The following is a 45710-nucleotide window of genomic DNA, read 5'->3' on the forward strand; positions in this document are numbered from 1 at the left end:
TTAACATTCCAACCCCGAAAGAAACCCCACCCCGCGCCGTTGTTCCTGCCCTGGGGTGGGTGTGGGATTTTCGCCCCCCCCGGCAAATTTTCCCCGGGGGGGGCCCCCCCAGCGGGGGCGCCCCTCGACTGCGTAGCGCCGCAGGTGGCGCAATCAGGAAGGATGTACCCCGTGAGTTCAGGACCGCAGGGCAGCGACCGCCCCCGCCGTCAAGACGACCGTACGGACCGGTCGGGCGGGCGTGACCGGACGCCGCGGCGTGACGACCGCGACCGGCCGCCGTACCGCGGAGACCGCGACAACCGCGGCGGCTCGCGTGGGTACGCCGGCGACCGCGAGGGCGGCTTCCGCGGCGGCGACCGCCGTGAGGGCGACCGGGACCAGGGGTTCCGTGGCGGCGATCGCCGTGGCGCCGATCGGGACTCGCAAGGCTTCCGCGGCGGCGAGCAGCGCGGCGGATTCCGGCGTGACGACCGCGAGGGCGGTTTCCGCGGCGGCGACCGTCGCGAGGGTGGCTTCCGTGGCGGGGACCGTGAACGTGGTTACCGCGGCGGCGACCGCGCCGGCGGGTTCCGGTCCGGCGACCGCCCGGGTGGCTTCCGCCCCGCTGATCGGGACGCCCAGTTCCGCGGTGGCGACCGTGAAGGTTTCCGTGGCGGTGAGCGCCGCGAGGGCGGTTTCCGCGGTGGCGACCGCCGTGAGGGCGGCTTCCGCGGTGGCGACCGTGAGGGCGGTTTCCGCGGTGGCGACCGCCGTGAGGGCGGCTTCCGCGGTGGCGACCGTGAAGGTTTCCGTGGCGGTGACCGTCGCGAGGGCGGCTTCCGTGGTGGCGACCGCCGGGAAGGTGGTTTCCGCGGCGGTGACCGTGACACCCGTGGCGGTGAGCGCCGCGAGGGCGGTTTCCGCGGCGGTGACCGTCGCGAGGGCGGTTTCCGTGGCGGTGACCGTGAGGGCGGTTCCCGCGGTGGCGACCGTCGCGAGGGTGGCTTCCGTGGCGGTGACCGTGACACCCGTGGCGGTGAGCGCCGCGAGGGCGGTTTCCGTGGCGGTGACCGTGACACCCGTGGCGGTGAGCGCCGCGAGGGTGGTTTCCGTGGCGGTGACCGTGACACCCGTGGCGGTGAGCGCCGCGAGGGTGGCTTCCGTGGTGGTGACCGTGACACCCGTGGCGGTGAGCGCCGCGAGGGTGGCTTCCGTGGTGGCGACCGTGAGGGCGGTTTCCGCGGTGGCGACCGCCGCGAGGGCGGTTTCCGTGGCGGTGACCGTGACACCCGTGGCGGTGAGCGCCGCGAGGGTGGCTTCCGTGGTGGCGACCGTGAGGGCGGTTTCCGCGGTGGCGACCGCCGGGAAGGTGGCTTCCGCGGCGGTGACCGTGACAGCCGTGGTGGTGACCGCCGTGAGGGTGGCTTCCGTGGCGGCGACCGCGAGGGCGGTTTCCGGGGCGGCGATCGTGACACCCGTGGCGGTGAGCGCCGCGAGGGTGGCTTCCGCGGCGGTGACCGTGACAGCCGTGGCGGTGAGCGCCGCGAGGGCGGTTTCCGCGGCGGTGACCGTGACAGCCGTGGTGGTGAGCGTCGCGAGGGTGGCTTCCGCGGTGGCGACCGCGAGGGCGGGTTCCGGGGCGGCGAGCGGCCGCGTCGGGATGAGCGCCGGTTCGAGGACCGCCGGGGTGAAGGCAGCTACGGTGGCCGTCGTGACGAGGGCGGGCCGGAGCGGGCTGCGGGCGACCGCGTCGCCGCTCCCGCGCTGCCCGACGAGATCGTCGCGACCGATCTCGACAAGGACGTCCGCGCCGAGCTGCTGTCGCTGGCCAAGCCGGTCGCGGAGACGGTCGCCCGGCACCTGGTTGCGACCGGTGTGCTGATCGACGAAAACCCGGCCGAGGCGCTGGCGCATGCGTTGGCCGCCCGCCGGCTGGCGTCCCGGATCGCCGCCGTACGGGAGGCGGTCGGGCTGGCCGCGTACCACGCGGGAGAGTGGCAGACCGCGATCGCCGAGCTTCGGACGTACCACCGGATGACCGGGTTGCAGAGCCACATCGCGGTGCTGGCCGACTGCGAGCGCGCGCTCGGCCGCCCGGAGCGGGCCATCGACCTGTTCCGCGGCGCCGACCGAGACGCTCTCGACCCCGCGACCTCCATCGAGCTGCTGATCGTCGCCGCCGGTGCGCGAGGTGACCTCGGGCAGAAGGACGCCGCAGTCGCGATGCTCCAGGTGCGTGAGCTGACCAGCGACACGACCGAGCCGTGGACGGCGCGGCTGCGCTACGCGTACGCCGACGCGCTGCTCGCGGCCGACCGGCGCGAGGAGGCACGGGAATGGTTCTCCCGCGCTGCCGAGGTGGACACCGACGGAGAGACCGATGCCGCCGAACGGCTGCTCGAGCTCGACGGCGTGCTCATCGAGGGCGACGACGAGGACGAGGAGACGGCGGAGGAGATCGCTGCGGGGCCGGGTACGCCCGGCGCGGTGCCGGCCCAGCCGGATGCCGACCTGGTCGCGAACGACGACGACGCCGACGAGGACGACGCCGACGACGACGAGGACGCCGACGACGACGAGGACGACGACGCCGACGACGACGAGGACGACGACGCCGACGACGACGAGGACGACGACGCCGACGACGACGAGGACGACGACGAGGACGACGCCGACTCCGACGAGGACGACGATGCGGACTCCGACGAGGACGACGCGGACTTCGACGAGGACGACGCCGACGAGATGCGGCCGGCCGAGGGTGAGCGGGTGACTCGCGACGACGTGGTCGGCAGGGGCGGGCCGGACGACCCGGACCTCGCCGCGCGGGCCGGGGCGGAGGCTCCGGTGGGTGACGACGAGACGGGTCCGGTCGCCCGGTGACGGGAAACGCCGGGGCGCGGCTGGTCGACGGGTACGCCCAGGTCGTCTTCGACCTGGACGGTGTGATCTACCTGATCGACCGGCCGATCCCCGGCGCCGTCGAGGCCGTCGGCCGGCTGCACGCCGAGGGGCGGGCGGTCGCTTACGCCACGAACAACGCCTCACGCCGGTCGAGTCAGGTCGCCGAACTGCTCAGCGGCATGGGTGTGCCGGCCCGGCCGGAAGAGGTGCTCACCAGCGCGGCCGCGGCCGCGGAGCTGCTTCGGGACCGGTTGCCGGCCGGTGCCCCGGTGCTCGTGGTCGGCGCCGAGGCGCTGCGTGCCGAGATTGCCGCGGTCGGGCTCGTGCCGGTCGATCGGGCCGAGGACTCCCCGCAGGCGGTCGCGCAGGGGTACGGGCCGCAGGTCGGCTGGACCGACCTGGCCGAGGCCACGGTGGCGGTCCGGGCCGGCGCGACCTGGGTCGCCACGAACACCGACCGCACGCTGCCCAGCGCCCGTGGTCCGCTGCCCGGCAACGGCTCTCTGGTGGCCGTCGTGCGTACCGCGCTCGGCCGGGACCCGGACGTGGTGGTGGGTAAGCCCGAGCCGGAACTGTTCGCCACCGCCGCCCGCCGTGTCGACGGTGGCCGGACGCTGGTCGTCGGCGACCGGCTGGACACCGACATCGAGGGCGCCCGCAGGGCAGGGCTGGACAGCCTGCTCGTGCTCACCGGCGTCAGCGACGTACCCGAATTGCTCGCCGCCGAGCCGGCGCGCCGGCCTACGTACGTCTCGCGGGACCTGGCCGGGCTCTTCGACCCGGCGGCGGTGGTGCGAGTGCCCGGTCCGACGGACGCCGGCGGTTGGTCGGTGACGGCGCGGGACGGCGGACTGGAGCTCAGCGGCGCTGGGGCCCCGCTGGGCGCGCTCGCCGCCTTGTGTGCCGCGGCCTGGTCGGCGCCCTCGGTGCCACCGATCCGGGCCGCGTCGGCGGACGTCGCTCGTGTGCTGGCCTCGCTCGGCCTTCCCGTCTGAGCACCCGCCGCCCTCGACCACGCGGCCGCGTCGCGTCAGTGCGCGCTGCATCGAAGCCCGGGTGGACGTCGTCGGCACGAGACGTCCCGCTGGCGGTGCGTGACCCGGTGGCCTCCGCCGGGATCGACGTGCCCGTCGTCAGAGCAGCTTGCGGAGCTTCAGCAGGTCGAACGGGTTGGCCTTGATCGATACGCGGCGGGAGGCCACCGCCCGGCCGATGTCGAGGTCGCCGCGCACGAGCGCGACGAGGTCGTCGCTGCTGGTGTTCAGGGCGATCTTGGCCTTCGGGTCGTCGCCGTCGGTGAGGTCGATCAGCCGGCCGCCGGTGAGACGACCGTGGAAGGCGGTGTCGAGGTCCGTGATCCGGCAGGCGAGTGTGCGGTCCAGGTCGACACGCTCCCGTACCGTCTCGGCGTTGCGGTCCAGCCGGGCGGCGAGCTCCTGCAACGCCTGCCGACACTCGTCCACGCTGGCCACTCGTCGTCTCCTCACCGTGAGCCACGCCGTCCTCGGCACCGTACCGCACGGGCCGGTCACCGGTGCCCGGTAGCGTGACACCTGCACACCCCGCCCCGCGGAAGGACTCAGGCATGCAGGACGCGTGGCGCGCCTACCTCGAGTTGGCCATGGGCCTGACGGAGGCGCCCCGGAAGAAGGCCCAGGACGTGGTGCGCCGGGTCGTCGGTTCGGGTGGCACGACAGCCGCCCAGCTCCAGGCGCTCGGCGAGGAACTCGTCTCCACCGGCATGGCGAATCGCGAAGCGCTGACCAAGCTCGTCCGCTTCGAGGTCGACCGTGCGCTCGGGCGGGTCGGGCTCGCCACCGCCGAAGAGGTCGCCGAGCTGACCCGACGGGTGCAGGACCTGGAGCGGCAGCTGCGGGAGGCGCGCTCGGCCGGCGTCGGCACGAGCCGGACCGGGGCGCCCGCCGGTGGCCCGCCGCACGCTCCCGCCCCGGTGCCCGCGCCGGAGAGCGGCGACGCGACGGCCGGTGGGCCGCCGCCTCCCGCCGGTCCGGTGCCGTCCGCCGAGTCGCTCTCCGCCCCGGTCGCCATGTCGCCGGCGAAGAAGACGGTCGCGAAGAAGGCTGTGGCGAAGAAGGCGGTCGCGAAGAAGGCCGGGCCCGGCAAGGCCGTGATGCGCCGCTCACCCGGAACGGTCAGCCCGACCGGTGGGGACGCCGAGCCGGCGCACCCGCCGAAGAAGGCCGTTCGCAAGCAGCAGCCGGGCGGTGCCGAGTGACCGTTCCGTACCGTCCGGGTCCGCCGCCCGGCGGCTCGCCCGGGCCCCGGCCCGGGCCGCCGTCCGGTGGCCTGCCCGCCGCGCGGCCCGGCCCACCGGCGGGAGCGCGCCCCGGGCTGCCGACGCCCGGTGTGCGCCCGGCGCCGCCGTCCGCCGATGATCTCGACGGGCAGGGGCACCCCGCGGTCGATGCGGCCGTGCAAGCGATGATCAACGCCTCGTCGCTCGCACCGGCCGACCAGATCGCCCAGTACGAGGCGGCGTACGAGACGCTGCGCGAGACCCTGGCCAGCATCGACCAGGCCTGAGACCGGAGAACGAATGGCACGTCGCAACCGGCTGGACGCCGAGCTCGTCCGCCGTGGCCTGGCCCGCTCCCGTGAGCAGGCTGCCGCGCTGGTGGAGGCCGGCCGGGTCCAGCTGCGCGGGGTACCGGCCCGCAAACCGGCCGCGATGGTCGACCCCGCCGACGCGCTGCTGGTCACCGGTGCGGATCCGGCCCTGGAGTACGTCTCCCGAGGCGGCCACAAGCTGGCGGGCGCGCTGGAGGCGTTCGGTGGGCTGACCGTCACCGGCCGGCGTTGCCTGGACGCCGGCGCGTCGACCGGTGGCTTCACCGACGTGCTGCTGCGCGCCGGCGCCGCCGAGGTGGTGGCCGTGGACGTCGGCTACGGCCAGCTCGCCTGGCCGCTGCGCACCGACGAACGGGTCCGGGTCTTCGAGCGGACCAATGTGCGCACGCTCGGCCCGGACACGATCGGCGGCCCGGTCGACCTGACCGTGGCGGACCTGTCGTTCATCTCGCTGCGGCTGGTACTGCCGGCGCTGGCCGGCTGCACCAGACCGGACGGTGATCTGGCGCTGATGGTCAAGCCGCAGTTCGAGGTCGGCAAGGAGCGGGTGGGTGCCGGCGGGGTGGTGCGTGACCCGGAGTTGCGCGCCGAGGCGGTGCTCGACGTGGCGGCGGCCGCCGCGCAGCTGGGCCTGGGTCTGGCCGACGTGGCCGCGAGTCCCCTGCCGGGGCCGAGTGGCAACGTGGAGTTCTTCGTATGGTTACGCCGGGACGCGCCGCCGGCCGACCCGCAACGGGTGCGGGCGGTGGTGGCGGCCGGGCCGCGGGGCCCGGTGACGCCCGGTGACGTGCCGGGCACGGCGGCGGAGGAGGTCGCAGGGTGAACGCGAGCAGCGGAGGTAGCGCGGCGGGCCGATCGGCCCGGGGGAGAGTCCCGGCGGATGCCCTGCGGCGTCCGGTGGCGACGAGGTGGGCCCGGTGACCCGGACCGCGCTACTGGTCACCCACACCGGTCGGCGGCGCAGCACCGAGCACGCCCGGGCGGTCGCCGCCGACCTGATCGCCGCCGGCTTCGAGGTGCGCGTCGTCGCCGAGGAGGCCGACGACCTCGACCTGCCCGGCGTCGTCCCGGTCACCGGCCTGGAGGCCGCCGAGGGCGCTGAGATCGTCTTCGCGCTCGGCGGGGACGGCACGTTCCTGCGTGCGGCGGAGCTGGCACGGCCGGCCAAGGTGCCGCTGCTCGGCATCAACCTCGGCAAGGTCGGCTTCCTCGCCGAGGCGGAGATCGGCGACCTGGACAGCGCGGTCCGCGACGTGGTCGCCCGGAACTACACGGTCGACGAGCGGCTCACCCTCGACGTCACCGCCGAGTTCGACGGCGGGCCGACGATCGAGTCCTGGGCCCTCAACGAGATCAGCGTCGAGAAGGGGGAGCGGGCGCAGATGCTCGAGCTCCTCGTCGACGTGGACGGCCGGCCGCTGTCCCGGTACGGCTGCGACGGTGTGGTCTGCGCGACCCCCACCGGCTCCACCGCGTACGCCTTCTCCGGTGGCGGGCCGGTGGTGTGGCCGGAGGTGGAGGCGTTGCTGCTGGTGCCGATCAGCGCACACGCGTTGTTCAGCCGGCCGCTGGTCACCGCGCCCACGTCGACGTTCGCGATCACCGTGGATCCGTTCACCACGCTCGCGGTGATGAGCTGCGACGGCCGACGGGTGTACGACCTGCCGCCGGGCGCCCGGGTGACGGTGCGCCGGGGTGCGCTGCCGGTGCGGATCGTCCGGCTGCGGGACCGCCCGTTCACCGATCGGCTGGTGGCCAAGTTCGCGCTGCCGGTGCAGGGGTGGCGCGGCTCGCGTCGCTGAACGGCACCGCCCACGCTCCGGCGCCCGCCGTTGCGGTGCCGGGGTGGTCCCGATCGGACTCGACCCCGCCGAGGCCGGGGTGCGCGGCGCCGGCCGACGCCCCGCCCCATTCGCTGGGCGCCGGCCGGCTCTCGGCCCCACTCGCTGGGCACCGGCCGGTGTCCGGCCCTTCCGCTCCGCGCATCGGCGCGACCCGAACCAGGCTGTCCGTAACCTGTCGGACACGCGGCGGTCGTTCCGTCGTGGCCGATGTGTCCACCTGGCGACATGTCGCCGGTGCGGCGTGCGCCAGCTAGTGACCACCACGTGATCTCCGTCGCAGACTCCGATCGGTCGCCCCCGAGGGGTGCCGATTCTGGAGTAGAGGAGCGCATCTCATGCACTGGTCCCCACGCTGGCTCGCCGCCGGCGCGGTCGGGGCACTGGTGGTCGGGCTCGCCGCACCGGCGTCAGCCGATCCGCCCGCCCGGCCCGCCGGCCCGAGCCCGGCCCCGCCCGCCCCCGGCGCTGCGCCCGCCCGCATCACCCTGATCACCGGTGATCAGGTCGAGCTCGCCCAGGCAGCCCCCGGACGCGTCGCCGCCACGGTCCACCCGGGACCCGGTCGTGAGCGGATCACCTTCCAGACCGTGTCGGCCGACGGTGGGCTGCGGGTGCTGCCCAGCGACGTCGTGCCGTACGTCTCCGCAGGGGTGCTCGACGCCGACCTGTTCGACGTGGAGGAGCTCGTCGCACAGGGGTACGGCGACGCCGCCCAGGGCAGCCTGCCGCTGATCGTCCGCTACCAGGAGCCGGCCGCCGGTCGGGTCCGGCCGCTGGCCGGCGACGCCGCCCGGCCGCTGGAGAGCATCAACGGGGCCGCGCTGCGCGTCGACAAGGGTGAGCTCGACGAGCTGTGGAGCACCCTGCGGAGCACGCCGGCCGGCCGTACGACCGCCAGCGGGGCGGCGCGGCTCGGCGCCGGCATCGCCCGGGTGTGGCTGGACGGGCGGGTCCACCCGGCGCTGGAGCACAGCGTGCCGCAGATCGGCGCCCCGACCGCCTGGGCGGCCGGCCGCGACGGTAACGGTGTCGAGGTCGCGGTCCTCGACACCGGCGTCGACGCCACCCACCCCGACCTCGCCGGGCGGATCGCCGAGGCGCAGGACTTCACCGGCAGCGGCAGCACCCGCGACGGACACGGCCACGGCACCCACGTGGCGGCCACCATCGCCGGTAGCGGCGCGGCCTCCGACGGGCTGCGCAAGGGCGTCGCGCCCGGTGCGAAGCTCCTCGTCGGAAAGGTGCTCGACGACTCCGGCTCCGGCTACGACTCGGGGATCATCGCGGGCATGGAGTGGGCCGCCCACTCCGGCGCCAAGGTGGTCAGCATGAGCCTCGGCGGTCCGGCCACCGACGGCACCGACCCGATGAGCCAGGCGGTCAACGACCTCACCGCCGAGACCGGCACGCTCTTCGTGATCGCCGCCGGCAACGAGGGCGCCGCACAAACCGTCGGCAGCCCCGGCGCGGCCACCTCGGCGCTCACCGTCGGCGCGGTCGACCGCAACGACGACCTGGCCGTCTTCTCCAGCCGCGGCCCGCGGGTCGGCGACAACGGCCTGAAGCCGGAGATCACCGCCCCGGGTGTCGACATCGTCGCGGCCCGCGCCGCCGGCACCAGCATGGGTACGCCGGTGGGCGACGCGTACACGACCGCGTCCGGGACGTCGATGGCCACCCCGCACGTCGCGGGCGCCGCCGCCATCCTCGCCCAGGAGCACCCGGACTGGACCGCCGGCAAGCTCAAGGACGCGCTGGTCAGCACCGCGAAGAACAATCCCGAGCTGACCGTCTTCGAGCAGGGCGGCGGCCGGGTAGACGTGGCCCGGGCGCTGGGCCAGCGGGTGTACGCCTCGGCCACCGCCGACTTCGGCCGCCTGGCGACCGGCGGCCCGGTGGCCGAGCGGACCGTCACGTACAGCAACGGCACCGACGCGCCGCAGACCCTGCGTCTGGCGCTTCAGCTGCGCAACCTGGACAGCGGCGCGGAGGAGACCGACGGGGTGTCGTTCGGCGGCACCGAGGTGACCGTGCCGGCCGGCGGCAGCGTGGCCGTCCCGCTGCGCGCCGACCCGACGAAGCTGGACCGCGGCCCGCACGGTGGCTGGCTGGTGGCCACGGGCGCGGACGGCGTCGCCGTACGCACGGCCGTCGGTCTGACCCTCAGCGGCCCGATACACACCGTCACGCTGCGTGCGGTGGACATGGCCGGGCAGCCCGGACTGGCGACGGTGCTCACCCTGTTCGGCGAGCACCCCGAGTCCGACTACCTCGGCTGGGTTCCGGGCGAGTCGCAGGTGCAGGTCGAGGAGGGCCCGTACCTGCTGCAGGCGCTGTTCGAGCACGGCGCGCCGCTGGACGAGCAGCTCACTCTGGTCACCGACCCGGAGCTGACTGTCGACCGGGATCTCACGGTGGTGCTCGACCCGCGCAAGGGGACCCCGGTGCGGATCGAGACGCCGAAGCCGACCGAACAGCGCGCGGTCATCAGCTTCTACGAGCACCGGGTCTTCGGCAACGGCCGCCAGGTCGACCACGGCACGATGGCGTTCAGCACGGTGCAGCAGGTCAACGTGACGCCGACCCGGCCGGTACGTCAGGGCGAGTTCGAGTTCTCCTCCCGCTGGCAGCTCGTCGCGCCGATGGTCGACGCCAGGTTCAGCAAGGTCTCCGGGCCGCTGGACATCAACCTGATGGGTCAGTCGCCGGCGCCGGCTGGCCGGCGGAAGCTGCCGGTCGTCTGGGGCGGCGGCGGCACGCCCGCCGAGTTGACCCGGGCCCGGGGCGCTGCCGTCATCGTCGAGGGCAGCGCGGACCGCGCCGAGGACGACCAGATCGCCGCGGCGGCGGCCGCCGGAGCGGCGGCGGTGTTCATCGTCCGGCCGGCCGATTTCAGCGCGTGGACGGTCTGGCGACCCACCGGCGATCGCCTGCCGGTCACGTCCATGGCGGTGGCGCACGACGACGGGCAGAAGTTGATCGCGGCGGCGAAGACCGGCCGGGCGACGGTCGACCTCACGCTGACGGTGGACAGCCCCTACCTGTACGACGTGTGGCAGGTGTCGAAGGGGCGGGTCCCGGAGAAGATCGTGTACAAGGTGACCGCGGCGAACACCGCCGAGGTCGACGCCCGCTACGGCGACACCGGGGGATTCGACTGGGCCAACGAGCAGCGGTTCGGCTGGCGGCCGTGGCAGGAGTACTCGTGGAACGACGACCAGCGGATGGTGCGTACCGGCACCACCCGGCAGGAGTTCGTGAGTTCCGGTGACTCGTGGTGGCAGCAGCGGGTGCTGCACAAGTTGCAGTTCTCGTGGGGACCGCTGCTCGGTGGTCTGACCGAGCAGCCGCGGCGGTACGCCGCCGACGACCGGATCGCCGCGAGCTGGTACGCCCCGGTGGTGCGTCCGGCCGTTCCGGCCGGTGGGCCGGCGCCGACGCGTACCGGCGACGAGCTCGACCTGCGGGTGTTGGAGTTCGTCGACGCCGACGGCCACTACAGCCCGGCCGGCGCCGGCGAGGAGCAGGACACCGTGCAGGCCCGGCTCAGCCGCGACGGCGAGCAGATCGCCGACCTGTCCGGCGGTTGGGTGCCCGTGCCGACCACCCCGGGTCCGGCGCGCTACCGGCTGGACGTCACCACCGCGCGTTCCTCGGACGAGTGGGTGCACGCCACGCGTACGGAGACGGCGTGGCAGTTCACCTCGGCCCGGCCGACCGGGGACGCGGCGCAGCCGCTGCCGCTGCTGCAGGTGGACTACGACCTGCCGGCAGACCTGCACGGCGAGGTGGCGGGCCGTAAGGCGCACAAGCTCGGGCTGACCCTGCGCCAGCCGGCGGGGGTGGCCGAGCCGGCCGGTACCACGCTGCGCGTCGAGGTCTCCTTCGACGGCGGCGACAGCTGGCGGCCGGCGTCGGTGAAGGGCTCGGGTACCCGGTTCACGGCGACGGTGCCGGCCGGACACGGCACGGTGTCGCTGCGGGTGCACGCCGGCGACCGCGCCGGCAACACGGTCGACCAGACCGTGATCGACGCGTACGGCCTGCGCTGACGCGGGTGGGGGCGGGACGGGCACGTCCCGCCCCCACCACCGGTCTCAGAGCCAGCCGCGCCGGGCGGCCTGGAAGGCCAACCCGGGCCGGGTGTCCACCCCGGCGGCCGTCATCAGGTCGGCCAGCCGCCGTTGCACGGTACGACGGCTCACGCCCAGCTGGGAGGCGATGGACTTGTCCGGGACGCCGGCCACGAAGAGCGCGAGCAGCCGGGTCTCGTCGGCGTCCGGCCGGTAGTCGTCACCGGCCGGTTCGTGCACCGGTGTGCCGGTCGAGCGAAGCGGTGTGGCGATGCGCCAGTGGCTCTCGAAGAGGGCGAGCAGCGCGTCGAGCAGCTGGCTGCGGCCGATGACCGCGGCGCTCGTCTCGCCGCTGGCCCCGTCCGGCACCAGCGGGCAGATCGCCGTGCGGGCGTCCACGATGGCCAGCCGCACCGGCAGCCGGTCGAGCACGCGGGCCTGCTCGCCGGCCCGGACCCCGTTCTCGAGGTCCTCCAGCGCGCCGGGTTCGAGGAGCATTTCTCGCTCGTAGATGGCCCGGTAGCGCACCCCGCGGGCCAGCGCGTCGAACTCCTCGAGGTTGTCCTGCCCGGCCATCGCCAACGGGTTGGCGCGGCAGAACCACAACACCTCGTCGCGGGCGCCGTTCTGCAGGTCACGCAGGCGTTCCCGGAGCGCCCCGGCGCCTCGGACGACCTCCACCAGGTGCGCTGCGTCGTGCCGGCGCATCCCGGCCCGGTACTCCTCGGTCAGCTGGTTGACCGCCGCTCGGGCCGTTTCCAGCGCCTCCTGCCGGCGCAGCAGCGCCGCGCCGAGCGGCACATCGGGCGCGAGCGGCCGCAGCGGGGCGTCCGGATCCGGTCCGGCGGGCGGCACCAGCCCCTTGCCGCGCAGCGCCTCCAGCTGCGTCAGCACCTCGGTACGGGGCCAGCGCAGCCGCTCGACCAGCTCGTCGACCCGGGCGGCCGTGAGCCGCACCAGAGCGCGGTAGAGCTGCTCCTCACCGGGGGTCAGGCCGATCACCTCAAACACGGAGCTGAACTGTACGAGCCGCCCGACGTGGGCTCGTCGGCTGGTCAACTGTCGGACTGCGCGTCTACTGTCAGGTGCTGTGCTGGAGGAGCTGCGCATCACCGGACTGGGCGTCATCGAGGACACCACGCTGCCGTTGACCGGCGGCATGAACGTCATCACCGGCGAGACCGGTGCGGGCAAGACCATGGTGGTGACCGGCCTCGGCCTGCTCTTCGGCGGTCGGGCCGACGCCGGGCGCGTGCGGGCCCAGCCGGGCCGTGCCGTGGTGGAGGGGCGGCTGCGCCTGACCGGCCGGGTCGCCGAGACGGTGCACGCCCGCATCACCGACGCCGGCGGTGAACCGGACGAGGACGGCTCGCTGCTGCTGAGCCGCACGGTGACGGTCGAGGGTCGATCCCGGGCGCACGTGGGTGGCCGCAGCATGCCGGTGTCGATGCTGGGCGAGGTCGGTGAGCAGGTGGTCGCCGTGCACGGCCAGTCGGACCAGCTGCGGCTGCTGCGTCCGGCCGAGCAGCGGGCCGCGCTCGACCGGTTCGCCGGCCCGGAGCACGAGAAGCTGCTCGAGACGCTGCGTGAGGCGTACACCGGGTGGCGGCGGGTGGTCGACGACCTGGCCGACCGGCGGCGCAACGCCCGCGAGCGTCACCAGGAGGCCGACCTGCTGCGGCTGGGGCTCGACGAGATCACCAGGGTCGACCCGCAGCCGGGCGAGGACGACGAGCTCAAGGCCGAGGCGCAGCGGTTGGAGCATGCCGAGGGGCTGCGCACCGCGGCACAGGTCGCCCAGCAGTGCGTCGCCGGCGGCGCGGAGGCGGCCGACGACACCCCGGACGCCACGGCTCTGCTCGGCGCCGCCCGGCGGGCACTGGAGGCGCAGACCGGCACCGACCCGGCGCTGGGTGACCTGGCGGCACGGCTGGAGGAGGCGGCCACCCTGGTCACCGACGTCTCCGCCGAGCTGTCGACCTACCTCGCCTCGCTCGACGCCGACCCGGCCCGGTTGCAGACCGTCTACGAGCGGCGGGCCGCGCTGCGCGCGCTGACCCGCAAGTACGCGGACGACGTCGACGGGGTGATCGCCTGGGCCGAGCGGGCCCGCACCCGACTGTCCGAGCTGGACACGTCCGACGAGTTCCTCGACGAGTTGGAGCGGGAGGGGCAGCGGCTCGCCGCCGAGGTGGCGGAGCTGGCCGGCCGGGTGTCGGTCTCCCGACAGGAAGCGGCCCACCGGTTCGCCGAGCAGGTCACGGTCGAGCTGGCCGGGTTGGCCATGCCACACGCCCGGATCGAGGTGGCGGTGCTGCCCCGGCCGGCCAATCGGGCGGAGCCCACCCTGACGGTCAACGGGTCGGAGGTCGGCGTCGGCTCGGACGGTGGTGACGAGGTCGAGCTGCGGTTGCTGGCCCACCCGGGCGCGCCGTCACTGCCGTTGCAGCGGGGCGCCTCCGGTGGTGAGCTGTCCCGGGTCATGCTCGCCATCGAGGTGGTCTTCGCCGGCTCCGGCGGCCCGCCCACGCTTGTCTTCGACGAGGTCGACGCCGGTGTCGGCGGCCGGGCGGCGGTGGAGATCGGGCGCCGGCTGGCCCGGCTGGCTCGCAGTCACCAGGTGCTGGTCGTCACCCACCTGCCGCAGGTCGCCGCGTTCGCCGACCGGCACCTGGTGGTCGCGAAGGACACCGGGGGCGCGGTGACCACCAGCGGGGTGCGTGTGGTGGAGGACACAGAACGGGCCCGCGAACTCGCCCGGATGCTCGCAGGTTTGCCGGACTCGGATCTGGGTATCGCACACGCAGAGGAGCTTCTGGCCGTGGCGGCCAAGGAAAGGCGGGCGTGACCCGCGGTATTGTGAGCGCAAGCACACCAGCCTGCGCTCTGGTGTGCTTCCCTGGGTAGGCGGCCCTGCTCAGGCATGTCGCGACAGAAATCCCTGCCTCACATGCCAGGATGGTCAGGATGCGTCTACCCACGTTGCGCCGGACCCGGAACGCCGAACCGGGCAGTGTCCTCGGCACCGCACGTCTGGACCGCCGTACGAAGCGGCTGGTCGGCCGGCTCCGCCCCGGCGACATCGCGGTGATCGACCACGTCGACGTGGACCGGGTTGCCGCCGACTCGCTGGTCGCCGTCGGCGTCGCGGCCGTGCTCAACGCCAAGCCGTCGGTCTCCGGGCGCTACCCGAACCTCGGCCCCGAGGTGCTCATCGGCGCGGGCATCCCGCTCCTCGACGACCTGGGCGAGGGCATCTTCGAGCAGATCCGCGAGGGCGACACCGTGCGGATCGAGGGCAACACGGTCTACGTCGGCGACGAGCCGGTGGCGCACGGCGCCCTGCAGGACGCCGAGACGGTGGCCAAGGCGATGGCCGACGCCCGGGAAGGGCTGTCGGTGCAGTTGGAGGCGTTCGCCGCCAACACCATGGACTACCTCAAGCAGGAACGGGACCTGCTGCTCGACGGTGTCGGCGTACCCGAGATCCAGACCCAGATCCAGGGCCGGCACTGCCTCATCGTGGTCCGTGGCTACGACTACAAGGCCGACCTGGACGTGCTGCGCCCGTACATCCGGGAGTTCAAGCCGGTGCTCATCGGCGTCGACGGCGGGGCCGACGCGCTGGTCGAGGCGGGCTACACCCCCGACCTGATCATCGGTGACATGGATTCGGTCACCGACGACGTGCTGCGCTGTGGCGCCGAGGTGATCGTGCACGCGTACCCGGACGGGCGGGCGCCCGGCCTGCCCCGGGTCACCGCGCTCGGCGTGCCGGCGGTGACCTTCCCGGCCGCCGCGACCAGCGAGGACCTCGCCATGCTGCTCGCCGACGAGAAGGGCGCCTCGTTGCTGGTGGCCGTCGGCACACACGCCACCCTGGTCGAGTTCCTCGACAAGGGTCGAGGCGGTATGGCCTCGACGTTCCTCACCCGGCTGAAGGTCGGCGGCAAGCTGGTCGACGCCAAGGGCGTGAGCCGGCTCTACCGGCAGAGCATCTCCGGCTCCTCGCTGCTGCTGCTGGTGCTCTCGGCCGTCGCCGCGCTGGCCTCCGCGGTGGCCGTCTCCACGGTCGGAAAGGCGTACCTGGGCGTGGTCTCCGAGTGGTGGGACAATTTCGTCTTCCAGCTCGGCCAGCTCTTCTAGCTCCGACGATCAAGAGGCTGCAAGCGTGATCAATTTCCGCTACCACGTGGTGTCGCTGACCGCCGTGTTCCTGGCGCTGGCCATCGGCCTGGTGGTCGGCACGGCCGCTCTCAACGGCCCGGTGGCCGACTCGCTCAAGGAGCAGGTCACCGCTCTGCGCAAGGACAACCAGCAGATGCGCCAGACCGTCAACAACATGGAGAAGGAGCTGGAGTCGGAGGAGAGCTTCGCGGCGGAGATGTCGCAGGTCGTGCTCCCCGGCAAACTCACCGGCCGCCGGGTCCTGGTGCTCAGCCTGCCCACCGGGCGGGACCACACCGAGGGCGTGCTGAAGATGCTCCAGCTGGCCGGCGCGAACGTCACCGGCCGGGTGGACCTGCAGGACAAGTTCATCAACCCGGACAACAACAACAACCTGCTGGAGCTGGCGGTGACCGCGGTCCGGCCGACCAGCGCGCAGACCAGCACCCTGCCCGGCAACGGCCAGGGTGTGGAGACCTCCAGCGCGCTGCTGGCCAGCGTGCTGCTCGACCGGGGGGCGGGTGTCCCCGCGGTCAGCGACGCCGACCGGCGGGCGGTGCTGGCCGCGTACACCAACGACGGCTACCTCACCACCGAGGACCGGATCAGCGGGCCGGCGGAGGCCGTCGTGGTGGTCAGCGGCCAGCCGTACGTGGACAAGGACTCCGCCAAGAAGGACGAGTCGGTGGTGAAGGTCGCCGAGCAGTTCGACCGGACCGGCGCGATCGTGGTCGGCGGCAACGGTTCCGACGGCGGCAACCTCGTGGCGAGCGTGCGTGGCGACGCCGTGCTCTCCCAGTCGATCTCCACCGTCGACAACGCGAACACCATCCAGGGCCAGTTGGTCACCACTCTCGCGCTGGTGCAGCAGCTCACCGAGAAGAAGGCCGGCCAGTACGGCGTGGGCAACAGCGCCGAGTCGCAGCTGCCTAAACTGCCCCAGTGAGCGAACCACGTACCCGGATACCCGTCGACGAACCGATCGGAGAGACCGCGTGAGCATGCTGGGCCGGCTGCTGACCGTCGGCGCCGGGGCGGTCGCCGCCCGGTACGCGCTGCGCGCGGTGCGCACCTCCCCGGCCGGGCCGGCGCTTGCGCGTACCAACTTCCGGGGCCGCCCGGTGAGTCTCGCGGCGGGCCCGGCGCTCGCCGTCGGCGCGTCCGGCGCGGCGGCGCTCGGCGCCACCAGCGTGGCTTCCGGCGCCGCGAGCATGGTCGCCGGCCTCGGCGCGGGCGCGGTGGGGCTCTACGACGACGTGGTCGGCGCCCGGCCCGAGCAGAAGACGGCGAAGGGCTTCGCCGGTCACCTCGCCGCGCTGCGCGAGGGGCGGGTCACCGCCGGCCTCATCAAGATCGTCGGGGTGGGTGCCGCCGGGCTCGGCGCGGCCGCGCTGCTCGCCGCCGATCCCCGGGTCGCCGGGCACCGTCGCCGGGCACGGCTGGGCGCGCTCGGCCGCGACGCGGACGTGCTCCTCGGCGCCGGCGTGGTCGCCGGCACCGCGAATCTGCTCAACCTGCTCGACCTGCGTCCCGGCCGGGCGCTCAAGTCCGGTCTGCTGCTCGGCGCGCCGCTGGCCGGCGGCCCGCACGGCGGGATCGCGGCCGGGGCGGCCGGGGCGGCCGCCGGGCTGCTCCCGGACGACCTCGGCGAGGAGGTGATGCTCGGCGACAGCGGCGCGAACGCCCTCGGTGCGGTGCTCGGCGTCGCGCTCGCCGCCCGCACCGGCCCGCTGGGCCGGGCCGGTCTCCTCGCCGTGCTGGCCGGTCTCACCGCGGCCAGCGAGAAGGTCAGCTTCACGCAGGTGATCCAGCGGACACCGGGGCTGCGTGAGCTCGACGCGCTGGGCCGCCGCGCCGACTGACGTGACCAGACCGGCACCCCTCGCCGGCGCCGGCCGAGTGGCCGGAGCAGCCGCGCTCATCGCCGTCCTCACCGTCGTCAGCCGCCTGGCCGGCTTCGGCCGCACCTCCGTGTTCACCTGGGCGCTGGCCGACACCGATCTCGGTGGCACCTACGTGGTCGCGAACAACCTGCCGAACATCGTCTTCGAGATCGTCGCCGGTGGGGCGTTGGCCAGTCTCGTCGTACCGCTGCTGGCCGGTGCGGTGGAGGCGGGCGACCGGCGGGCGGTGAGCGCCACCACCAGCGCGCTGCTGACCTGGACGCTCAGTCTGCTCGTGCCGCTGGCCGTGGTCGTGGCGCTGCTCGCCCACCCGCTGATCGGGCTGCTCGGTGGCGGCCTCAACGCCGAGCAGCAGCAGGTGGGGGCGCGGATGCTGCTGCTCTTCGCGCCCCAGTTGCCGCTCTACGGCGTCGGTATCGTGCTCACCGGGGTGCTCCAGGCGCATCGACGGTTCGCCTGGCCGGTGATCGCTCCGCTGCTCTCGAGCCTCACCGTGATCGCCGTCTACCTCGGCTTCACCGCCTGGCAGGGGCAGCTCGCCACGGTCGGATCGGTGAGCCGAGGCGGTGAGCTGCTGCTCGCCGGTGGCACCACGCTCGGCGTGGTGGTGCTCTCCCTGTCGCTGCTGATACCGCTGCGCCGGCTCGGGCTGCGCCTGCGACCCGGTTTCCGGTTCCCAGCCGACGTCCGGGCCCGGGTCGGTGGGCTGGCCACGGCCGGGATCGTGGCCGTCACGGCGCAGCAGATCGCCGTGGCGATCGCCCTCCACCAGGTCACCTTCGGGTCCCGTTCCAACCCGGGTGCCTACAACATCGCGCAGACCGTCTACTTCCTGCCCTGGGCGGTGCTGGCCGTGCCGCTGGCGGTGGCCGCGTACCCGACGCTGGTGGCCGCCCGAGCGGCCGGCGACGAGCGGGCCTACCAGCAGACCCTGGCCCCGGCGGTGCGCGGAGTGGTGCTGTTCAGCCTGCTCGGCGCCGCCGCGCTGGCCGGCACGGCGCAACCGGTGGGACAGTTCTTCTTCGCCCATTCCCCGCACACCGCCGCGACCACCGCGGCGGCGATCATCGGCTTCGCACCCGGCCTGCTCGGCTATGGCCTCTTCGCCGTGCTCACCCGGGCCCTCTACGCGCGCGGCACGACCAGGTCGGCGACTCTCGCCACCGCGGTCGGCTGGCTGGCCGTACCGGCGCTGGCGATCCTGCTCGGGCGCCTGCTGCCCCTCGCCGACCGGGTGCTGGCGGTGGCGCTGGCCAACTCGGCCGGGATGCTGCTGCTGGGCGGGCTGCTGATCATCGCGGTGCGCCGGACGGCGGGTTCCGCGGCGCTGGCCGGTACGCCCCGGGCAGCGGCGGCCGGGCTGCTCGGCGGGCTCGCCGGGGCGCTCGCCGGTGTGAGTGTGCTCCGGTGGCTCGACACGCCGGGTGACGGCACCCCGACGATGGGGGCGGCACTCGGTCAGGGCATGCTGTCCGGAGTTCTGGTCGGCGTCGTGTTCCTCGCCGTGGTCTGGCTCGTCGACCGGCAGGCCGTACGACCGCTGCTCGCCGGGGTGCTGCGACGACTGGGCCGCGGCGGTGCGCGGAGACGCGGGAACGCGGGCGAAGCACAGGAGCAGGACGGCAGCCCTCCGGAGCGGGGTGACGGGAAGGAGACGGTGTCCGGGTGAGCGCGGCGACGGAACCGACACCCGGCTGGCCGGGCAGCGTGGCGCTGCTGCTCGCCTCCAGCACCGGCGGCGTGGGACAGCACGTCCGGTCGGTGGCGCGCGGGCTCACCGCCGCGGGTGCCACGGTGCTGGTCTGCGGGCCGGCGGCCACCCAGGAGCAGTTCGACTTCACCGGCGTCGGAGCGCGCTTCCAGCCGGTCGAGATCCCCGCCAAACCGACCCCGGCCGACGCTCGCGCGGTCGCCGCCCTGCGCCGCGCCCTGGCGGCCACGCCGGTGGACGTGGTGCACGCGCACGGCCTGCGGGCGGGGCTCGTCGCGGTGCTCGCCCGGCCCACGGCGCCGGTCGTGGTCACCTGGCACAACGCGGTGCTCGCCGGTGGGATGCGCGGCGCGGTGTCCCGCCTCGTCGAGCGGGTGGTGGCCCGGGGTGCCCGGGTCGCGCTCGGCGCCTCCGCCGACCTGGTCGACCGGGCCGCGGCGCTCGGCGCCGCCGATGCCCGGCTCGCCCCGGTCGCGGCACCCGCCCTGCCCGCCTCGCGCCGTCGTCCGGCCGCGGTCCGCGCCGAGTTCGGCGTCCGCGCTGAGCAGCCACTGATCCTCTCGGTCGGTCGGCTGCATCCGCAGAAGCGGTACGACGTGCTGATCGAGGCGGCTGCGCGGTGGCGTACCCGCGACCCGGCGCCGGTCGTGGTGATCGCCGGCAGCGGCCCGGCGTACCTGGCGCTGGCCGCGCGGATCTCGGCGGCCCGGGCGCCGGTGACCCTGCTCGGTCACCGCACCGACGTGGCGGACCTGCTCGCCGGTGCCGACCTGGCCGTGGTCACCAGCGACTGGGAGGCCCGGCAGCTCTTCGCGCAGGAGGCGCTGCGTGCCGGCGTACCGCTGGTGGCGACCGCGGTCGGCGGACTGCCGGACCTCGTCGGTGACGCGGCGGTGCTGGTGCCGCCCGGCGAGGTGGACGCCGTCGACGCCGCGGTACGGGAACTTCTCGACGACGCGGATCGGCGGGCCGCGCTGGGCCGGCGCGGCGCGGAGCGGGCCGCCACCTGGCCCACCGAGGCGGACACCGTCGCCACGCTGGCGGCGCTCTACGCCGAACTCGCCGCGCACCCCCACGGCCCGGCCGCCGCCGGCGTCGACGCACCCGGGTCGGGACCACGCTGATGCTGCGCCGACTTCTCCCCGCCGTGCTGAGCCTCATGGTGGTGGTGCTCGGCATCACGGCGCTCGCCGCCCGCCCGCAGCGCAGCGTTCCGCACCGCACCGCCGACTTCGTGGTCATCGCCGGGGTCGCGGGGTTGCGGTGGGAGGACGTGGACCCGCAGACCACGCCCACGCTGTGGCGGATGGCCGAGCAGGGCTCCATCGGTTCCCTGTCGGTCCGCTCCGCACACCGCCCCACCTGCCCGGTGGACGGCTGGCTGACCCTCGGTGCCGGCAGCTTCGCCGCGTGGTCCGGTAACCGGCCCGCCGGCAGCTGCCCGGCCCAGACGGTGGCCGTGGAGCGGCCCGACGGCAACGGGGCGAACCTGCCCGACCAGGAGACCGTGGTCCACTTCAACCAGGAACAGCTGCCGTGGGGCGCCGTGCCCGGATCACTCTCCGAGTCGGTGCGCTGCTCGGTGGCGGTCGGCTCCGGCGCCGCGGTGGCCGCCGCCCGGCCGTTCGGTCGAGTGGACCGGTACGCGCCGGCGCTGCCGGACGACCCGACGCAGCTGCTCGGCTCCTGCGTGCTCAGCATCGTCGACCTCGGCACCGTCGACGGCACCACGAAGGCGCAGCGGGTGGCGGCTGCCCGGGCGGCCGACCGGCAACTGGCCCGGGTGCTCGCCGCCCGTCCACCGCGTTCGCTGGTGCTGGTCGCCGGGATCTCCGACACCGACCGGTCGGCCCGGCTGCACGTGGCGGTCGCCGACGGGCCGGGCTGGGAGGGCGGGTGGCTGACCTCCCCGACCACCGGCCGGGACGGATACCTGCAACTCGTCGACCTCGCGCCGACGGCGCTGGCCGCGCTGGGCAGACCGATGCCGGAGCGTCCTTTCGTGGGTCGCCCGGCCGTGGCCGTGGACGGTCGCCCGGCCCTGGCCGACGCGATCGCTCAACCGCTGGACGCCGAACGGGAGGCGGCGAACCAGCGGGGCGTCGCCAGCGGGTTCTTCGCCCTGCTCGCCGCTGCCCTGACGCTGCTGGCCGTGGCGGTGCTGCCGCTGCTGCGCCGGGCGCGCCGGCACGCCGGCCCGTACGGCCCGGAGCCGGTCTCGCGGCGGGTGGTGGCGCTGGTGGAACTGCTCCTCATCGCCGCCGCCCTGGCGGTGCCGGCCGCGCTGCTCGCCGACGCGGTGCCGTGGTGGCGGGCGGACCGGCCCGGCCTGGCGTTCTCCGGGGTGACCGCCCTGTTGGTCGTCGCCGGTACCGCAGCGGTCCGGTTCGTGCCGGGCTACCGCAGCACCCTCGGGCCGTTGGGCGCGGTCGCCGCCCTCACCGCGCTCGTCGTGGGAGCCGACGTGGTGACCGGGTCGCGGTTGCAGCTCAACGGGGTCGTGGGCTACTCGGCGCAGGCGGGTGGCCGGTACGCCGGGCTGGGCACCGTCGGGCTCGGGGTGTTCCTGGCCGCCGCGCTGCTGAGCGCGGGTTGGCTCGCCCAGCACGTACGCAAGGGTTGGCGGCCGGCGGTGATGGTGGCGGTCACCGGGCTCGCCGTGGTGATCGTGGGTAGCCCGTACCTGGGTGCGGATCCGGTCGGGGCGATCGCGTTGACCGCCGGACTCAGCGTCGCGGCGGTGATCAGCACGGGCGGCTGGTTGACGGTGAGCCGGTTGGCCTGGGCGGTCGTGGCCGCGATGGCGGTCACCATCGGCGTCACGGTGGTGGATCTGCGCCGCCCGGCGGCGGAGCGGGGCAGCCTCGGTCGTTTCCTGGCCGCCATCGGCGACGGCTCCGGCGGACTCACCCTGCACCGTTCCAGCACGGCCAACTTCGACACCCTCGTGAGCAGCCCGCTGACCGTGCTGGCCCTGGCCGGCGCGTTGCTGGTGTGGTTCGCCCTGTTGCAGCCCTGGGGCGGGCTGATGCGGCTGTTCGGCATCTACCCGGCGATCCGGGCGGCGATGGCCGGCACCGCCGTGGCGGCGGTCATCGGCGGTGTGCTCGGCGGCGTGGCGCTGGACGTGGCCGGCGCGGCGGCCGCCCTGGTGGTGCCGATGGCGGCGTTGGCCGCGCTGCGGGTGCTGGACCACTCGACCGACCGGACCGTGCCGGCCGCCGAGCGGACCCGTGCCGAGGACGCGGGTGCTGCCGGCGACGGACCGGCCGACCCGTCCAACCCGCCGGCCCGTCCGGCCCCGTCCGGGCAGGAGCCACCGGCCGCGGACCGGGGTACGGGTTCCGGCACGACCGCCGAACCGGGCGAGGCCCGGGCCGACCGGCGCCCGACGGTGCCGTCGCCCCGGCCGTCGCACCCGGTCACCGCGCGCTGACCGACCGCTGATCGCCTCGTCGTGGCGGCCGTGACCTCGGTGCGGCCTGCGTCCCACCGCCGTAGAGGTGTTACCGTGGAATCCCGTGGATCGCGTGATCACTTTGCTGATCGGCTCGGCGTTCTGCACGACCGCTACGGACGACACGGGAGCAGGCCTTGGCCCCTTCAGCACGGACGACCAGGCACATTTTCGTCACTGGGGGCGTCGCCTCCTCGCTGGGTAAGGGCTTGACCGCCTCCAGCCTCGGCAACCTGCTCACCGCGCGGGGTCTTCGGGTGGTGATGCAGAAGCTCGACCCGTACCTGAACGTGGACCCGGGGACGATGAATCCGTTCCAGCACGGTGAGGTGTTCGTCACCGAGGACGGCGCGGAGACGGACCTCGACGTGGGGCACTACGAGCGGTTCCTGGACCGGGCGTTGTCGGGGAAGGCGAACGTCACCACCGGGCAGATCTACTCCGAGGTGATCGCCAAGGAGCGGCGCGGCGAGTATCTGGGTGACACGGTGCAGGTGATCCCGCACATCACCAATGAGATCAAGTCCCGGATCCTCGGCATGGCGGATCCGGACGCCGACGGTCAGGTGCCGGATGTGGTGATCACCGAGGTGGGTGGCACCGTCGGAGACATCGAGTCGTTGCCGTTCCTGGAGGCGATCCGGCAGGTCCGCCACGATCTGGGCCGGGACAACTGCTTCTACCTGCACGTGTCGCTGGTGCCGTACCTGGCGCCGTCGGGTGAGTTGAAGACGAAGCCGACGCAGCACTCGGTGGCGCAGCTGCGCAGCATCGGTATCCAGCCGGACGCGTTGGTGCTGCGCTGTGACCGGGACATTCCGGACAAGGTGAAGGAGAAGCTGTCCCTGTACTGCGACGTGGACCGGGAGGCGGTCACGGCCGCGCCGGACGCACCGAGCATCTACGACATCCCGAAGGTGCTGCACCGGGAAGGCCTGGACGCGTACGTGGTGCGCCGGCTCGGGTTGTCGTTCCGGGACGTGGACTGGGCCAGCTGGGACGATCTGCTGGAGCGGGTGCACCAGCCGCGGCACACGGTGACCGTCGCGGTGGTGGGTAAGTACGTGGACCTGCCGGATGCGTACCTGTCGGTCAGTGAGGCGATCCGGGCGGCCGGGTTCGGTCACCGGGCGCGGGTGCAGTTGCGGTGGGTGCCCAGCGACGAGTGTGTGACCGCAGCCGGCGCCTCGGCCGCGCTGGCGGGGGTGGACGGCATCGTCATCCCCGGTGGGTTCGGGGTGCGGGGCATCGAGGGGAAGATCGGCGCGTCCCGGTACGCCCGGGAGAACCGGATTCCGCTGCTCGGCCTGTGTCTCGGTCTGCAGTGCATGACCATCGACGTGTCCCGGCACCTGGCCGGTCTCGACGGGGCCAACAGCCTGGAGTTCGACGAGAAGGCCCGGCACCCGGTGATCGCCACGATGGCCGACCAGCAGGACATCGTCGCCGGCAAGGGCGACCTGGGCGGCACCATGCGCCTGGGCGCGTACCCGGCGAAACTCACCGACGGTTCGCTGGTCGCGGAGGCGTACGGCAGCACGGAGATCAGTGAGCGGCACCGGCACCGTTACGAGGTGAACAACGCCTACCGCGACAAGCTCGCCAAGGCCGGTCTGCACATCTCCGGCACCTCCCCGGACGGACGGCTCGTCGAGTTCATCGAACTCGACCGCAGCCTGCACCCGTACTTCGTCGCCACCCAGGCCCACCCGGAGCTGAAGAGCCGGCCCACCCGACCGCACCCGCTGTTCGCCTCGTTCGTCAAGGCTGCGATCACCTACTCGCAGGCCGACCAGCTCCCCGTCGACCTGGACGCGCCGGTCGCCGAGAAGGCCGCCCGCAACGGGGCCGCCGCGAAGGCGGCGTCGGCGTCGTGAGCGCCGTCGAGCACCGCTACGAGGTCCGTTCCCGCCAGCAGCGCTGGTCCGGCCGGATCTTCGACGTGGTCACCGAGGAGGTGACCATGCCGGGTGGCGGCACCGCGCTGCGCGACATCGTCCGGCACGTCGGTGCGGTGGCGGTGGTGGCGCTGGACGACGCCGGCCAGGTGGTGCTGATCCGCCAGTACCGGCCCCCGGTCGGGCGGCACCTGTGGGAACTACCGGCCGGTCTGACGGACGTCTCCGGGGAGGACCTGGCCGCCGCGGCGGCGCGGGAACTGGCCGAGGAGGTGGACCTGACCGCCGGGCGGATGGACGTGCTGGTCGACCTGCACAGCTCGCCCGGCTTCACCGACGAACTGGTCCGGGTGTTCCTGGCCCGGGACCTGGCGGACGTGCCACCCGAGCGGCGGCACGAGCGGCGCGACGAGGAGGCCGACCTCCAGGTCGTACGGATCGACCTGGACGAGGCCGTCGCCATGGTGCTGGCCGGTGAGATCACCAACGCGTCCTGTGTCGCTGGGCTGCTCGCCGCCGCGCGGGCCCGCGACACCGGCTGGTCGGCGCTGCGCCGGGCGGACGCCCCGCTGGTGCGCTGACCCGGGAGTTCCCTCGCGACGAAAAGGGGCCGTGCGGTACGCCGCACGGCCCCTTTCGTGGTCCCGGAGGTCAGTCGCGCAGCGGACGACCCTGTCCGTCGACGCCACCGTTGACCAGGATCAGGATGCCGTCGATGAAGCCCCAGAGGGCGCCGACGCCGCACGTCACCAGGGTCACGACGAGCTGCAGCACGCCGATCTTGGTGTGGCCCATGTAGAACCGGCCGATGCCCAACGAACCGAGCACGATGCCCAGGATGCCCGCGACGACCTTGCTCTTGTCGGAAACGCCCTGGGGATACCCGGGTCCCTGGGGGTACCCGGGCGGGTAAGGAGGAGTGGTCATGAGCCGACACCCTAGTGATCCACACGCGTCCTGTCCGCAGCGGCACCCCGTTGATGGGACGATGATGTACGAACACTGTCCTGACGGCTGATGGCGACGTCCACCGCGCGACACCTGACAGTCCGTCAGGGGGCTCCCGCACCGGATATCACTCTGCTGGCCCGCACGGGGTCACGGCGCGCCTAGACTGCCGCCGGCGGGACCGGTGGACCGCGGCGGCAAAGGGGCCGGCGCGCACCGCGCAGTCGGGGGAGTGCGCCGCCCCGGAGAGAGGTGTCTGCATCGTGAAGGTCGGAATCCCACGCGAGGTCAAGAACCACGAGTACCGCGTGGCGATCACGCCGGCGGGCGTCAACGAGTTCGTCCGCAGCGGTCACCAGGTCTTCGTCGAGGCCGGTGCCGGCGTCGGGTCCAGCATCTCCGACGACGACTTCACCGCGGCCGGCGCCAAGATCCTCGCCACGGCCGACGAGGTGTGGGAGACCGCCGAGCTGGTGCTCAAGGTCAAGGAGCCGGTCGGCGAGGAGTACCACCGGATGCGCGAGGGGCAGGTGCTCTTCACCTACCTGCACCTGGCCGCGTCCAAGGAGTGCACCGACGCGCTGCTCGACCGCAAGGTGACCGGCATCGCGTACGAGACGGTGGAGCTGCCGGACCGGTCGCTGCCCCTGCTCGCCCCGATGTCCGAGGTGGCCGGTCGGCTCGCGCCGCAGGTGGGCGCGTACCACCTGCAGGCGCAGGGCGGCGGGAGGGGCGTCCTCATGGGCGGTGTCTCCGGGGTGTACGCGGCCAAGACCGTGGTCATCGGTGCCGGCGTGTCCGGCATGAACGCCGCCGCCATCGCGCTCGGTCTGCAGGCCGAGGTGCTGCTGCTGGACAAGAACGTCGGGCGGCTGCGCCAGGCCGACGCCATCTACCGGGGCCACCTGCAGACGGTCGCCTCCAACGCGTACGAGGTCGAGCGTGCGGTGCTCGACGCGGACCTGGTGATCGGAGCGGTGCTGGTGCCCGGCGCCAAGGCCCCGACGCTGATCTCCAACGAGTTGGTCTCCCGGATGAAGCCGGGCAGCGTGCTCGTCGACATCTCCATCGACCAGGGTGGCTGCTTCGAGGACTCCCGTCCCACCACGCACGCCGACCCGACGTACCGGGTGCACAACTCGATCTTCTACTGCGTGGCGAACATGCCCGGCGCGGTGCCGCACACCAGCACGTACGCGCTGACGAACGTCACCCTGCCGTACGCCCTCGAGTTGGCCAACAACGGCTGGCGCGAGGCGCTGCGCCGTGACCCGGCCCTCGCCCTGGGCCTGAACACCCACGACGGTCGCGTCACGTACGGTCCGGTGGCCGAGGCGCACGGCATGAGCGTCCTCCCGCTGGCCGACGTGCTCGCCTGACGGGGCCGCGGTCTGAGCGCCACGGCGGAGCGGGCCGGGGCGGGCGAGGAGCCCGCCCCGGCCCTGCGCCGTGCCGTGCGCACCTACCTCGACCACCTCACCGTCGAACGAGGACTGTCCGCGAACACCCTCGCCTCGTACCGCCGGGATCTGGAGCGCTACCTCGCGACCCTGGCGGGCGCCGGCATCGGCGACCTCGCGTCGGTCGGCGCCGGTGTCGTCGAATCACACCTGGCCCGGTTGCGCAGCGGGGACGACGAGCACCCGCCGTTGGCCGTCTCCTCGGCGGCCCGCGCCGCGAGCGCCGTGCGCGGCCTGCACCGCTTCGCGCTGCGTGAAGGGCTGGCCGGGGCCGACCCGAGCCGGGATGTCCGGCCGCCGAAGCCGCCGCGCCGGCTGCCCCGCGCGCTGCCGGTCGACGACGTGGTCCGGCTGCTGGAAACCGCCGGCCCGGTCGCCGTGACCGGTGCGGAAGCGCCGCTCGCGTTGCGTGACCGGGCGCTGCTGGAGTTCCTGTACGGCACCGGGGCGCGGATCTCGGAGGCGGTCGGCGCCGCGGTGGACGACGTGGACCCGGACGAGGGCACGGTGCTGCTGCGCGGAAAGGGTGGCCGCACGCGGCTCGTGCCGGTCGGCGGGTACGCGGTCGAGGCGCTCCGGGCCTACCTGGTGCGGGCCCGCCCCGGGCTGGCCGCGGCGGGGCGCGGAACCCCGGCGGTCTTCCTGAACGCGCGCGGTGGCCCGCTCTCCCGGCAGGGCGCCTGGACGATCCTGCGCCGGGCCGCCGAACGGGCCGGCCTTCCGGTCGACGGGCCGGCCGCCGTCTCCCCGCACACGCTGCGCCACTCGTACGCCACCCATCTGCTCGACGGCGGCGCGGACGTGCGGGTGGTGCAGGAACTGCTCGGGCACGCGTCGGTGACCACCACGCAGGTGTACACACTGGTCACCGTCGAGCGGCTGCGCGAGGTGTACGCCACGGCGCACCCGCGAGCCCGCGGCTGACCGGGCTGAGTCGTCGCAGACCGGCTCGGGCGGGGCCCCGCCCGACACGCCGAACGGGTAATGAACCGCCTGCTGGCCGGTGGCGTACAGTCGGCATCGGCGCGGATCCCCTAGAGCTGTCGGGCCGGGGTGCGCAGCGGCGCCGCGAAGGACGTCGGAGGGCTCCGACGCCGGGTGGTCGTCGGGAGGGGGCAACGAGGACATGGCTGGCAACGAGAACCGTGCCGAGACGTGGACGTCGGAGCTCCGCGAGCAGCAGGCCGCGCTCGGCAACGACCTCGGACCGGCGGATCCCGCCGCCTACACGATGCGCAAGCCGATCCCCGAGCCGATGCCCACCGACCGGCACGGCCCGGCGCGGATCATCGCGATGGCCAACCAGAAGGGCGGCGTCGGCAAGACCACCACCACGATCAACCTGGGTGCCGCGCTCGCCGAGTACGGCCGCAAGGTGCTGCTGGTCGACTTCGACCCGCAGGGCGCGCTCTCGGTCGGGCTCGGGGTCAACCCACACAACCTCGACCTGTCGGTCTACAACCTGCTCATGCAGGACGACATCACGGCCGAGGACGTCCTGATCAAGACGGACGTGGCCGGGCTGCACCTGCTGCCGGCCAACATCGACCTCTCCGCCGCGGAGATCCAGCTGGTGAACGAGGTCGCCCGGGAGATGGCCCTCGCTCGGGTGCTGAGGTCGATCCGCAAGGAGTACGACTACATCCTGATCGACTGCCAGCCGTCGCTGGGCCTGCTGGCAATCAACGCGCTGACCGTCGCGCACGGCGTGCTCATCCCGCTGGAGTGCGAGTTCTTCAGCCTTCGTGGTGTCGCCCTGCTGCTCGACACCATCGACAAGGTCCGCGAGCGGCTCAACTTCGACCTGGAGCTCGAGGGCATCCTCGCCACCATGTACGACAGCCGCACCACCCACTGCCGGCAGGTGCTGCAGCGGGTGGTGGAGGCGTTCGGCGACAAGGTCTACCAGACGGTGATCACCAAGACGGTCAAGTTCCCCGAGTCCACCGTCGCGGGCGCCCCGATCACCACGCTCGATCCGGCCTCGTCCGGGGCACGCAACTACCGCCAGCTGGCCCGTGAGGTGATCGCCGCGCAGGCCGAGCGGTAGGTGCCGGTGCCCTTTCGCGTCCCGTCAACTACGGTCGTCGGGTGACCGCCCCGCCCCTCGACCAGCCCGCCGCGCCCGAGCAGCCGTCGTCCGGGCCCGCCGCCCGCCCCGGTGCCGCCGCGTCGGACGCGTCACACGCCGGGCTCCCGCCGCGGGTTGAGCCGTCGTCACCGGCGGAATCATCGGCCGGTTCTCCGACCGAGCCCGGGGGCGAGTCGTCGCCGGTCGGCCCTCAAACCGAGCCGGTGGGCGAGTCTTCGTCGGAGGACGCGGGGGAGAGCAGCGGCTTCACCGTCCGGCTGGCGAACTTCACCGGCCCGTTCGACCTGCTGCTGCAGCTCATCGGCAAACACAAGCTGGACGTCACCGAGGTGGCGCTGCACCAGGTCACCGACGAGTTCATCGCCTACATCCGGGCCATGGGCGACCAGTGGGACCTCGACGAGGCGAGCGAGTTCCTGCTCATCGCCGCCACCCTGCTGGACCTGAAGGCGGCCCGGCTGCTGCCCGCCGCCGACGTGGAGGACGAGGAGGACCTCGCCCTGCTGGAGGCGCGGGACCTGCTCTTCGCTCGGCTGCTGCAGTACAAGGCGTACAAGGAGGCCGCCGCGTTCATCGCCGACCTGGAAGCCGTCGGCGGCCGGCGGTACCCGCGCGCGGTCTCCCTCGAACCCCGGTACGCCGAGGCGCTGCCCGACCTCGTGCTCGGCATCGGCGCGGAGCGGCTGCGTACCCTCGCCGTCCGGGCGATGACGCCGAAAGTGGCCCCCGAGGTCTCCATCGCCCACGTGCACATGGTCCGGGTCAGCGTCCGGGAACACGCGGCGATCATCTCCGAGCGGCTGCGCCGGGCCGGCACCGCCACCTTCTCGACGCTCTGCGCCGACTGCGAAGCCACCCTGGAGGTGGTGGCCCGCTTCCTCGCGCTGCTGGAGCTCTACCGGGAAGGGCTGGTGGCCTTCGTCCAGGAACAGGCCCTCGACGAGTTGACCATCCGGTGGACCGGTCCCGCCGACGGCAGCTCGGACCTGCAGATCGACGAGTACGCGGGCACGCCCGCCGAGGCCGGCCCCCCGGGCACCGCACCTGCCGGGCCCGCAGACCCCGCAGCCGACCCGACCGGAAGCCGCGACGTGGGCACGAGCGAGGATTGACGCGATGAGCAACGAGGAGACCCACAACTCCCTGGCCGACCAGGCCGCTGCCTGGGTCCCACCCTGGCAACGTCCCAGCCCGCCCCGGAACACCCCGGAACCGCCCCGACAGGAAGATCTCGCACCGGAGGCACCCCCGGCGGGGCCACCGGAGCCCAGGAGCGCGGAACCGGCCGAGGTCGCGGCGACGGCCGAGCCCGACAGCGTGCCGGCCGAGGAACGTGTGGCGGCACCGGGGACGGCCGCCTCCGACAGCGTGCCGGCCGAGGAACGGCCGGCGGCGCCGGAGACGGCCGAATCCGCGTCCGCGGGCAGTGACGCTGCGGCGGGGGAGGGAACGGCTGCTCGCGTACCCAGGAAACAGCCGGCTCCCCGACGACGGGTGACCGTGGCCCCGGAACCCGCGCCGGAGCTCGACGAGGCCGAGCTGCGCGGGGCGCTCGAGGCGATCCTGCTGGTGGTGGACGAGCCGGTCAGCGAGGCGACCCTGGCCGAGGTGCTGGAGCAACCGGCCGCGCGGGTCGGCGCGATGCTGGACCAGATCGCCGCCGGATACACCGCGTCCGGGCACGGTTTCGAGCTGCGCCGCGCCGCCGGTGGCTGGCGTCTCTACACCCGTCCGGAATACGCCGGCTACGTGGAGCGGTTCGTGCTTGACGGGCAGTCGGTACGGCTGACCCAGGCCGCGCTGGAAACGCTCGCCGTGGTCGCCTACAAGCAGCCAGTCACCCGCTCACGAATCTCGGCGATCCGGGGTGTCAACTGTGACGGGGTGATCCGTACCCTGGTCACCCGCGGCCTGGTGGAGGAGTGCGGAAGTGAGCCGGAAAGCGGCGCCTTCCTCTACCGGACCACCACCCTGTTCCTTGAGAAGCTGGGTTTGAACACGGTCGACGAGCTGCCGCCGCTCGCGCCGTTCCTACCCGATGATGTGGAAGAGCTGAGCGATGTCACGCGATGACCGCACCCCTCACACCGACGCCCCCGAGGGCATCGAACGCCTGCAGAAAGTGCTGGCCGCCGCCGGTGTGGGTTCCCGACGCGCCTGCGAGGACCTGATCTTCCGGCGCCGGGTCACCGTCAACGGGCGGGTCGCGCAGCTCGGTGACAAGGTCGACCCGGCCACCGCGGTGATCCACGTCGACGGGGAGCGACTGGTCACCGACACCCGGCTGGTCTACCTGGCCATGAACAAGCCGCGCGGTGTCGTCTCCACCATGGCGGACGAGAAGGGGCGCACCGCGCTCGCGGACTTCCTCGGCAACCGGGTCGAGCAGCGCGTCTACCACGTCGGGCGGCTCGACGCCGACAGCGAGGGCCTGCTGCTGCTCACCAACGACGGAACCCTGGCGCACCGGCTCATGCACCCCTCCTACGGTGTGCAGAAGACGTACCTCTGCGAGGTGTCCGGGCCGATCCCGCGCAACCTCGGCAAGCGGTTGATGGCCGGCGTGGAGCTGGAGGACGGCCCGGCGAAGGTGGACTCGTTCCGAGTGGTGGACACCCTGGGACGAACCGCCCAGGTCGAGCTGACCCTGCACGAAGGACGCAAACACATCGTCCGGCGAATCCTGGCCGAGGCCGGGCACCCGGTGTCCCGACTCATACGTACCTCGATCGGGCCGATCCGACTCGGTGACCTGCGCGCCGGGCGGACCCGCCGGCTCACCAACGCCGAAGTCGCCGCGCTGTTCAAGGCGGTGGGTGACTGACCCCGCCGAACGGGGTACGGCTGCCGGTAGGCTCCGTGGCGGTCGGGTGCCGGCCGCGCGGTGGCGCGGGTCGCGCCCGGCGGCGTCGCGCGCGCTCCGCTCGGAGCGGCGGGCATCATTGACCAGGAACATCCGCTCGCGGCGCCGGAAGGCCGGCGATCCGTGAGGTACGGGCTGAGGAGGACGACGGTGGAAGACAACGTGCGGGCCGGGCGATGTGTGGTCGCTGTGGACGGGCCGTCCGGTTCGGGAAAGTCCACCGTCTCCCGACGGCTGGCCGCCGGTATCGGCGCCCGCTACCTGGACACCGGAGCGATGTACCGGGCGATCACCTGGGCGGTGCTGCGCTCCGGCGTCGACCTCACCGACGCGGAGGCGGTGGCCAAGGTCGCCCAGGAGGTGGACCTGCGCATCGGGACCGACCCGCAGGGGTACGCCGTGACCGCTGACGGTGTCAGCGTGGACGCGGACATCCGCGGGCCCGAGGTGACCAAGGCGGTCTCCGCCGTGGCGGCCGTGCCGGCCGTACGCGCGCTGCTCGTCGCCCGGCAGCAGGAGATGATCGCGAACGCCGGACGGATGGTGGTGGAGGGCCGGGACATCGGTGCCGTGGTGGCGCCGGACGCCGACCTCAAGGTCTACCTGACCGCGTCCGAGGCCGCCCGGGCGGCCCGGCGCAGCGCCGAGGACGCCACCGACGCGGTGGTCACCGCCGCGGACCTGGCCCGCCGCGACCACCTGGACTCGACCCGCAAGACCTCGCCGTTGCAGCAGGCGTCGGACGCGGTCGTGCTGGACACCACCGAGCTGGGCATCGACGAGGTCGTCCAGCAGCTGCACACCCTGCTCACCGAGCGGGGAGTGGCATGAGCGAGCAGAACATCGGACACAACGCGGTTGAGCCTCGTGCCGGCGCGGACCGGAAGGAAGTGTCGGCGTGAGTGACGGCGGCGGTTGGGTCGAGCTTCAGGAGCCGGACCTCGACACCGAGGAACCCACCGGCCCGCAGCCGGTGGTGGCCGTCGTAGGCCGACCGAACGTCGGCAAGTCGACGCTGGTCAACCGGATCATCGGTCGCCGGCAGGCGGTCGTCGAGGATGTCCCCGGCGTGACCCGGGACCGGGTGCCGTACGACGCGCAGTGGGCCGGCCGGGCGTTCACCGTGGTGGACACCGGCGGTTGGGAACCGGACGCGAAGGACCGGGCGGCGGCGATCGCCGCGCAGGCCGAGACGGCCGTGGCGACGGCCGACGTGGTACTCTTCGTGGTCGACGCGATGGTCGGTTCGACCGATGTGGACGAGGCCGCGGTGCGGATGCTGCGGCGCAGCGCCAAGCCGGTCATCCTGGTGGCGAACAAGGCCGACAACACCTCCATCGAGATGGAGTCGACCTCACTGTGGTCGCTCGGCCTGGGCGAACCGCTGCCGGTGTCGGCCCTGCACGGCCGGGGCTCCGGCGACCTGCTCGACGCGATCATGGCCGCGTTGCCGGAGGCGCCGGCGATCGTCGAGCACGGGCCGCGCGGGCCGCGCCGGGTGGCGCTCGTCGGCCGGCCGAACGTGGGCAAGTCCAGCCTGCTGAACCGCTTCTCCGGCGAGCAGCGGGCAGTTGTCGACTCGGTCGCCGGCACCACCGTCGACCCGGTGGACAGCCTCGTGCAGATCGGCGGCGAGACCTGGCACCTGGTCGACACGGCAGGCCTGCGCAAGCGGGTCGGCAAGGCCAGCGGCACCGAGTACTACGCGAGCCTGCGTACCGCCTCGGCCATCGAGGCGGCCGAGGTCGCGGTGGTACTTCTCGACGCGAGCGAGCCGATCAGCGAACAGGACCAGCGGATCCTGTCGATGGTCACCGAAGCCGGCCGGGCCCTGGTGATCGCCTTCAACAAGTGGGACCTGGTCGACGCCGACCGCCGGTACTACCTGGACAAGGAGATCGACCGGGAACTGCGCCGGATCCCGTGGGCGATCCGGCTGAACCTGTCGGCGATGACCGGCCGCGCGGTCGACAAGCTCGCCCCGGCGCTGAACAAGGCGCTCGACAGCTGGGAGACCCGCATCCCGACGTCGCGGCTCAACCAATGGCTCACGGCTCTCGTGCAGGCCACGCCGCACCCGGTGCGGGGCGGTCGGGCACCGCGCATCCTCTTCGCCACCCAGGCCGGCGCGGCGCCGCCGCGCTTCGTGCTGTTCACCACCGGGCCGCTGGACGCCGGCTACCAGCGGTTCGTCGAGCGCAAGCTCCGCGAGGAGTTCGGCTTCGAGGGCAGCCCGATCGAGATCTCGGTACGCCCGCGCAAGAAGCTCGGCCCCGGCGGCCGCGGCAAGGCGCACGGCTGACCATCTGATCCACGAGCGGGCCGGGTCGGGGCTTCCCCGACCCGGCCCGCTTCGTCCGCTCGGCCTCGTCTCGTCCCGGGTCGGTTTGGCCTTCTTCCGCTTCGACCCGGCCTGGTTTGGTCGGCTCGGTCTTGCCTGGTCTCGGGCCTGGTCTCGGGCTTCGTTTGGTCGGCTCGGTCTTGTCTCGTCCGGGGTCGGTGTGGCCTTGGTCCGCTTCGGCCCGGCCTGGTCGGCTCGGCCTTGTCTCGTCCCCGGCCTGGTTTGATCCGCTCGGTCTTGCCCGGTCCCGGGCCGGTCCGCTCGGCCTGCCGGGTCGCGCCTCTGGTTGATCCACTCGGGTTCATTGAAGTCGGGTTGACCGACCCGAGCTGACACCCCGACTTCATGGAGCTCGAGTGGATCAAGCTATTCCCCGCATCGTCGGCGGCCCGGTTCGCCGCCCGGCCTGACCGGAGTCCCCCAGAACGCGCTCCTACCTATCTGCCTAGGACGCTTTAGCGGTGGTGCGGCCAGTCACGCCGGCCGCGCTGCCAAGGCTGTCCGTGACCGGTAGGGCCTGTGCGGACGGCGTGAGGAAGCTGCGCTAAGCTGTACCGGCTGCCGCAGGGGAGACCAGGCGGAGGCATCGGGACGTGGCGCAGTTTGGTAGCGCACTTGACTGGGGGTCAAGGGGTCGTCGGTTCAAATCCGGCCGTCCCGACGCATCTGACCAGGGGATATGCCGACGGAGGCATATCCCCTGTGATCGTTTCATGGCTGTATTGTCGCGTTGCTGTCGCACCCACGGACGGAACTTGCAACGAAGCTCAGGCGGCCCGGGCGTCGGCCGCGTCGAGGGCCGCGCAGGTGGCGCTCACGCCGGCGGCGGCGTCGCGGGTGAGGTGGCCGTAGATGTCGATGGTGGTGGCCACGTTCCTGTGGCGCAGCGTCTTGGACACCACGGCGATCGGCACCCCCTGGCTGATCATGATCGTGGCGGCGATGTGTCGCAGGTCGTGCACCCGAATTGCCGGAAGCCCGGCGTCGGCGGTGAGGCGGCGCAGGTGGTCGAGCACGTACTGCGGCCGTAGGGGTTGTCCATCGGGTCTGGCGAACACGAGGTCGAGATTGTCGTGATGGCGGGCGGTCACTGTTGCCGGCATTGGCGGCGGCGTTGCCGCTGCAACGCGTCGACGGCGCGGGTGGACAGGGCGACCCAGGCCCGGCTGCCGTGGGGTCTTGGGTGCGTTCAACATGGTGCGGCTGTTGTCGACGCTGACCAACGTCCAGCGCACGAACAGTGCCCGCGCATCGAGGTCCACATCGGCCCAGTGCAGGCCCAGAGTCTCGCCTTTGCGCATCCCGGTGCAGACCATCAACCCGAACAGGTCCGCGAGCGGATCTTCAACGGCGTGGCAGTGCCGCAGGAACGCGCTTGTCTGGCTGGTGCTCCAGCAGGTGAGCTCGGGTTCCGGCGGTCGGGGGATCATGGCGAAGCGGGCGGCGTTCTGGGGCAGCCGGTGGTTGCGGCGGGCGTCGTTGAGCGCGCTCGACAGGTTCGTCACGCAGCGGCGCAGGGTGACCGGGCTGCGGCCGGCGGCGAGCTCACGCTGGATGAACTGGGTCACGTGGTCGTGAGTGAGCCGCTCCAAGGGCACGGCGCCGAGCGCGGGGATGAGATCGTTGTGGATGTAAGCGGTGTAGCGGTTCATGGTGTTCGTCTTGAGGGTCGGCGACTTGGCCTCAAGCCAGCAGGTGAGGTAGCTGGCCACCGTTTCGCTGTCGTCGAGGCTGACACCGGCGCGCTCGCACTCAAGCACATGTGAGTGGGCGGCCGAGGCCGCCCCCTTGGTAGCGAAACCGGTACGGCGCATGGTGCTGCGCTTGTTCAGGCTCGGCAGGTCTACGGCGAACGCCCAGCCGCCGTGCCGGGCATTGGACAGCTTGGGGCACCGGGGGCCGAGTCGGCCAGTGCTGTCACGACAGGCGCAGCAGCGGTAGACGCGGCCCCGGTTCGGGTTCCGTCTCATGGCGTCCTCCGCGGTAGAGGTTAGCTTCTGCCACCTCTACCGTTGCCCCGTTCGGCTGCGACAGCATCGCGACAACCCCGTATGTCCTCCCTGCTTGTGACGGTCCTACTTGTCGATCCGTCAAGGGTGAATCACTCCCCCGGCGTGCACGAGTGGCGGGGGGAGGAAGTGGTGGGCGATGGTCCCGCGGGCCGCTGCCGTATGAGCGGCAGCCGAGGTGTCATGGCCAGCAGGGACAAAGAACCGGAGTTCGACGCGCTTCTACTGTTCTGAGGGCAACTCGGTCGGGGCAGTGGTGTGGCGGCCTCTTCGCGCCCGGACCCTGGGTCAGCGCTAGGTGCTGGGCCGTCAGCTAGCCGACATCACCAAACTTCGGCAGGTGTCGGCACTAACGTCCGTAGCAGGTCCGCAGGTACCAGCCGGCTGACCCCTGAGCGAGGTTGGATCGATGACGTCCGTGTCACCGAGCACCACCCCGCACCGCAGTGCTGCCCGACCCGGACCCCCGCGCCGAGCAGCACCGCATCTGTCAGCCCTCCATTGCTGCGACGAGCCGCCGGAGGCCGGCGTGTTCTCGGCGGTTCTCGTGGGTGATCCATTCCTTGCCTTCGGCAGCGATGCCCTCCAGCACGTGCAGGGTGCGTTCGAGGCCCGAGGCGTCGAGGGAGACCTGGGAGGCGATGCGGTCGTCGTCGCCGAGTTCCGGCATGCCTGGCCACTCACCGGTGATCGTCAGCTCGTCCCGGGGATTGTTCGTCAGCGTAAGGGAGAGTTTTTTCTCGCCATTGCGGGCATCGACGACGTGCGCCGCCACGACCGAGTTGTACTGGTAGGTGAGACGCTGCTGATCGCCGAATTCCATGGTCCCGAAGTCGAGGGTGACCGTGACCTGGCGGACGCCGTCCTTGGTGAGGAGGAAGAGGAGAAGCTTGTATTGCGAGTAGCGCCAGGGTCCCTTGCTGACCCGGGCCCGCTTGCACCCGGGCACGGGCGCCTCGATGAAGGTGTGCGCTATCACGTCCTGCGCAGCCACGCGGTAGTGCCGCAGCGTGTCCTCGACCAGGATCTTGCGGTCGCAGTCGAGCCAGTGCGCCATCTCCGCGTCGGTTGGCTTCGATTCCAACTTGCGCACCCACCTGTCGTACGCCGCGCGCCGGTCCTCGTAGTCGCGCCGGACCCGGTCTAGGTCGTCCCGGTAGCGGTGGCCCTCGAGAAGGATCGCCAGCCAGCCCTGGATGGCGAGCCGAGCCCCGGCCACGATTCCGGCCGTCGCGATCACCGTCGTGAACGGCGCCTCGACGAGGGCCTGCCACAGCAGCAGCGGTCCGGCAACCACCAGGGCGAACACCGCGGTGCCGAAGGCGGTCCGCGTCGAGGATGACACTCGGGAGTCCTCGGGATCCGCGGTCAGCTCACCGCTGAGCCACTGCCGCTTGACGTCGCTGGCCAGGAATCTCACTAGCCAGGCGAGACGCTTGGCGTCGACCGGTTCCTCCCGATACAGCTCGACCAGCTCGTTACGGAGGGTCTGCCGGATGCCCGCCGTCTCCGCCAGCCACGTCTCCCGGGCTATGTCAGGCGGCAGGTAACGTCCGAAGTAGCGGTCGAACAAGGAGTCCATCGCTGAGGCGAACCGGTCGGACTGTGCGGGAGCACGCCGGGGTGTGAAGGTGAGACGCTGGCGGGCCGCCCGGCGTCGATGCCGAGCCAGCCTGATCGTGAATCCGGCCCGGACCACGACGACGACGGCTCCAAGAGCCACCATCAGGTAGCCGGCTGAGCGAAGCCATGAGTGGGCCCAGGCGTACTGGACCACCGCAAGGCCCGTAACGAGGAGCAGTGCCGAGCCGCCGAGGGCGCGTAGATAGTCCACCGCGTCCTTACGGATCGGATGTGGCGGAACCGGCCTGGGAGGGATCGGCTTGGGCTGGAAAAACTTCCAGACCCGCTCCACCCGATCGTTGGCTGTCCTGTCCCGCCGGGCGGTCGCGAACGTCTTCTGCCAGCTCCAGTCCTGGTGCGGGCCGGCCAGGAAAACCTCGAGGTGGTTGAGGATGCTTTCCTGCAGGGGCGGGCTGAGCGATTCGAACTCCTTGACCACCACACCGATCGCGGCCGGGTCGGGAGTCTCCGCCGTGGTCTGCGGAAGCGAGTCCAGCAGCGAGCCGACGGCGTTGATGCCCCGGGCCCAGGGATCTTCGGAGCGCTGCGCCGCCCAGCGGCGGACGTGTGCCAGTTGCGCGAGTTCCTGGTCCGTCAGGCTCTGCAGGGTACGGCCGCTCAACAGTGCGAGCGCCAGATAGAAGTAGGCGCGGGAGTTCTGGTAGCCCCGGGCAATGGCTTTCCTGATCAGCTCTCTCGCCTCGGGTGGGGCGCTGATCTCCAGGTAGCGGAGGCCGACCTCGAACTGCCGCTCCGGCGAGTCGTCGTCGCTGACGTGGTATCCGCCCTCGATGTGGACCTCCTGGGCCTGGAAACCCACCCGGGCATCGCCGTCAGCGACGTTGGTGAACGTCTTCTCCTGCGGTCCGGCGCTCATGACAGATCCCGCAGAGCCGCCATGAGCCCCGCGACCCGCGTGGCGAGGTCCGTCCAGTCCAGCAGCAGGCCGCGCAGCTTCCGCAGGGCCGTGGTCGCGCGGCTCCGTGCCTCGTCGTCGGCCGGAGGTACGTCGGCGGCGGCTGCGTCCATCTCCTGCTCCGCCGCGCGGTAGGTGACCGCGTCCACGTCACCCGCCTCATGGCACTTACGGAGCGAGGCGCGCAATTCCGCGAGCTGGTCGTGGAATGTCTCCCCGCCCGCACCGCCCGGCGCGCCGTAGACGGTCGCGTGGTGAACGGTGTGTGCCTGGAATCCAACGTGAGCGTTGCCCTTGGCGACGTTACTGACAGAGCCGGACATCGACGCATCACCTGCTTCTTTCCGAGGACGGCGAGGGGAGGAGCCATACTGCGCCCCGAGTTCCTGGGCGAGCGCGAGGGCGAAGGTCGCGGCGTTGGCGGCGGCACGCGGCTGCCAGTTCTCGCCGTCGGTGTGGACCTTGGTCCCGTCGGCACGGTCGCTGATGCCACGGACGACGACGGCCGGCAAAGAGCGGTTCAGGTGGGCGGCCTGGGCGACCCCGGCCGACTCCATCTCCACCGCCAACGCGTCGTTGTAGTGATCACGGATGCGCGCCGCATCGGGCGAGGACGCCGAGTCGAGGACGACCTCCCCGGCGGCGATCGGGCCGAACCGCACCTGGGGCACTCCTCCGGCGAGGCCCCTCGCCCAGCCTCGCTCCCGCTCAAGATGCCGGGCGAGCTGATCACAGGCATGGGGGATCTCCCACACGCGAGGCCGGGTGCGGAAAGCGTCGCTCTCGCTAGTGCCGCCGTGATAGGCGTACACGTGGGTGGCCACGACGACGTCACCGAGGCCGACGGAGGGCCAGAGCGCCCCGGCCACGCCGGCGAAGATGACCGCTTCCGGATCAAACTCGGTCATGGCGCGCTCTGCGATGACGGCGGAGGGGTGGTTGCCCTTGCCGACAAGGCCGAGAATAATCTCACAGGAGCCTCCGGACACGGTGCCACGCTCGAAGCGCGTGCCCATCGGATGTACGTGCGGTTCGACTTTCGTGAGACGTTCGCGGACTGCGTTGTACTCAAGGTCCAGTGCGGTGAGCACGACCACGGGTCTGGTCATCTCTCGTCTCCTCCGGCTGCGACGGTCGGAACCGTGCGGATCATGGGCGGGTAGAGGTTCCGGCGCGGACCAGCGCGGTAGACGCGGGCCGGGCGGCCGGTGCCCGTGGCGCGGGGCGGACCGGCGGGGACCACGAAGCCCTTCGTGCCCTGGACCTTGCGGTAGAAGTTGCGGGGATCGAGCGGGGTGCCCCAGACGGCCTCATAGACCTGCTGCAGCTCTGTGAGGGTGAAGACCTCCGGGCAGAAAGCCGTCGCCAAGTCCGTGTGCTCCAGTTTGGAGCGAGCACGCTCCACCCCGTCGACGACGATGCGCAAGTGGTCGAAGGCGAGCGGTACCCGCGCGGCCAGTACGTCCTCGACTGGCGTCCACTCAGCGGCTGCGGCGTCGGTTCCAGAGACGGGCTCGGGAAGGCGCGGCACGACCGCGAGGTGGGCGACGGAGACCACGCGTCCACGAGGGTCACGGTCGGGGGCGCCGTATGTACCGAGCTGCTCCAGGTGCGGGATGTCGGTGAGCCCCGCCTCCTCCCGCAGCTCCCGGCGGGCGGCGCTGAGAATGTCCTCGCGCTCATCGGCGAGGAACCCACCAGGCAGCGCTGCCCGCCCGACGAACGGCTCAACACCGCGCCGCACGAGAAGCAGGTTTAGACGACCACCGCGCAGGGTGAGGATCACGAGATCGACAGCGAGCAGGATCAGGGGTGGTTCCCAGGTGTCATCGGGCACTGCTCGACCATAGCTTTTTGTCGATACGACAAAAAGGGCTCGGTGCTGTCGTAAGGCCGACACTTTGAGTAGTGTCTCGATCACCAAGAGGTGTCACGAGCGCGGTAGCGCCGCCATACGTGGTAACGGTGATGCCGGGAAATTCGGTGTCTAGGCTAAGCGATCGATGAAGTGGGGGTAGTGGGAGAGAGCCGGCTGAGTGCCGCGCATCGCTCGGTAGCCACTTCACGGTTTCGGCGTAGCGCCTAATCACTTGCCGTATTTGGACGACGAGCTCCACCGCTACCGGCGGCAGCGCCCGCAGACCCGGAAAGATCAGCGCCTCCGCGGCGTCGACGTTGCCGCCATCCTCGACATGCACTTCGGCAAGGCCGATGCGCCACCGAGCGAACTCGCCGACGCGTTCTGCCAGGCTGACGTCCCGATCCATCACAACGAGCACATCGCGGCAGCGGCGCTAGTCGCACCGGCGGTGCTACGACTCCTCCTCGCCTACGCAGCGGACGCCAACCAACAGCATTCCGACGCCACGCCAGCGATCGTGGTGGCGGCGCGTCGAGGCGATCACGCCGCAGCCGACGTGCTCCTTGAGGCCGACGCCGACGTGAACGCCCGCGACCGGCAAGGGCGAACCGCTTTGATGCACGCAGTCGATCGCAACGAACGACGGGTCATCGCTACCCTCCTGCTAGCCGGCGCCGCCATCGACACCGTCAGCGCCGACGACATGACGGCCCTGCAACTTGCGCGTGGCTGGCAACGCCAGAACATCCAGTTCATGCTGGGCGAGCGCCACGCCGGCCTGGACGACGTGCCAATTGTTCGTACCGCTCTCCGGGTTGGCGCGTCCGACGTCCGGCTCGCCGGAGACCCGCAGATGCTCCATCTGCTGGCGGACGTCATCGACGTCGCACTGAGAGATCTCGGAGACGACGAGTGGAACACTCGGACGGGCACCGACACCGAGGTGGCCCGGGCCTCGCCTGAGCAGCCAATACACGCGCAGAGCCGGCCGGCTGCCGGCGATGTCGGGTCTCAGGACCTGCGTGACGGATCAGTCTCGGGACGTGGGGACACGTCCGGCCAGGGCTTGCATCGAAGCCGATGATGTAGTTCTTCTCGGCCTACTCAGTGAATGCGGGGAATGAGCGCATCTTGTCGAAGCGGCCGGCGGTCAGGTCGTCGAATCTGATCAAGAAGCGTCCGAAGTGAACATCGTATTCGGTGGGGAACTGGGCGAGCGGCACCCATTCTTGAATGAGTCGGGATTCCTCTTCGCGGCGCCAGCGGATCCTTTCGGACCGTGAAAGGTCAGGTTCGGTCTCCAGTCGGGCCCGGAGGCTGGCACGCGCCATCTGTTCCTCCGGAGAGTACGAGCCTCCGATTCTTCTCGTGTATCCACCGATGCGTAGGGTTGACAGGCCCGTCTCCGTCGGCCAGAGATCCTGGACCAGTGCGATGAGTTCATCGGTGTGCGTCAGCTCGCCAACCAGCTGCTTCACGGTGTCCGACGCGAACATGAGGCGGTCGTCCATGTCCTCGTCGTCGGGCTCGAGCCCGGGTGGCAGCTCCGGCACGACCTCCGCATAAAGCCTGTACTCGGGGTAAGGGCGCGGGATCTCACCGTCGGACGGCAGCTGCCGGACCACTGTCTCGGTGCCTGCGGGGACGTACAGGACCCGCGCGTACGCGTCGTAGCCGCGACTACACGCGTCAAAGGCTTTCTCGGGATCCAGGAAGAAGAGCAGCGAGCCGTCCACCGGCAGGGGAAGCTTCTCGACCTTCGGAAGGGCCGCGCAGTCGAGGGACGCGACGAACGGCAACGGAATCCCGCGCTCGGACGGCCACTCCGTGCCGGCAGGTAGCCGGGGCAGTCCGCCGCTCTGCCCGACAACATCCTCGCTGCGGTCACCGCCACCTACCGAGATTGCGAATCGCAGCTGCTCGGCGAACCTGTCAACCTGATCCGCTGGAATGCCCCGCTCAATCGCCTCGCGGCGAAACGGCCCGTATTGCTCCATAGCGAAGGATCATCGCAGACGGGTGTTCCGGGTCCGCCACAGGCCGGTCAGCCACTTCGACAGGGCCCCTGGTGCGTCGCGCAACTGAGATCTTCTACTTCTCGTTGTTGGTGAGGAGTTTGCAGACCTAGGTGTGGACCCGGCAGACCTTGGCCAGGATGTCTGCGGGGACCGTGGTCCAGACGAACGGTTTCGCGTCGGTGTTTCAAGCGGTGACGTAGTCGTTGATCGCCTTCGCCATGCGGGTGACGGAGGTGAAGGCGCCACGCCGAATGGCCTGCCGGGTGATTATCCCGAACCAGATATCGACTATGTTCAACCACGACGATCCCGTAGAGGTGAAGTGGAAGACGATCCGGGGACGCTGGGCGAGCCGGGCCTTCACCTCATCGCTGGTGTGGGTGGACAGGTTGTCCACCCACACGTGCAGCACGGTCGGGGTAGGCGGCGGCGATCGAATCGATCGCTCTCATATCCGCATGGCTCGCAGAGCGGCCCGTGCGGGCCTGGTCTCTGCCTGCTGTCGGCCTCTGGCCGGCAATGGCCGGGCCGACCACATGGGAAACAACGCACGAGCAGGAGGCCTGTGTGCTCCGCCCCGAACCCCGGCTCTCTTCAAAATCAGCCGGGACCGGATCACGAAGGCTCCGCACTAGGCGGCGGCGCGTTCGGCGAGCGGGCGGCGACGCAGTGTTGTGTCGGTCAGTGAGCGCGGAGGCAGGGTGGCGCTGGGGTTGTAGAGATTGGTGCCGGGCGGCACGATTTCGTCGATTCGGTCGAGGGCCGAATCATCCAGGGTGAGCGCCGCGCCCTTGAGGAGATCCTCCAGCTGCGGCATGGTCCGCGGTCCGATGATGGCCGAGGTGACGGCGGGGTGCGCCACGGTGAAGGCTACGGCCAGTTGGGGGAGGGTGCAGCCGATGCTTGTCGCGAGTTCGACGAGCTGTTCGACGGCATCGAGCTTGGCGGCGTTCTCCGCGAGCGAGGGATCGAACTGTGCCGGCCGGATGGTCGGACGCCCGGTTGACAGGTCGACAGGCTGGCCCTTGCGGTACTTGCCGGTGAGGAACCCGAACGCGAGTGGACTCCAGACCAGTACGCCCATTCCGTAGCGCCGGCAGACGGGCAGGAGCGAGGCCTCGATTCCGCGGGCCAGGATCGAATACGGCGGCTGCTCGGTGCGGAAGCGTCCGAGTGCGCGCCGCTCGGACACGTGATGCGCCTCGACGATCTCCTCGGCCGGGAACGTCGAGCAGCCGAAGGCGCGAATCTTGCCCTGGTGTACGAGGTCGCTGAGCACCGATAGCGTCTCCTCGATGTCAGTGGAGGGGTCGGGGCGGTGGACCTGGTAGAGGTCGATCCAGTCGGTGTTCAGACGCCTGAGGCTGTCCTCGACCGCCTTGATGATCCAACGCCGTGAGTTTCCACTGCGGTTGCGGCCCTCGCCCATTTTGAAGTGCACCTTGGTGGCGAGTACGACGTCGTCACGGCGCCTCTGCAACGCCTTTCCCACGATTTCCTCCGACTCACCCTGTCCGTACATGTCAGCGGTATCGATGAAGTTGATCCCCTGGTCGAGGGCGGCATGGATGATGCGGACGCAATCGTCGTGGTCGGGGTTGCCGAGAGCCTGGAACATCATCGTTCCGAGGCAGTAGGCGCTGACTTCGATACCGGTTCCGCCGAGGGTGCGATAGCGCACGGTGTTCTCCCTTACCGATTCAATCGAGCGCGCGAGCGACTGGCACGTCGATCGCACGGAGGGACCCTAGGATCTAGAGTCGGCTCTAGGTCAACCCGCTATCCTGCACGGCATGGCTGAGGTCAGGGTCACGACGAGTCTGAGCATCGGGCAGGTCGCCGACCGCACGGGCTTGAGCGTCCACGCGCTGCGCTTCTACGAGCACGAGGGCCTCTTCGTCAACCCCGTGCGACGCGGCCCCGGCGGGCGTCGCGTCTACAGCCAGGATGACGTGGACTGGCTGACCGTCTGCATCATTCTCCGCGCCTCGGGCATGCCTCTGCCCGCGCTCCGTCGATACGCCGGCCTCGTCAGAGAAGGCGCCGGAAACGAGAAAGAACGACTCGCACTCCTGCGCGCACATCAAGCGCATCTCACCAACCAGATGAGCAGGCTCACCGAGTGCCTGGATCTGGTCAGGTTCAAGATCGGAGTGTATGAGGACCTCCTTGACCAAGGCGTGGCTTCCGGCCACCAAGGTCAGGCTTCATCCTCTTCGGAAAGTGGCGAGGAGACGTCATGAACCGGTCAATTCCTGTACCCATGTGCCCGGGGTCGCTGGACAGGGCCGCGGCAAAGGGGTGACGGTGTTCGACTTCGAAGCTTGGAGTAGAAGCGCCGTTGTTGGTGGCAGCAAGACGCGCATGACCCGCATCAAGGTTCTCTACGCCATGCTGATCGTTCGAAGTGAGTCATGCCCGCGCTGCCATAATCGCTGATCTCGTCCTTGCCCTGCGCACCGGCTCTGACCGTGCCAAGGACTGCTGGTGGGCTCCGCGAAGCGCTTGCTGGTCTGCCTGATCCACGGGCCCGGTTTGATGTCCGGCGCCGGCTGACGGTCATGGTCACCGCGGCGGTGTGTGCCGTTCTCTCCGGCTACCGCTCGTACGCTGCGATCGGCGATGTGCCGGCCACGACGGCTCTCGCCCTGGGCGTGACTCCCGACCCGCGGCCGTCGGAGGCGATGTCCGTCGGCTGTTGCAGGCCGTGGACCCGCAGCTCCTGATCGCGGCGATCGGTGTCTGGATCGCCGGCCGGGCCGCCGTCACCACCTCGGCGGCCGGCCGGGCGATCGCCGTGGACGGCAAGACACCGCGGCGCAGGTCTACGACCGGGTTCTGGACTGGTTCGGCAGGTCTGTCGACCGTGGTGGTCACGGCGCGGCCGAACCTGGGCGAAGGGGTGGCCGGCCAGGCTCAGGGTCGCCTGAGCCTGGCCGGCCACGTTACGTGCGGCTAGGGCGTGTCCTGCCGATCATGGAAGCCAGATGATGGCGGCGATGAGGAGGAGGCTGGTCCGGTAGAGGGATGCGCGTTTGGCGTAGCGGGTG

At 71.9% G+C, this 45710-nt stretch carries 38 protein-coding genes and 1 tRNA gene; 28 read left to right on the forward strand and 11 right to left on the reverse strand.

The annotated features are described in order from the left end of the window. Positions 1-177: 177 nt before the first annotated feature. Entirely contained in the window at positions 178-1896 is a 1719-nt protein-coding gene (locus tag AB0F98_RS30700) for a hypothetical protein (protein WP_357742821.1), read from the reverse strand. Between AB0F98_RS30700 and AB0F98_RS30705 the strand changes: the two genes are divergently transcribed. Both AB0F98_RS30705 and AB0F98_RS30710 read left to right on the forward strand, forming a co-directional pair. Further along, positions 1807-2865, forward strand: a complete 1059-nt coding sequence (locus AB0F98_RS30705; protein ID WP_357742812.1) for a hypothetical protein — start codon at positions 1807-1809, stop codon at positions 2863-2865. The genes AB0F98_RS30700 and AB0F98_RS30705 overlap by 90 nt on opposite strands. Then, entirely contained in the window at positions 2862-3881 is a 1020-nt protein-coding gene (locus AB0F98_RS30710; protein WP_357742722.1) for an HAD-IIA family hydrolase, read from the forward strand. Before AB0F98_RS30705 ends, AB0F98_RS30710 begins: the two co-directional genes overlap by 4 nt. A gap of 138 nt (positions 3882-4019) precedes the next feature. On the opposite strand, the gene AB0F98_RS30715 is transcribed toward AB0F98_RS30710, so the two are convergent. Then, positions 4020-4358 carry an SCP2 sterol-binding domain-containing protein gene (locus AB0F98_RS30715; protein ID WP_357742725.1) on the reverse strand — a complete coding sequence of 113 codons (339 nt, stop codon included), beginning with the start codon at positions 4356-4358 and terminating at the stop codon, positions 4020-4022. Between the two features lie 113 nt (positions 4359-4471). Here AB0F98_RS30715 and AB0F98_RS30720 point away from each other — a divergent pair, with 113 nt between their 5' ends. The 5 genes from AB0F98_RS30720 to AB0F98_RS30740 all read left to right on the forward strand — a co-directional run bounded on the left by AB0F98_RS30720 (position 4472) and on the right by AB0F98_RS30740 (position 11371). Then, positions 4472-5122: a hypothetical protein gene (locus AB0F98_RS30720; RefSeq protein WP_357742728.1), complete on the forward strand. Its 651-nt coding sequence runs from the start codon at positions 4472-4474 to the stop codon at positions 5120-5122. Further along, a complete protein-coding gene (locus tag AB0F98_RS30725; RefSeq protein ID WP_357742731.1) occupies positions 5119-5430 on the forward strand; it encodes a hypothetical protein in 312 nt (103 codons plus the stop codon). Before AB0F98_RS30720 ends, AB0F98_RS30725 begins: the two co-directional genes overlap by 4 nt. Before the next feature lie 13 nt (positions 5431-5443). Then, complete coding sequence (locus tag AB0F98_RS30730) at positions 5444-6298, forward strand: TlyA family RNA methyltransferase (RefSeq protein ID WP_357742735.1); 855 nt, start codon at positions 5444-5446, stop codon at positions 6296-6298. A gap of 94 nt (positions 6299-6392) precedes the next feature. Then, complete coding sequence (locus AB0F98_RS30735) at positions 6393-7277, forward strand: NAD kinase (RefSeq protein ID WP_357742738.1); 885 nt, start codon at positions 6393-6395, stop codon at positions 7275-7277. A 377-nt stretch (positions 7278-7654) separates the two neighbouring features. Beyond that, on the forward strand, positions 7655-11371 hold the full coding sequence (locus AB0F98_RS30740; protein ID WP_357742741.1) for a S8 family serine peptidase: 3717 nt from the start codon (positions 7655-7657) through the stop codon (positions 11369-11371). A gap of 45 nt (positions 11372-11416) precedes the next feature. On the opposite strand, the gene AB0F98_RS30745 is transcribed toward AB0F98_RS30740, so the two are convergent. Next, the gene (locus AB0F98_RS30745) at positions 11417-12403 is read right to left on the reverse strand and encodes a helix-turn-helix domain-containing protein (protein WP_357742744.1); all 987 of its coding nucleotides are present in this window, start codon (positions 12401-12403) and stop codon (positions 11417-11419) included. A gap of 79 nt (positions 12404-12482) precedes the next feature. Between AB0F98_RS30745 and recN the strand changes: the two genes are divergently transcribed. The 9 genes from recN to AB0F98_RS30790 all read left to right on the forward strand — a co-directional run bounded on the left by recN (position 12483) and on the right by AB0F98_RS30790 (position 25110). Further along, positions 12483-14240, forward strand: coding sequence for a DNA repair protein RecN (recN, locus tag AB0F98_RS30750; protein ID WP_357742746.1), 1758 nt, complete (start codon positions 12483-12485; stop codon positions 14238-14240). 119 nt (positions 14241-14359) lie between these two features. Continuing rightward, on the forward strand, positions 14360-15538 hold the full coding sequence (steA, locus tag AB0F98_RS30755) for a putative cytokinetic ring protein SteA (RefSeq protein ID WP_357742749.1): 1179 nt from the start codon (positions 14360-14362) through the stop codon (positions 15536-15538). A 25-nt stretch (positions 15539-15563) separates the two neighbouring features. Beyond that, positions 15564-16505: a copper transporter gene (locus tag AB0F98_RS30760; protein WP_357742752.1), complete on the forward strand. Its 942-nt coding sequence runs from the start codon at positions 15564-15566 to the stop codon at positions 16503-16505. A 49-nt stretch (positions 16506-16554) separates the two neighbouring features. Continuing rightward, entirely contained in the window at positions 16555-17421 is an 867-nt protein-coding gene (locus AB0F98_RS30765; RefSeq protein WP_357742754.1) for a hypothetical protein, read from the forward strand. A gap of 1 nt (position 17422) precedes the next feature. Beyond that, positions 17423-19132, forward strand: a complete 1710-nt coding sequence (locus tag AB0F98_RS30770; RefSeq protein ID WP_357742814.1) for a lipid II flippase MurJ — start codon at positions 17423-17425, stop codon at positions 19130-19132. Continuing rightward, positions 19129-20298 (forward strand): glycosyltransferase family 4 protein, encoded by a 1170-nt coding sequence (locus tag AB0F98_RS30775; protein ID WP_357742757.1) that lies wholly within the window; start codon positions 19129-19131, stop codon positions 20296-20298. The genes AB0F98_RS30770 and AB0F98_RS30775 overlap by 4 nt, the downstream gene beginning before the upstream one ends. Next, on the forward strand, positions 20298-22610 hold the full coding sequence (locus AB0F98_RS30780) for a hypothetical protein (protein WP_357742760.1): 2313 nt from the start codon (positions 20298-20300) through the stop codon (positions 22608-22610). The genes AB0F98_RS30775 and AB0F98_RS30780 overlap by 1 nt, the downstream gene beginning before the upstream one ends. Positions 22611-22768: 158 nt before the next feature. After that, positions 22769-24508: a CTP synthase gene (locus AB0F98_RS30785; protein WP_357742763.1), complete on the forward strand. Its 1740-nt coding sequence runs from the start codon at positions 22769-22771 to the stop codon at positions 24506-24508. Next, positions 24505-25110, forward strand: a complete 606-nt coding sequence (locus AB0F98_RS30790) for an NUDIX hydrolase (RefSeq protein ID WP_357742766.1) — start codon at positions 24505-24507, stop codon at positions 25108-25110. Before AB0F98_RS30785 ends, AB0F98_RS30790 begins: the two co-directional genes overlap by 4 nt. Positions 25111-25180: 70 nt before the next feature. On the opposite strand, the gene AB0F98_RS30795 is transcribed toward AB0F98_RS30790, so the two are convergent. After that, positions 25181-25522 carry a TM2 domain-containing protein gene (locus tag AB0F98_RS30795; RefSeq protein WP_357742816.1) on the reverse strand — a complete coding sequence of 114 codons (342 nt, stop codon included), beginning with the start codon at positions 25520-25522 and terminating at the stop codon, positions 25181-25183. Between the two features lie 218 nt (positions 25523-25740). Here AB0F98_RS30795 and ald point away from each other — a divergent pair, with 218 nt between their 5' ends. The 9 genes from ald to AB0F98_RS30840 all read left to right on the forward strand — a co-directional run bounded on the left by ald (position 25741) and on the right by AB0F98_RS30840 (position 34894). Continuing rightward, positions 25741-26856 (forward strand): alanine dehydrogenase, encoded by a 1116-nt coding sequence (gene ald / locus AB0F98_RS30800; protein ID WP_357742769.1) that lies wholly within the window; start codon positions 25741-25743, stop codon positions 26854-26856. Positions 26857-26868: 12 nt separating this feature from the next. Next, a complete protein-coding gene (locus AB0F98_RS30805; protein ID WP_357742818.1) occupies positions 26869-27861 on the forward strand; it encodes a site-specific tyrosine recombinase XerD in 993 nt (330 codons plus the stop codon). Between the two features lie 202 nt (positions 27862-28063). Continuing rightward, entirely contained in the window at positions 28064-28987 is a 924-nt protein-coding gene (locus AB0F98_RS30810) for an AAA family ATPase (RefSeq protein ID WP_350793057.1), read from the forward strand. Between the two features lie 245 nt (positions 28988-29232). Continuing rightward, complete coding sequence (locus AB0F98_RS30815) at positions 29233-30141, forward strand: ScpA family protein (RefSeq protein WP_357742772.1); 909 nt, start codon at positions 29233-29235, stop codon at positions 30139-30141. A gap of 4 nt (positions 30142-30145) precedes the next feature. Next, positions 30146-31102, forward strand: coding sequence for an SMC-Scp complex subunit ScpB (scpB, locus tag AB0F98_RS30820; RefSeq protein ID WP_357742774.1), 957 nt, complete (start codon positions 30146-30148; stop codon positions 31100-31102). Next, the gene (locus tag AB0F98_RS30825) at positions 31089-31853 is read left to right on the forward strand and encodes a pseudouridine synthase (RefSeq protein WP_357742777.1); all 765 of its coding nucleotides are present in this window, start codon (positions 31089-31091) and stop codon (positions 31851-31853) included. Before scpB ends, AB0F98_RS30825 begins: the two co-directional genes overlap by 14 nt. A gap of 189 nt (positions 31854-32042) precedes the next feature. Next, entirely contained in the window at positions 32043-32723 is a 681-nt protein-coding gene (cmk, locus tag AB0F98_RS30830) for a (d)CMP kinase (RefSeq protein ID WP_357742779.1), read from the forward strand. 67 nt (positions 32724-32790) lie between these two features. After that, the gene (der, locus tag AB0F98_RS30835) at positions 32791-34194 is read left to right on the forward strand and encodes a ribosome biogenesis GTPase Der (RefSeq protein WP_357742782.1); all 1404 of its coding nucleotides are present in this window, start codon (positions 32791-32793) and stop codon (positions 34192-34194) included. A gap of 626 nt (positions 34195-34820) precedes the next feature. Beyond that, a tRNA-Pro gene (locus AB0F98_RS30840) sits at positions 34821-34894 on the forward strand. A 106-nt stretch (positions 34895-35000) separates the two neighbouring features. Here AB0F98_RS30840 and AB0F98_RS30845 read toward each other — a convergent pair. From AB0F98_RS30845 to AB0F98_RS30860, 4 genes are all read right to left on the reverse strand, one after another. Beyond that, on the reverse strand, positions 35001-36203 hold the full coding sequence (locus AB0F98_RS30845; RefSeq protein ID WP_357742785.1) for a tyrosine-type recombinase/integrase: 1203 nt from the start codon (positions 36201-36203) through the stop codon (positions 35001-35003). 529 nt (positions 36204-36732) lie between these two features. Beyond that, a complete protein-coding gene (locus tag AB0F98_RS30850) occupies positions 36733-38742 on the reverse strand; it encodes a hypothetical protein (RefSeq protein WP_357742788.1) in 2010 nt (669 codons plus the stop codon). Then, the gene (locus tag AB0F98_RS30855) at positions 38739-39890 is read right to left on the reverse strand and encodes a 5'-methylthioadenosine/S-adenosylhomocysteine nucleosidase (RefSeq protein ID WP_357742791.1); all 1152 of its coding nucleotides are present in this window, start codon (positions 39888-39890) and stop codon (positions 38739-38741) included. The genes AB0F98_RS30850 and AB0F98_RS30855 overlap by 4 nt, the downstream gene beginning before the upstream one ends. Next, the gene (locus tag AB0F98_RS30860) at positions 39887-40618 is read right to left on the reverse strand and encodes an NUDIX domain-containing protein (RefSeq protein ID WP_357742793.1); all 732 of its coding nucleotides are present in this window, start codon (positions 40616-40618) and stop codon (positions 39887-39889) included. Before AB0F98_RS30860 ends, AB0F98_RS30855 begins: the two co-directional genes overlap by 4 nt. A gap of 262 nt (positions 40619-40880) precedes the next feature. On the opposite strand from AB0F98_RS30860, the gene AB0F98_RS30865 reads away from it, so the two are divergent. Beyond that, positions 40881-41726, forward strand: coding sequence for an ankyrin repeat domain-containing protein (locus AB0F98_RS30865; protein ID WP_357742796.1), 846 nt, complete (start codon positions 40881-40883; stop codon positions 41724-41726). A 16-nt stretch (positions 41727-41742) separates the two neighbouring features. Here the strand turns inward: AB0F98_RS30865 and AB0F98_RS30870 are convergent, their stop codons facing one another. From AB0F98_RS30870 to AB0F98_RS30880, 3 genes are all read right to left on the reverse strand, one after another. Next, complete coding sequence (locus tag AB0F98_RS30870; RefSeq protein ID WP_357742799.1) at positions 41743-42639, reverse strand: DUF1963 domain-containing protein; 897 nt, start codon at positions 42637-42639, stop codon at positions 41743-41745. Between the two features lie 205 nt (positions 42640-42844). Then, positions 42845-43063, reverse strand: coding sequence for a transposase (locus tag AB0F98_RS30875; RefSeq protein ID WP_357742802.1), 219 nt, complete (start codon positions 43061-43063; stop codon positions 42845-42847). A 228-nt stretch (positions 43064-43291) separates the two neighbouring features. Then, positions 43292-44398: an aldo/keto reductase gene (locus AB0F98_RS30880; protein WP_357742805.1), complete on the reverse strand. Its 1107-nt coding sequence runs from the start codon at positions 44396-44398 to the stop codon at positions 43292-43294. A 55-nt stretch (positions 44399-44453) separates the two neighbouring features. Here AB0F98_RS30880 and AB0F98_RS30885 point away from each other — a divergent pair, with 55 nt between their 5' ends. Both AB0F98_RS30885 and AB0F98_RS30890 read left to right on the forward strand, forming a co-directional pair. Further along, positions 44454-44903: a MerR family transcriptional regulator gene (locus tag AB0F98_RS30885; RefSeq protein WP_357742808.1), complete on the forward strand. Its 450-nt coding sequence runs from the start codon at positions 44454-44456 to the stop codon at positions 44901-44903. Positions 44904-45367: 464 nt separating this feature from the next. After that, positions 45368-45619 carry a hypothetical protein gene (locus AB0F98_RS30890; protein ID WP_357742810.1) on the forward strand — a complete coding sequence of 84 codons (252 nt, stop codon included), beginning with the start codon at positions 45368-45370 and terminating at the stop codon, positions 45617-45619. The last annotated feature ends 91 nt before the right edge of the window (positions 45620-45710 follow it).

Origin of the sequence: Micromonospora sp. NPDC023737 (assembly GCF_040639715.1) — a bacterium.
Classification (GTDB): Bacteria; Actinomycetota; Actinomycetes; order Mycobacteriales; family Micromonosporaceae; genus Micromonospora.

Bases quoted from the DNA above. Each gene is read 5' to 3' on its own strand.
- AB0F98_RS30740 (WP_357742741.1), top strand. From the start codon at position 7,655: ATGCACTGGTCCCCACGCTGGCTCGCCGCCGGCGCGGTCGGGGCACTG.
- AB0F98_RS30810 (WP_350793057.1), top strand. From the start codon at position 28,064: ATGGCTGGCAACGAGAACCGTGCCGAGACGTGGACGTCGGAGCTCCGC.
- AB0F98_RS30870 (WP_357742799.1), bottom strand. From the start codon at position 42,639: ATGGAGCAATACGGGCCGTTTCGCCGCGAGGCGATTGAGCGGGGCATT.
- AB0F98_RS30730 (WP_357742735.1), top strand. From the start codon at position 5,444: ATGGCACGTCGCAACCGGCTGGACGCCGAGCTCGTCCGCCGTGGCCTG.
- AB0F98_RS30700 (WP_357742821.1), bottom strand. From the start codon at position 1,896: ATGCGCCAGCGCCTCGGCCGGGTTTTCGTCGATCAGCACACCGGTCGC.
- AB0F98_RS30850 (WP_357742788.1), bottom strand. From the start codon at position 38,742: ATGAGCGCCGGACCGCAGGAGAAGACGTTCACCAACGTCGCTGACGGC.
- scpB (WP_357742774.1), top strand. From the start codon at position 30,146: ATGAGCAACGAGGAGACCCACAACTCCCTGGCCGACCAGGCCGCTGCC.
- AB0F98_RS30720 (WP_357742728.1), top strand. From the start codon at position 4,472: ATGCAGGACGCGTGGCGCGCCTACCTCGAGTTGGCCATGGGCCTGACG.
- AB0F98_RS30885 (WP_357742808.1), top strand. From the start codon at position 44,454: ATGGCTGAGGTCAGGGTCACGACGAGTCTGAGCATCGGGCAGGTCGCC.
- AB0F98_RS30855 (WP_357742791.1), bottom strand. From the start codon at position 39,890: ATGACCAGACCCGTGGTCGTGCTCACCGCACTGGACCTTGAGTACAAC.
- AB0F98_RS30780 (WP_357742760.1), top strand. From the start codon at position 20,298: ATGCTGCGCCGACTTCTCCCCGCCGTGCTGAGCCTCATGGTGGTGGTG.
- steA (WP_357742749.1), top strand. From the start codon at position 14,360: ATGCGTCTACCCACGTTGCGCCGGACCCGGAACGCCGAACCGGGCAGT.
- AB0F98_RS30845 (WP_357742785.1), bottom strand. From the start codon at position 36,203: ATGAGACGGAACCCGAACCGGGGCCGCGTCTACCGCTGCTGCGCCTGT.
- AB0F98_RS30825 (WP_357742777.1), top strand. From the start codon at position 31,089: ATGTCACGCGATGACCGCACCCCTCACACCGACGCCCCCGAGGGCATC.